Annotated in this window: 45 protein-coding genes (2 of these 45 only partly in view); 25 read left to right on the top strand and 20 right to left on the bottom strand. The window is 62.3% G+C overall.

Translation table 11 applies throughout. The annotated features are described in order from the left end of the window. Together QZ409_RS07345 and QZ409_RS07350 are read right to left on the bottom strand one after the other, a co-directional pair. Window positions 1-84, bottom strand: the 5' portion of a protein-coding gene (locus tag QZ409_RS07345; RefSeq protein ID WP_296708674.1) for a glutathione peroxidase. The gene continues 396 nt to the left of window position 1, outside the view; only the first 84 of its 480 coding nucleotides appear in the window; it begins with the start codon at window positions 82-84; its stop codon lies off the left edge, out of view. A gap of 39 nt (window positions 85-123) precedes the next feature. After that, entirely contained in the window at window positions 124-2,628 is a 2,505-nt protein-coding gene (locus QZ409_RS07350) for a GumC family protein (RefSeq protein ID WP_296708677.1), read from the bottom strand. Between the two features lie 264 nt (window positions 2,629-2,892). On the opposite strand from QZ409_RS07350, the gene QZ409_RS07355 reads away from it, so the two are divergent. The 8 genes from QZ409_RS07355 to QZ409_RS07390 all read left to right on the top strand — a co-directional run bounded on the left by QZ409_RS07355 (window position 2,893) and on the right by QZ409_RS07390 (window position 11,875). Next, the gene (locus QZ409_RS07355; RefSeq protein WP_296708680.1) at window positions 2,893-3,453 is read left to right on the top strand and encodes a polysaccharide biosynthesis/export family protein; all 561 of its coding nucleotides are present in this window, start codon (window positions 2,893-2,895) and stop codon (window positions 3,451-3,453) included. A gap of 153 nt (window positions 3,454-3,606) precedes the next feature. Continuing rightward, window positions 3,607-4,773 (top strand): glycosyltransferase, encoded by a 1,167-nt coding sequence (locus tag QZ409_RS07360; protein WP_296708683.1) that lies wholly within the window; start codon window positions 3,607-3,609, stop codon window positions 4,771-4,773. Then, window positions 4,770-6,038: an O-antigen ligase family protein gene (locus QZ409_RS07365; protein ID WP_296708686.1), complete on the top strand. Its 1,269-nt coding sequence runs from the start codon at window positions 4,770-4,772 to the stop codon at window positions 6,036-6,038. Before QZ409_RS07360 ends, QZ409_RS07365 begins: the two co-directional genes overlap by 4 nt. A gap of 97 nt (window positions 6,039-6,135) precedes the next feature. Beyond that, a complete protein-coding gene (locus QZ409_RS07370) occupies window positions 6,136-6,516 on the top strand; it encodes a DUF423 domain-containing protein (RefSeq protein WP_296708688.1) in 381 nt (126 codons plus the stop codon). 48 nt (window positions 6,517-6,564) lie between these two features. Next, window positions 6,565-7,707 (top strand): glycosyltransferase family 4 protein, encoded by a 1,143-nt coding sequence (locus QZ409_RS07375; RefSeq protein WP_296708692.1) that lies wholly within the window; start codon window positions 6,565-6,567, stop codon window positions 7,705-7,707. Window positions 7,708-7,756: 49 nt separating this feature from the next. Next, window positions 7,757-9,586: an AsmA-like C-terminal region-containing protein gene (locus tag QZ409_RS07380; RefSeq protein WP_296708694.1), complete on the top strand. Its 1,830-nt coding sequence runs from the start codon at window positions 7,757-7,759 to the stop codon at window positions 9,584-9,586. A 21-nt stretch (window positions 9,587-9,607) separates the two neighbouring features. Continuing rightward, entirely contained in the window at window positions 9,608-10,498 is an 891-nt protein-coding gene (locus QZ409_RS07385) for a LysR family transcriptional regulator (protein WP_296708699.1), read from the top strand. A gap of 90 nt (window positions 10,499-10,588) precedes the next feature. Continuing rightward, on the top strand, window positions 10,589-11,875 hold the full coding sequence (locus QZ409_RS07390; protein ID WP_296708704.1) for an alpha/beta family hydrolase: 1,287 nt from the start codon (window positions 10,589-10,591) through the stop codon (window positions 11,873-11,875). 57 nt (window positions 11,876-11,932) lie between these two features. Here QZ409_RS07390 and QZ409_RS07395 read toward each other — a convergent pair whose 3' ends face one another. The 3 genes from QZ409_RS07395 to QZ409_RS07405 all read right to left on the bottom strand — a co-directional run bounded on the left by QZ409_RS07395 (window position 11,933) and on the right by QZ409_RS07405 (window position 15,589). Continuing rightward, entirely contained in the window at window positions 11,933-12,628 is a 696-nt protein-coding gene (locus QZ409_RS07395; RefSeq protein ID WP_296708706.1) for a DUF2147 domain-containing protein, read from the bottom strand. Between the two features lie 86 nt (window positions 12,629-12,714). Then, window positions 12,715-12,945: a cysteine rich repeat-containing protein gene (locus QZ409_RS07400; RefSeq protein WP_296708710.1), complete on the bottom strand. Its 231-nt coding sequence runs from the start codon at window positions 12,943-12,945 to the stop codon at window positions 12,715-12,717. A gap of 37 nt (window positions 12,946-12,982) precedes the next feature. Continuing rightward, window positions 12,983-15,589, bottom strand: a complete 2,607-nt coding sequence (locus QZ409_RS07405; protein WP_296708713.1) for an MMPL family transporter — start codon at window positions 15,587-15,589, stop codon at window positions 12,983-12,985. A gap of 168 nt (window positions 15,590-15,757) precedes the next feature. Between QZ409_RS07405 and QZ409_RS07410 the strand changes: the two genes are divergently transcribed. Further along, on the top strand, window positions 15,758-17,158 hold the full coding sequence (locus QZ409_RS07410; RefSeq protein WP_296708715.1) for a hypothetical protein: 1,401 nt from the start codon (window positions 15,758-15,760) through the stop codon (window positions 17,156-17,158). Window positions 17,159-17,178: 20 nt separating this feature from the next. Here QZ409_RS07410 and menA read toward each other — a convergent pair whose 3' ends face one another. The 4 genes from menA to QZ409_RS07430 form a co-directional block, all read right to left on the bottom strand. Beyond that, window positions 17,179-18,084: a 1,4-dihydroxy-2-naphthoate octaprenyltransferase gene (gene menA, locus QZ409_RS07415; protein WP_296708719.1), complete on the bottom strand. Its 906-nt coding sequence runs from the start codon at window positions 18,082-18,084 to the stop codon at window positions 17,179-17,181. Then, window positions 18,081-18,524 (bottom strand): type II toxin-antitoxin system RatA family toxin, encoded by a 444-nt coding sequence (locus QZ409_RS07420; RefSeq protein WP_296708723.1) that lies wholly within the window; start codon window positions 18,522-18,524, stop codon window positions 18,081-18,083. The genes menA and QZ409_RS07420 overlap by 4 nt, the downstream gene beginning before the upstream one ends. A gap of 237 nt (window positions 18,525-18,761) precedes the next feature. Further along, entirely contained in the window at window positions 18,762-19,652 is an 891-nt protein-coding gene (locus tag QZ409_RS07425; protein ID WP_296708726.1) for an AEC family transporter, read from the bottom strand. A 159-nt stretch (window positions 19,653-19,811) separates the two neighbouring features. Next, window positions 19,812-20,627, bottom strand: a complete 816-nt coding sequence (locus tag QZ409_RS07430) for a sulfite exporter TauE/SafE family protein (protein ID WP_296708731.1) — start codon at window positions 20,625-20,627, stop codon at window positions 19,812-19,814. Window positions 20,628-20,878: 251 nt separating this feature from the next. Here QZ409_RS07430 and QZ409_RS07435 point away from each other — a divergent pair, with 251 nt between their 5' ends. Together QZ409_RS07435 and QZ409_RS07440 are read left to right on the top strand one after the other, a co-directional pair. Continuing rightward, window positions 20,879-24,325, top strand: coding sequence for an acyl-[ACP]--phospholipid O-acyltransferase (locus tag QZ409_RS07435; protein WP_296708733.1), 3,447 nt, complete (start codon window positions 20,879-20,881; stop codon window positions 24,323-24,325). Window positions 24,326-24,396: 71 nt separating this feature from the next. Then, entirely contained in the window at window positions 24,397-24,639 is a 243-nt protein-coding gene (locus tag QZ409_RS07440; protein ID WP_296708737.1) for a hypothetical protein, read from the top strand. A gap of 45 nt (window positions 24,640-24,684) precedes the next feature. On the opposite strand, the gene QZ409_RS07445 is transcribed toward QZ409_RS07440, so the two are convergent. The 6 genes from QZ409_RS07445 to QZ409_RS07470 all read right to left on the bottom strand — a co-directional run bounded on the left by QZ409_RS07445 (window position 24,685) and on the right by QZ409_RS07470 (window position 33,939). Next, window positions 24,685-25,113: a hemerythrin family protein gene (locus QZ409_RS07445; protein WP_296708740.1), complete on the bottom strand. Its 429-nt coding sequence runs from the start codon at window positions 25,111-25,113 to the stop codon at window positions 24,685-24,687. A 27-nt stretch (window positions 25,114-25,140) separates the two neighbouring features. Then, window positions 25,141-26,322, bottom strand: a complete 1,182-nt coding sequence (locus QZ409_RS07450; protein ID WP_296708743.1) for an NnrS family protein — start codon at window positions 26,320-26,322, stop codon at window positions 25,141-25,143. A 136-nt stretch (window positions 26,323-26,458) separates the two neighbouring features. Continuing rightward, a complete protein-coding gene (locus tag QZ409_RS07455) occupies window positions 26,459-28,234 on the bottom strand; it encodes an alpha/beta fold hydrolase (RefSeq protein ID WP_296708891.1) in 1,776 nt (591 codons plus the stop codon). Between the two features lie 563 nt (window positions 28,235-28,797). Beyond that, window positions 28,798-30,003 (bottom strand): polysaccharide biosynthesis/export family protein, encoded by a 1,206-nt coding sequence (locus tag QZ409_RS07460; protein ID WP_296708747.1) that lies wholly within the window; start codon window positions 30,001-30,003, stop codon window positions 28,798-28,800. A gap of 431 nt (window positions 30,004-30,434) precedes the next feature. Beyond that, window positions 30,435-31,718: an Ig-like domain-containing protein gene (locus QZ409_RS07465; RefSeq protein ID WP_296708750.1), complete on the bottom strand. Its 1,284-nt coding sequence runs from the start codon at window positions 31,716-31,718 to the stop codon at window positions 30,435-30,437. A gap of 763 nt (window positions 31,719-32,481) precedes the next feature. Further along, window positions 32,482-33,939, bottom strand: coding sequence for an exopolysaccharide biosynthesis polyprenyl glycosylphosphotransferase (locus tag QZ409_RS07470; RefSeq protein WP_296708755.1), 1,458 nt, complete (start codon window positions 33,937-33,939; stop codon window positions 32,482-32,484). A gap of 875 nt (window positions 33,940-34,814) precedes the next feature. Between QZ409_RS07470 and QZ409_RS07475 the strand changes: the two genes are divergently transcribed. Next, window positions 34,815-35,420, top strand: a complete 606-nt coding sequence (locus QZ409_RS07475) for a WecB/TagA/CpsF family glycosyltransferase (RefSeq protein ID WP_296708757.1) — start codon at window positions 34,815-34,817, stop codon at window positions 35,418-35,420. Between the two features lie 43 nt (window positions 35,421-35,463). Continuing rightward, window positions 35,464-36,357, top strand: coding sequence for a metallophosphoesterase family protein (locus QZ409_RS07480; RefSeq protein WP_296708759.1), 894 nt, complete (start codon window positions 35,464-35,466; stop codon window positions 36,355-36,357). 41 nt (window positions 36,358-36,398) lie between these two features. On the opposite strand, the gene QZ409_RS07485 is transcribed toward QZ409_RS07480, so the two are convergent. The 5 genes from QZ409_RS07485 to QZ409_RS07505 all read right to left on the bottom strand — a co-directional run bounded on the left by QZ409_RS07485 (window position 36,399) and on the right by QZ409_RS07505 (window position 42,835). Further along, window positions 36,399-37,697, bottom strand: coding sequence for an acyltransferase (locus tag QZ409_RS07485; protein WP_296708764.1), 1,299 nt, complete (start codon window positions 37,695-37,697; stop codon window positions 36,399-36,401). A 248-nt stretch (window positions 37,698-37,945) separates the two neighbouring features. Further along, a complete protein-coding gene (locus QZ409_RS07490) occupies window positions 37,946-38,929 on the bottom strand; it encodes a glycosyltransferase (RefSeq protein WP_296708767.1) in 984 nt (327 codons plus the stop codon). Between the two features lie 16 nt (window positions 38,930-38,945). Beyond that, window positions 38,946-40,289: a hypothetical protein gene (locus QZ409_RS07495; RefSeq protein WP_296708777.1), complete on the bottom strand. Its 1,344-nt coding sequence runs from the start codon at window positions 40,287-40,289 to the stop codon at window positions 38,946-38,948. Then, a complete protein-coding gene (locus QZ409_RS07500; protein ID WP_296708779.1) occupies window positions 40,282-41,610 on the bottom strand; it encodes an O-antigen ligase family protein in 1,329 nt (442 codons plus the stop codon). The genes QZ409_RS07495 and QZ409_RS07500 overlap by 8 nt, the downstream gene beginning before the upstream one ends. Window positions 41,611-41,695: 85 nt before the next feature. Next, a complete protein-coding gene (locus QZ409_RS07505) occupies window positions 41,696-42,835 on the bottom strand; it encodes an acyltransferase (RefSeq protein ID WP_296708783.1) in 1,140 nt (379 codons plus the stop codon). A gap of 576 nt (window positions 42,836-43,411) precedes the next feature. Between QZ409_RS07505 and QZ409_RS07510 the strand changes: the two genes are divergently transcribed. From QZ409_RS07510 to QZ409_RS07565, 12 genes are all read left to right on the top strand, one after another. Next, the gene (locus tag QZ409_RS07510) at window positions 43,412-44,578 is read left to right on the top strand and encodes a nucleotide sugar dehydrogenase (RefSeq protein WP_296708786.1); all 1,167 of its coding nucleotides are present in this window, start codon (window positions 43,412-43,414) and stop codon (window positions 44,576-44,578) included. Between the two features lie 406 nt (window positions 44,579-44,984). Then, window positions 44,985-45,542, top strand: coding sequence for a hypothetical protein (locus tag QZ409_RS07515; RefSeq protein WP_296708790.1), 558 nt, complete (start codon window positions 44,985-44,987; stop codon window positions 45,540-45,542). 44 nt (window positions 45,543-45,586) lie between these two features. Beyond that, the gene (locus QZ409_RS07520) at window positions 45,587-47,851 is read left to right on the top strand and encodes a Wzz/FepE/Etk N-terminal domain-containing protein (protein WP_296708793.1); all 2,265 of its coding nucleotides are present in this window, start codon (window positions 45,587-45,589) and stop codon (window positions 47,849-47,851) included. Window positions 47,852-48,302: 451 nt separating this feature from the next. Beyond that, entirely contained in the window at window positions 48,303-48,728 is a 426-nt protein-coding gene (locus tag QZ409_RS07525) for a glucuronosyltransferase (protein WP_296708796.1), read from the top strand. Beyond that, window positions 48,725-49,204, top strand: a complete 480-nt coding sequence (locus QZ409_RS07530) for a glycosyltransferase (protein ID WP_296708800.1) — start codon at window positions 48,725-48,727, stop codon at window positions 49,202-49,204. Before QZ409_RS07525 ends, QZ409_RS07530 begins: the two co-directional genes overlap by 4 nt. A gap of 146 nt (window positions 49,205-49,350) precedes the next feature. Continuing rightward, complete coding sequence (locus QZ409_RS07535) at window positions 49,351-50,391, top strand: glycosyltransferase family 4 protein (RefSeq protein WP_296708803.1); 1,041 nt, start codon at window positions 49,351-49,353, stop codon at window positions 50,389-50,391. Beyond that, window positions 50,382-52,364 (top strand): acyltransferase family protein, encoded by a 1,983-nt coding sequence (locus QZ409_RS07540; protein WP_296708805.1) that lies wholly within the window; start codon window positions 50,382-50,384, stop codon window positions 52,362-52,364. Before QZ409_RS07535 ends, QZ409_RS07540 begins: the two co-directional genes overlap by 10 nt. Before the next feature lie 14 nt (window positions 52,365-52,378). Beyond that, the gene (locus tag QZ409_RS07545; RefSeq protein WP_296708809.1) at window positions 52,379-53,206 is read left to right on the top strand and encodes a hypothetical protein; all 828 of its coding nucleotides are present in this window, start codon (window positions 52,379-52,381) and stop codon (window positions 53,204-53,206) included. Window positions 53,207-53,261: 55 nt separating this feature from the next. Next, entirely contained in the window at window positions 53,262-54,431 is a 1,170-nt protein-coding gene (locus tag QZ409_RS07550) for a glycosyltransferase family 4 protein (protein WP_296708812.1), read from the top strand. A 389-nt stretch (window positions 54,432-54,820) separates the two neighbouring features. Further along, a complete protein-coding gene (locus QZ409_RS07555) occupies window positions 54,821-56,632 on the top strand; it encodes a trypsin-like peptidase domain-containing protein (RefSeq protein ID WP_296708817.1) in 1,812 nt (603 codons plus the stop codon). Between the two features lie 56 nt (window positions 56,633-56,688). After that, a complete protein-coding gene (locus tag QZ409_RS07560; RefSeq protein ID WP_296708822.1) occupies window positions 56,689-57,546 on the top strand; it encodes a PP2C family serine/threonine-protein phosphatase in 858 nt (285 codons plus the stop codon). Beyond that, window positions 57,543-57,671 carry the 5' portion of a serine/threonine-protein kinase gene (locus QZ409_RS07565; protein WP_296708824.1) on the top strand. Its footprint extends 1,716 nt past the window's final position, so the window shows 129 of its 1,845 coding nt (coding positions 1-129); its start codon is at window positions 57,543-57,545; its stop codon lies off the right edge, out of view. The genes QZ409_RS07560 and QZ409_RS07565 overlap by 4 nt, the downstream gene beginning before the upstream one ends.

Genomic DNA, 57,671 nt, shown 5'->3' on the forward strand with positions numbered 1-57,671 from the left:
CAGCAGAACCCTGCCGTCGTAATCCGCCATTTTCTTGTTTTCGCCGTCGATGGTCCGGACTTCGATATCGGCGATTTCAGTCATTACGCGCTCTCCCGGCAGGGCAATATTTCCTGCCGCAGATCATGCCGCCATTTCGACGATTTCGCCAAGGGAATCGACGCCAGCGAGCAGAATCGCCCGGGCGCCCGCGGCGGCGAAATCGTCGTGCAGGAAATCGCGCGCGGTGCCGTCCTCGGCGAAAATCACGGTCAGATCGGCGTCGGCGGAAATGCGCGCCGCTTCCGAATTCCAGCCCGTGGCGACCAGAACGAAATCATAGGTGGATTGCAGCGCGTCGAGAATCAGATCGAGATCGCCGGATTCGTCGCTGACCGCGCCGCCTGACTGGATGATGTGCAGGCGCGAGGCGCCGTCGCGATAGATCGCCTCGGCGAATGAGGCTTCGCCATGCAGCAGCTGCGCGAGGCCGGGTTGGGCCTCCTCGAATTCGTCGCGGCCGTCCGCCAAAGCGAGAGCGTCGGCCAGGGATGCGTCATCGTGGTCGATCTGGACCAGAATCGCGCGGCCCTCCCGCGCCATGGCGCGGGCGAGCGCGAGGCTGGCGCAAGCGGAGGCCGATTCGGCGGCGCTGGCGACCAGAACCTTGGCGCCGCCGCCGGAACGGGCGGCCGCGATCCGCTCGACAAGGGCGCGCGAGGCCGCATTGCGCGGACGCGGCGCCATTTTGACCATGACGTCCGACGTCGCCTTGGGCTCGGGCTCAGCCACAGCGGGAGCCGCATCCCGCGCATCGGTTTGAGGCTTGGCCTGCGGCGCGAGAAGGGCGACGGGCTCGGCCTGGGACTCGATCCGGGCCGCCGTGGTCGCTTCCCGTTGCTTGGGCGGAGACGCCGGCTCGCTGGAAGCGGGCGCGAGAGCTTCCGCTGGCGCCGCATATTCGGCCACCGCCTGTTTGACCCGGCTGAGCAAGCTCTCAGGCTTTGCCTTTTCGGCGGCTGCACGATCCATCCCGAAGCCGAAAACCGCTTTCTTCAAGCCTGCAATTGTGGAATCGCCAGCGGTTTCGCGCGCGGAAGAAACGTCCGCAACGGCAGCCGGAGGGGCGGCGGGAGCGGCGATCTCGCGCTCGGCAATCGCCGGCTTGATCGCGCCCCGGGCAGGCGCCATTTCGCTCTCCGCATCGATCGTGGCGCGCTCGCGTTTCGGTTCCGTCCGCGCCCGCTCGCCCGACAGCTCCCGCGCCACGACATAGGCCGAGGAGAAGAACAGGCCCGCGATCGCAGCGAAAATCGTGATCGGCAGCTTCTTCGGGAAGACCGGCTGGCTCGGCGCCAAAGCGCGGGAAATGATGCGCGCGTCCGGGGGCGCCGAATCGGCGACGTCCCGCGACAGGGCGGCCTGATATTTGGCGGCGACGCTGGCGAGCTGATCCTTCAGGATCTTGGCGTCGCGCTGCAGCTCCCGCAATTGCGCAGCGTCAGCGTTCGAGGCGCCCACGGCGCCCTTCTGCTCCTCAAGCAAGGCGGTGAGATTGGCCACCCGGGTCGCGGCGACGCGAGCGTCATTGTCCTGCCCGCGCGCGGCCTTCTCGACCGCCGCGCGCAGCTGGGTCTCGATATCCGACAATTGCGCCTCAAGCCCCTTGATGAGCGGATGGGCGGGCAGCAGCGTCCGCGATTCCAGCGCGAGCTGCGAACGCACCGCGACGCGCTGCTCTGCGATTCGCCGCACGAGGTCATTGCTGGAAATTTCTCCGGCGTCGCCAAGGCGGCCCTGTTTCAGCAGGTCGCGCAGGCCGCGCGCCTTGGCCTCGGCTTCGGATTGCGCGGCCCGGGCTTCCGCGAGCTTGGTCGCGATCTCGCCCAGTTGCTGCGTCGGCACCGAGGTGTTTTCGCTGCTCTCATAAAGGCCGGTGCGGGCGCGGAACGCCTCCATCTTGGCGTCGGCCTCTGCGACACGCGTCTCCAGCGACCCCATCAGCGGGCGGAGCGCCTGCGCGGCCTGATGGGCGCCCTCGCGCTTCGCCTGCGATTTCAGGTCGATATAAAGCTCCGCGACGACATTGGCGCCGCGCGCGGCGAGGTCCGGATCGCGCGAGGTGAACTCGACCTGGAGCACGCGCGTCTTGGACGGCGACATTACCGTCAGATGGTCGATGAAATTGGTCAGAAGCCGGTCGTCGGGCTGCTGGTCGAGCGACCTCCCGCCCAGCCCGAACAAGGCCAGCGGGCGCATCAGGGAGGACAGAAAGGATGCGTCGGGGTCGAATTCCGGATTGCCCTTGAGGCCAAGTTTCTGCACGGCCTTGCGGGCCAGATCGCGCGACGTGAGCAGCTGGATCTGGCTGTTGATCGCCTCGGCGTCGAAATCCTGCGGCGCGCTGGCGTCCCGCGCGCCCTCCGGCGCCGCGCTGGTGAAATAGCTTTCCTGATTTTCGACCAGGATACGCGCTTCCGCCATATAGCGCGGGCTGACCATGAGGCAAAACACGAGAGCCGCCGCGGCGGCGCCGAGCGTCGCCTGAGCAATGAGCCGCTTGTTGCGGCCGAGCGCCGCCGTAACGCCGTTGAGGTCGATTTCCCCACGTCCGCCGACTGCCTCAGAATCGAATTCCCGCGCGCCCATCGAAGACTCCATTAACCATGCGAAATCTAGGGGCTCATGGTTGAGGTGAGGTTAACCAAAAGGTTCGGATTGCGCCTATCGGCGCGTTTTTTGCGCTGCACACGAACTGAAAGCCGCAACTTTCCATTTTGTTTCCGATAGTTAGCCGCGCACCCTCCGGGAAGGGAAAGCTGTTCAAAACGTTAAAGGCAAAGCTTTGTTAACCATGAAAGGATAGGTTCTCGACGTGGCCGCGGCGATGCGGCGCCGTTTCAGGTCGAAAAAATGCGTCGATCCCTGCTCATTGTCTGCCTTGCCTTGTCGGCCGCGCTCCAGGGCTGCGCCGATGGGCGCCGCCTTCCCGCGGACTTTCAAAGCTATGCGGACAGGCCTTATACGCTCGGACCCGGAGACCGGCTGCGCGTGATCGTGTTCGGTCAGGATTCGCTCAGCAATTCCTTCGCGGTTGACAGCTCCGGCCAGATCGCCATGCCCCTGATCGGCGTCGTGCCCGCGTCTGGCCGCACGCCCGCTCAGCTCGCCCGTGAAATAGAGGCGCGCCTGCGCAATGGCTATGTGCGCGAGCCGCGCGTTTCCGTCGAGGTCGAGGCCTACCGGCCTTTCTTCATTCTCGGCGAAGTGACGACCTCGGGCCAATATCCTTTCGTCAACGGCATGAGCGCCGAAACCGCCGTGGCGATCGCCGGCGGCTATACCCCCCGCGCCCGCAAGGACATGGCCCAGATCACCCGCACCCAGGACGGCCGCACCGTCACCGCTCAGGCGCCCATGAACATGCCCATTCGCCCCGGCGACACCATCTACATTCAGGAACGGTTTTTCTGATAACCATTATTTATAATGAATTTCAGTTATTTACATATAAATCTTCATCATTGATGAGAGCCTTGCGGAAACCCCCTTCCCGCCGCCGAGGCGCCGGGCCTCTTTTTTAACATTCGTCGGCTACAAGAAGCCGGATTGTGGATTCCGGGCCTCATGAATTCTCGCGAGCGGAGCTTACGCATCCTGCATGTGTTGCGGGCGCCTGTTGGCGGCCTGTTTCGGCACGTGCTGGACCTCGCGTTGGAGCAGTCGCAGCGCGGCCATGACGTCGGCCTGATCATGGACTCGACCACGGGCGGCGAGCAGGCCCGAAACCAGCTCGCCCGGCTTGCTCCCGCGCTCCGGCTCGGCGCCACGCGCATCCCGATGCGGCGGGAGCCGCATCCCGGCGATCTCGCCGCGATCCTGCGCGTCTGGCGCGAAATCGCCCGGCTGAAACCCGATGTCATTCACGGCCATGGCTCGAAAGGCGGCCTCTATACGAGGGCGACGGGCTTCCTGCCCTGCCCCGGCCGACCGCTGCGGGTCTATACGCCGCATGGCGGCAGCTTCCATCCCCGGCGCGGCCACGACCTCTATCTCGCGGTCGAGCGGCTGGCGGCGCGCCGGACAGACCTTCTGCTCTTCGAGAGCGATTACATCGCCGCGCGCTATGCGGCGACCGTCGGCCCCACGCGGGCGCTCCAATGCGTCGCCAAGAACGGCTTGCGGCTGGAGGAATTCGCGCCGGCCCCAGCGGGGCCGGACGGCGCGGAATTCGTATATGTCGGCGAGCTTTCGAGCTTCAAGGGCGTCGACGTGCTGATCCAGGCGCTCGCCGCGATCCATGCCGGCGGCCAGGCGGCGCCTCGGCTGGTTGTCGTCGGTTCGGGCTGCGAATCCGGAAAGCTCGCCGCCCTCGTCGAACAACTGGGCCTGAACGCCCATGTCGGTTTTTACGGCGTGCTGCCGGCGCGCGACGCCTTCGCGCTCGGCCGGATCGTGGTGGCGCCAAGCCGCGCCGAATCGCTGCCCTATATCGTGATGGAGGCGATCGCCGCCGACAAGACCGTCATCGCCACTGATGTCGGCGGCGTCGGCGAGATTTTCGGACCCTTGCGCGAAAAGCTGGTACCGCGCGACCAGCCAGAGACACTGGCCCGCGCGATGCTCGCCGCCCTGGGGCAGGACGAGGCTGAGGCGGCAGCCGAGCGCGCCATTCTGTCGCGCCATGTGGCGAGCCATTTCAGCGTCGAGGTCATGGCGGATTGCATCCTCGCCGCCTATGAGCTGGCGCTGGCGCGCCGGGATGGCGCCGCGCTCGCGGAGGGGCGGCCATGACCGGAACCGACTTCACCGGGGCCGAATTGGCCCCGCCCCGCGCCGCCCTGCGCTGGAGCTTCGATTACCGCAAGCTTGTCAACGCCTGCTTCTGGCTGACCATGTTCAGCGGCTCGGTGGTCTTCATCGAACCCTCGCCCTACGACATCCTGATTCTGATCACCATCGCGCTCTGGGCGTTCGGCGGGTTCACCGTGCATCGCGCGATCCTGCCCCTGGTGCTGTTTCTGTCGCTCTGGACCTTCGGCGGTTTTGTCTCCCTTATCCCTTACTGGCATGAGGAAGACCCAGTCAGCTTCATGTTCCACACCTTGTTCATCAGCTCGACCGGTATTTTCTTCGCGTTGTTCCTGTCGCAGCAGACTTCAAGGCGCGCCGAACTGCTGCTCTCTGGCTATGCCGCCTCCTGCGTCCTGGCGGCGACGATCGCGGTCGTCACTTGGCTCGGCGACTTCGGCGCCGATGGCGACTGGATCAAGGACGGCCGCGCGATGGCGCCGTTCAAGGATCCGAACGTGCTGGGCTCCTATATGGTGACCGGCGTCATCTATCTCGCCCAGCGCCTGCTGCTGGGACGCACGCGCTACGTCTGGCTGGCGCTGCCGAGCCTCGCGCTGATCCTCGCCGCTTTGTTTCTCTCCTTTTCGCGCGGCTCCTGGGCCGCCGCGATCCTCTCGATGACGATGGTCGTCGGCTTTCTGTTCAAGACGACGGATTCCCTCGCCTTGCGCGCGAGGATCCTCGCCGGCGCGGCGGGCGGCCTGTTCCTCCTCGTCATCGCGGTGACCGGAGCGTTGAGCGTTGAAAGCGTGCGTGAATTCTTCTTCCAGCGCGCATCGGTGACGCAGGACTATGACGAGGGTCCGAATGGACGTTTCGGCAATCAGGCCCGGTCGATCCCCATGCTGTTCGACCTGCCCAACGGCTTCGGCCCGCTCCGCTTCCGCCTGACTTTCGGGCTGGAGCCTCACAATTCCTACATCAACGCCTTCGCCTCGAACGGCTGGCTGGGCGGTTTCGCCTTCATCGCCTTGATGCTCTCGACCTTTTTCATTGGCTTCCGGCAATGCCTGACGCGGCATCCATGGATGCGTCCCGCGCAGGTGCTGTTCGCCGCAACTTTCGTCTTTTTCGTTCAGGGCCTTCAGATCGACATTGACCATTGGCGCATGTTTTATGTCTCGCTCGGCGCCGTCTGGGGCATCGAGGCCGCGCGACAACGCTGGCTGCATGAGGGTCTTCGGCTGGACGAAGAAAGCCGCTAGCAAAGCGGCGCAAGGCCAAGGCCTCGCAATGCTCCCGCCGCGCGGCGTTGGCGCTTGGACTATCGCTGACAAGCATTTTTTGGAAGGCTAAACGGACATGAACAAAGCCCTCGGCGTCCTGAATGCCTGCGCAGGCCTGTTCGGTGCTTGCGGCGTGGCGGCGGCGGCCGCAGCGGCGCATGTGCCGGGCGGAGAGCGCCTCAACGCCGTCGCCCTGATCCTGCTGGCCCATGCGGCGGCGCTGCTCGCCCTGACGCCCCGCACGCGGCCGGGCGAACCGGGCGCCCGGCTCTGGCTCGCCTCGGCAGTCGCGCTTGCCGTGGGGGCCGTGCTGTTTTCGTCCGACGTCGCCTTGCTGACGCTTCGCGGCGCGCGCCTCTTCCCCATGGCCGCGCCGACCGGCGGAATGACCCTCATCCTCGGCTGGCTCCTGGCGTTTTTCGCTGGAATGACAGGGCTTTCGCGGCGCTACCGTTAATTAACGGCGAGGCGCTATCGTCCCAGCCACTCCACCCACGGGTCCGGGATGAAAGTCGCGATTGTTCATGAATGGCTGGTGACGCGCGCGGGCTCCGAAAAAGTCGTGGAGGAAATCCTCCAGCTCTATCCGGAGGCCGATCTTTTCACCTTGATCTGCGCCTTGCCGCCCGGCCAAGACGACATGCTGCGCGGCCGCAAGGTCACGACCTCCTTCCTGCAGAACCTCTGGGGCGCCAAAACCCGCCACCGCTCGTTCATGCCGCTGATGCCGCTGGCAATCGAGCAGTTCGACCTTTCCGGCTATGACCTGGTCATTTCCTCGTCCCACGCCGTCGCCAAGGGCGTGATCACCGGGCCGAACCAGGTCCACATCTCCTATATCCATTCGCCCATGCGCTACGCCTGGGACTTGCAGCACACTTATCTGGCGGAATCCGGTCTCACGCGCGGCTTTCGCTCTGCGCTGGCGCGGGCGCTGCTGCATTACTTGCGAATCTGGGACCTGCGCACGGCCAATGGCCCCGAGCGCATGATCGCCAATTCGGCCTATATCGCGCGGCGCATCGCCAAGGTCTATCGCCGCAAGGCCGATGTCGTTTATCCGCCGGTGGATATCGCCGCCATGCCGTTCTCGGCGCAGCGCGAGGACTTCTACCTCGCGGCTTCGCGCATGGCGCCCTACAAGCGCATGGCCCTGATCGTCAGTGCCTTCGCCCGCATGCCGGACAAGAAGCTGATCGTCATCGGCGACGGGCCGGAACTTCCGCTGGTGCGCCGCCTCGCGACTTCGAACATCACAGTGCTCGGCTATCTCGGCGACGAGGCGCTGCGCGACCACATGCGGCGCGCCAAGGCCTTCGTCTTCGCGGCGGAAGAGGATTTCGGCATCATGCCCGTCGAGGCGCAGGCCTGCGGCGCCCCGGTAATCGCCTTTGGACGCGGCGGCGCGCTGGAGACCGTGACCGGGCTGGACGGCGACCGCGCCACGGGCCTTTTCTTCGATAGCCAGAGCGAAGAGGCCATCGTGGAGGCCGTGGGACGCTTCGAGACCGCCGCCGGCCGCTTCACGCCCGAAAACTGCCGCGCCAACGCCGAACGCTTCTCCGCCGAGGCTTTTCGCACGGCGTTCAAGGGAATCGTGGACGAGGAACTCGCCCGCGCGGCCCCATTCCTGAAGCCCGCACTGTAAAATCGCATTTGCCGATTGCCGCGGCGGCGCGGATGATTATCTTGTCGCCATGAAATTCAATATCAGATGGGTTCTGGCCGCCGTCGTCGCCGCTCTGGTTGCGCTCGCCGCCGCGCCGTGGACCGTCTCGCAAAGCGCTCAAATCGACGCCATCGAAAGGGCGATCAAATCCGCGTCCAATGCGCGGCTGGTCTCACACGGACGCTCCGTTTTCGCGATGCTGCCGCGCCCCCATATCCGCATTTATGACGTCAGTCTCGATTTCGACGACGGCCTGGCGGCGGTCGCCGCGTCCAGCCTGCGCGTCGACCTCGGACTGACCGGCCTTTTCACGCGCCGGCTCGACCTCGCCCGCGTGACCCTCGCCGACGCCGTCGTGACCCTCGATCCCTCCCGCCTAACGCTTGGCGCCGGCGTTCCGGGCCTATTGCGGACCGCGCCGGGCGATATAGAAGTGACCAATGGCCGGGCGCTGCTTCGCCGCGGCGCTGGCGAAAGCCCCGACCTGATCGCCGAGCTTTGCGAAGCGCGGCTCGAATTCAGCCGCGCCAGCGCGCCGGTTTCTCTCACGGGCCATTGCGTATTGCCGATGCTCGGCGACGACCGCGCGCCGATCCGCTTCGCCCTCTGGGCCGCCAAGCCCGCCAACCTCCCGCGCGGCGAGGAAAGCCCCATCACGCTCCGCGCCGATGGCGAGGCCTTGCAGCTCAGCATGAACGGCGCCTTTGCTCTCGCGCCCAAGCCGCATTTCCGTGGCAGGATCGCGGGCGTCGCGCCATCGCTGCGCCAGGTCACGCAATGGTTCGGCCTCACCCTGCCGCTGCCGGGCCATTATCGCAATTTCTCGATCAAGGGCGACGCCACGCTCGATCAAAGCCTGTTTTCCATCGCGCCGGTCGCCATTACCGTCGACGGCAATTCGCTCGACGGCGCCGCCTCTGTCCGGCTCGACGGGCAGAGGCCGGTGATCGCCGCGACCTTGGCCGGATCGGACGTCAACCTCGGGCCGATGTTCGAGAATGTTCCCGCCCCGATTTCCGGCGGCCAATGGAGCCGCGACAATTTCATGCCTTCCCATCTCGGCGCGGCGGACCTCGATTTGCGCCTTTCCGCGAGCCATGCGCGCCTGGGCGATTTCCAGGCGGATAATGTCGCGGTTTCGGCGATCCTGAAAAATGGCAGGCTCGATCTTTCGCTCGCCGAGGCCTCGGCCTATTCGGGCCTCGCCCACGCCCGCGCGATCATTGCCGAAAGCCCGGATGGACTCGATGTTCGCGGCTCCGCCTCGGCAGAGAAGATCGACGTCGCGGCCCTGTTCTGGGATGTATTCCGGCGCCAATCGCTTTCCGGCTCCGCGCGCGCCAATGTCAGTTTCGAGACCGGCGGCGATTCCTTCTACAACCTCGCCAGCCGGCTTGACGCGCGCGGCGATTTCACGGTGGAGTCGGGCGAGATCTACGGCATCGACCTCGGCCTCGCCTTCCGCCGCCTGGAGCGGCAGCCGCTCTCCGCCGGCGTCGAATTGCGCTCCGGGCGCACCTCGTTCGACCACCTGTCCGCGAAATTCAATATCGTCCAGGGACAGGCGGAGGTCGAGGACGGTCTGGCGCGCGACGATCACACCAGCGTCGCCTTCTCGGCGCGGGCGCAGATCCCTGATCGCACCGTCGATCTGCACGCCATCGCCACCCGCGCGCCGGCCGCCGCGCCCGAGGGCAAGCCGCTGCAGATCGGCTTCGCTCTCTCCGGCGGCTGGGACGACGCGGCGCTGACCCCAGACGCTCTCGGCCTGATCCGACGCTCGGACGCCGCGGCGCCGCTACTGCCCAAGCCTGCGCTCACGCCGACGCCTACGACAACGCCACCGCCACAAAACTAAGGTGCTTCACGGGGGCTCGCCATGTTCATTCGGCAATTCGAATATCTGGACGCCCTCGCACGCGAAAGGCATTTCCGCCGCGCGGCCGAGCTTTGCCATGTCTCGCAGCCGACCCTCTCCTCCGCCGTCGCGCAACTGGAGGACGAACTCGGTGTGCTCCTCATCGAGCGGGACCCGCGCTTTCAAGGCCTGACGGCGGAAGGCGAGATCGTCCTCTCCCGGGTGCGGCGCGTGCTCGTCGAAATCGAAATGATGCGCGCCGAAGTGGCGGAGGCGCGCGACGGGCTGACGGGCAAGCTGCGATTCGGCGTCATTCCCACCGCCTTGCCGCTCGCGGTCCATGTCACGGCGCCCTTCTGCGCCGCCTGCCCCACCGTGACGCTCGAAGTGCTGTCGCTGACCTCGGCGCAAATCCTGGAACGGCTCGCGAATTTCGAACTCGACGCCGGCATGACCTATCTCGACAACGAGCCCCTGCCCGGCGTCGTGGCCAAACCGATCTACGCGGAAACCTATTGCCTGCTGACCCGCGCCGACGGGCCCCTGGGCGACCGCGTCTCGATCACCTGGGCAGAGGCGGCCGAACTGAAGCTCTGCCTGCTCACCGGCGACATGCAGAACCGCCGCATTATCGACGGGATTTTCCGCTCGATCGGCAAGACGCTCAGGCCGGCGATGGAAACCAACTCCATCTTCAATCTCTGCACCCACGCCGCCTTGCCCGGCGTCAACAGCATCGCCTCGACCCAGGTGCTGGAATTGTTTGGACCGCCGCAGGGCGTGAAGGCGCTGCCGCTGGTCGAGCCGGAAGCGCGGCGCATGGTCGGGCTTGTCGTCGCCGACCGAAACCCCGCGCCGCCGCTGGCGCGCAAGCTGATGCAGACCGCGACGCCCCTGCCCGCGCCCGATTGAAGGCGCGGGCCGCAAGCGAGGAAAAATCGGAACCTCGGCTGGGCCAGCGCGCTTGTGGTTCTGTCGCTTCGCTTTCGCCGGAGGGCCGCCGTGACGCTGCACCATGTCGAAATCCTTCTCGGGCGCGAATCGCTGCCCGGCGACCTCGCCCTGCCGCCAAATCCGCGCGGCCTTGTCATTTTCGCCCATGGCTCCGGGTCCAGCCGCTTCAGCCCACGCAATCGACAGGTCGCCGAGGCCCTCAACGCCGCCGGCTACGCCACTTTGTTGTTTGATCTCCTCACGGAGGACGAGGCGCTCGACCGGCGTAACGTCTTCGATATTCCGCTGCTCGGCGCGCGCATGGCGGATGCGATCGACTGGGCGCGCAACGACGAAAGATTCTTCGCCGCCCCCATCGGCCTGTTTGGCGCCAGCACCGGCGCAGCGGCTGCGATCCATGCCGCCGCAGCCCGCGAAGGCGAAGTCTCGGCGCTGGTCTCGCGCGGGGGGAGGCCGGACCTTGCAGAGCGCTGGCTTGGGTCGATGACCGCGCCCACGCTCTTCATCGTCGGCGCGGAGGACCGCGAGGTTCTGGAACTCAATCGCGCGGCGCAAAGACTTTGCCTCGCGCCCACGGAATTAAAGCTGGTTCCCGGCGCCACCCATTTGTTCGAGGAGCCGGGCGCGCTCGGTCAGGTTCTGACGGCCGCAACGGAATGGTTCGACCGCTATCTGCGCCCGCGCCCGATCCTGTTTCGCGACCGCGTTGCGGCGGGCCGCGTTCTCGCCGACGCCCTCGTCCGGCGGGCTCCTTCCCGTCCTGTCGTTTACGCCCTGCCGCGCGGGGGCGTTCCGGTCGCCGCCGAGGTCGCCCGCGCCCTCGATGCGCCGCTTGACCTGATCCTGGTGCGCAAGATCGGGTCGCCGCAAAACCGCGAGCTTGCTCTCGGCGCCGCCGTAAACGGCGACAAGCCGGAAATCGTCATCAATCAGGAAATCGCGCACGCGCTCGGGATCGACGAAGCCGAAATCCGCCATCTCGCAGCGCCGGAATTTGAGGAGATCGAACGCCGCCGTGCCGTCTATCTCGGCGGATTGCCGCCCATCCCGGCGCGCGGGCGGACCGCGATATTGGTCGATGACGGGATCGCGACGGGCGCGAGCATGGAGGCCGCGATCCACGCGCTCAGGCGCCGCAGTCCGCAAAAACTGATCCTGGCTGTTCCCGTTGCGCCGCCCGACTCGCTGGAGCGGCTTGGCGGCCTCGTCGATGAGGTTATCTGCCTCGCGGCGCCGGCGGATTTCTATGGCGTCGGCCAGTTTTACCGCGAATTCCACCAGCTCGACGACGCCGAGGTTGTCGCGATGATGAAGGAATTCAAGGGCAAGAGCTGAAGCACGCTTTATTCCGGCGCCGGATTGAGCCCGGCGCCGGAATGCGAATGCAAACCGTTATTGCGCCTTGGGCGCCGCCGGTTTGGCCGCCGCAGGCGCTGCGGCGCTAGCGGGTTTCTTGCCCTGGACGCCGGCAAGCGCCGCGATCGGCTCGCCCGGAATGTCCGCCGCCGCCATCGTATCGTCAGGCAGGCGCGTCCAGACGCGGGTCTGGCCGAGCAGCGGCGTCCCGATATAGCCGCGCAGGTTGAGCTTCTTGTTATCCGGCGTGACGTCGAGCTCGGCGCTCCAGATCTTGCCATCGCGCGGATCGAGGATATGCCCGTCCTCATATTTCGCGGCGCCATGGCGCTTCATGCCATAGACGATCACGAGGCCCATCATCGGCTGATTTTTCTTTTCGCCGGTGCAAGCCTTGCACAATGGATCGTCGGGCGGCTCTTCCGGATAGGTCACCGCCTTCACGAGTCGGCCCTCGTAGAGCCCGTTCTTTTCGTAGAAATAGAACACGCCGCCTGGGCGCCCGTCGTCATTATAGGCCTGCCAGAAGCCGGTGAGGAGCGGGCCTTCCACATGGGCGGCGGCCGTGGCTGGCGCCGGTTTGGGCGTCTCCGCGAAGGCCGAAAAGCCCGTCGTCGCCATCAGCGCGGCTGCTCCGAGCGAAACGCCGAGAGACAGGCCGAGCGACACGCCGAGACCGGAAAGGGCGCGCGGAAACCGCGCTTTCTGTTTGGTGTCTAATGTTGGGCGCATGAGCGCTCTCCTGAGATTCGGCGTGACGCGCAGGATGCGCGATCCTGCCAGCGATCCGTGGAAAAATTCAGACAGGGACGAAAAAATCAGACGCCATTGCTCTCGAGCATCTCGCGGCAAGGTTTGGACAATTTGGCCCGGTTCGCCTGCAGGCAGGAGAGAAAGGCGCCGTCGCCGGCGTCCGGCGGAATTTTGTGACAGTATTTGCGGACGTCCGGACGGCAGGCGGCGTCTTGCTCCTGCGTGCCCCCGGCGAGGGCGGAGGCGCCGGAAAGGCTAAACAACGCGATTGAAAACGCCACAACCCGAATTTTCATGAATCTCACTCCAGTTCTCGCACGTTTAAAGCCGAATTCAGACATTCTCTGGGCGCTCGGCTTTCGGGGGCTTGCCCATCAGGATGGGCTGGAACAAAACGGCGGCGGCCAGGGTGCAGGCCAGCGACAAGGCCAGCAATTTTCCCATGCTGGACGTGCCGGGATGACTGGAAAACCACAGGCTGCCGAAGGCGGTGGCGGTAGTGGCCGCCGAAAAGATCACCGCGCGCGTCAGACTGGTCTGGAGCAGGTCCGTCTGCCCCTGACGCCACGCCATGATGTAATAGATCTTGAAGGCGACGCCGACGCCGAGCAGCAGCGGCAAGGCGATGATATTGGCGAAATTCAGCGGCATGCCGATCAGGACCATGATCTCCATGGTCACGACGCCCGCAAGCGCCAGCGGGATGAGCGTCAGCGCCACGTCTCGCGGCTTCTTGAGCACCAGCATGAGAATGACCGCGATCGAGACGAGCGCCAGCGCCCCCGCCTCGACAAAAGCGCGAACTACGGTGTCGCCCGCTTCGAGAATGGAAACCGGCCCCAGAATGGCCTCGGGCTCGACCTTCAACACCGCGCGGGCGAAGGAGCGCAGATTGTTCGGATCGCCTGAATTGTCCTTGGGCGTCGCCGAGATGCGGGCGCCGCCCCCCGGCGCCATCCAGTCGCGGACGAGGACTTCGGGCAGGCTCGCCCGGGTCACCCCCTGCGGACGCAAGGCCTTGCGAAGATTGGCGAAGTCGAAGGCCAGCGGATCGACCAGCGCCGCCCGGGCCGCCTCGCGCCTGTCCGGCGCGCCGGCGGCGAGGGCCTGCAATGCGGCGGCGAGCCGCCGCGCCGCCGCGCCGCCGTTTTTCTGCGCGGCGTTCTGGGGGGCGTCAGCCGCTTCGACTAACCGTTCCGCCGCCTCTTTCAGGGCGTCGATATTGTCCGAATCGGCCGTAACTGCCTGCGGCGTCTTGGGCTCAAGCGCCGGCAGCAGCTTGGCCGCCGCCTTCGCGATCAGGGCGAGCTTCTGCTCCTGATCGCTGGGGATGAAGCTCGAAAGCGTGCGCGCCTCGGCGACATCCGGCAGCGCAGCCAGCTCAGCGGCGATCTTGTCGGCCTGTTCGAGCGTCGGCGCGATGGCCTGGACGGCATAGACGCCATTGTCCGGATCGCGCGCCAGCTCGAGGTAAGTGGCGACCGATTCCGTGTGCGGATCGCGCAGATTGATCGGATTGAAGTCGAAACGCAGCCAATAGAGCAGAGGCAGGCCCGCAACGACGACGAGAGCCGTGCCGGCGATGATGCCGACGCGATGCCGTGACATGAAACGGTCGACCGGCGCGAGCTGCGCGTAGCCCATCGGCTCCGGTTCGCCCGGAGGGTTGAACAAGGCGATCAGCGCCGGCAGGAAGGTGACGCTCACCGCGAAGGCGACCAGCATGCCGACGCCCGCGATCTGGCCAAGCTCCGACACGCCCTTGTAATCCGTCGGCAGGAAGGACATGAAGCCCGCAGCCGTCGCTAGTCCGGCGAGCGTCAGGGGCGCGCCGAAATAGAGCGCGGCGCGGGAAATCGCGGTGTTGAGATTGTCGATCTCGTGGCGCTCGGCCCGGTAGCGGACGCTGAACTGAATGCCGAAGTCCACGCCGATACCGACAAACAGCACCGCGAAATAGACCGAAATCAGGTTGAAGGAACCAACCATCGCCAGCCCGAGCGCGGCCGTGACGGCGAGGCCGACGAGAAGATTGATTCCGACTGCGAGAATGAGGCGGCCCGAGCGCAGCGCGCGCCAGAGGATGAACAGGACGATCGCCGCCGTGATGGTTCCGTCGCGCGCGGCGTGCTCCTTGATGGTGCCGAATTCCTCGTCGGCCATGGCGACCGGGCCGGTCAGACGCACGTGCGCACCATAGGCCGGGAGAATTTCGGCGGCGGCCTCGCGCAATTTCGTGCTGGCGGCAAGGCCGGGTTGCACGGAGGAATAATCCATCACCGGGCGCATCTGGATCACGCCGCGCAATTCCCCCGGCGTAGCCGGGCGCCCCTCGGTGGCGACGCGCCAGGAAAAACTCGCGGGACGGCGGGCATTGACGGCCTCGACAGTCGTCGCGGCGGCCTCCATCAGCCCCGTCATCTGATCGAGCTTGACCCGGTTGGACGTGACGCCGAGCAGGCCGTCCTCCAACCCGGCGACCAAGCCAACCAGGCTCATGTCGGAGGCGAGATCCTGAATAAGCGGCGCGCCCTGCTGCAACCCGTCCAGAGTCTCGCGCAAAGCGTCGGTTGGCAGGAACAACAGGCCGTTCTGAGCGAAAAAGGGCAGGCCAGCGATAAACGCGACCTCAGAGAAATGGGCTTTATCCTCCGCGAGCCGATCCGCCAGAGCCGTCGCGGCCTGCGTCGTCAGCTCCGGCGTTGGCGCCTCGACCACCGCGTAAAGCATTTTCAGGCGGTGGAAGGCGCTCTCGAAGGCCTTTTCGCGCTTGCGCCAGGCTAGATCATTCGAAAGGAGGTCGTTGACGTCTGAATTGATCTTGAAATGAGCCGCCGTATAGAAGCCGGCGCCCAGTCCGAGCAATAAAAACGCCAGTGTCACGCCGCGCGCATGGCGAACGCAAAATTCAACGATTCGGACGATTGTGGTGGTAAGCATGGGCGCGGGAGAGTTGCGTAATAAACTCGCGAAATCAAGCGAAAGCGCGCGGAAAGATTGGGCCTTCCATACGCAACGCTTGCGGCGGCGGAAAATCTTAACCAATCCGAAGGCGCCGGCGGCCTACAAGAAGGATCGCGCCACTTGGCGGCGTCTGGCTGGAATTCCGTGAAAAGCCGAACCCAAGCTTTGCAACATCCTGTTTTTTCAACGCGCGCGCCGGAACGCAGGGCGGATTCGCCCCCCGCCAGTTCGCGCGCGGCGCTGGACCATTTCCTGTTCGCCCCCCACGAAAGACTCGGCTCCGCTGGAGACATCTGGCTTTCCGGCTGCGAGGGGGTCGCTCTGTCGGCCCGGGGCCATGCGGCGGCGGAATCCGCTTTCGCAGGCCTGACGTCGGGCGCCGCACGTCCCCTGCCCCAATGGTTCGAAGATCTGCGCGGTCGTTTGGCGGCTATGTTTGGCGCGCCCGGCTGCGAAGTGGTTTTGGCGCGATCCGAGCTTGAGGCCGAAGATATTTTCGACGCCTTGGCCCATGCGGCGCTCGGGCGGCCGGTCGTCCGCATCGCGGCGGCCTCGCCCGAACGCGCGGGAGACTCCGGCCCGGACGCCCCGACCTTCGCGCTGCGCGACCGCTACGGCCTGCCCCGCGAAGCCGACGCGATCAACGCCGAGGCGGCGCGACTCGCCGCCGACGCGATCGGGCAAGGTCGCGACGTCGCTCTTCATCTGGCCGATTGTTCGGAAAGCGGGCTGGCTGGACCGACGCGCGCTGCCGCCGAGGCCATTGCCGCGTCCTTTCCCGGTCGGGTCATGGTCCTGATCGACTCACGGCAGATGCGCTGCGCGCCTCAACATGTCGCCGCGGATCTTGACGCGGGCTTCGCCGTGCTGCTGTCGGGCTCGACCTTCGCGGGCGGGCCTTGGGGAGCCGCCGCACTGCTGCTTCCGCCCGGATTCGCCGAGCGGATCGAGTCTTTCGCGCTTCCGGACCCCGTAGCCGCACGCTCCGCCGCGATGGACTGGCCGCCACATCTGCGCGACCGCCTGCGCGGGGAATTTTCCGCGCTCGCCGATCTCGGCCTCGGGTTGCGCTGGGAATGCGCGCTGGCGGAACTGGAAGCGTTTTTCGTTGTCGCGCCTGAGCTACGCGCGGAAATCGCCGCCGCCTTCGCGCGTGAAATCCGTCGCCACCTTGCCGGGACGCCGGCGCTAAAGCTGATCGACGATGGCTGGGGCGCTGAGGAATCGCGCGCGATCTTCCCCATCCTGACCTTCGACGAGCGGGGCCGGCCCCTCAAGACCGAGCCCTTGCGCCGCGCCCTCGCGGAACCCGGCGTCCGTCGCGGCGGCTGGGCGGCGCGTGGGCGGCCGGTGCACGTCGGTGCGCCCTTGCGCATCGGCGCCATGAAGGCCTTGCGCCTGTCCCTGAGCGCGCCTCTGGTCAATGACGTGGCGGAACGGATGAGTGAAGGCCGCAGTTTCGCCGCCGCTTTCCAGCCTGTGGCGGACGATCTGCTCGAAGCCTTCAGCCTGTGGAGCGAAATCGCCGCGGTGGATTCCAACTAATCTCCGGCGGCGCCAATCGGTCAGGCGAGCGCGCCGAGACCGAGCAGAAATGCAAAAAGCGCCTGAGTCTGGGCCGTACGCGCCAGAACAGCGTTGAGTGCCGGCCCCGGGGGCATGGCGTAGAGCCTTTTCACCTGCGCCAAGGCCATAGGCAGTGCACCGAAGCCCAGCCAGAGCGCGCGCTGCGGCGCAAGGGCAATCAGCGCGCCAAGCAAGATGAAGGGACCTGCCATCATGGCGGCGAACAGGGAGCGGGCGGCGGCCGGACCGGCGACAATGGCTAGCGTCCGGCGCCCGACGCGGGCGTCGGCGGCGGCGTCCCGGAAATTATTGACCATCAGCACGGCCGCCGCGAACAGCCCGAGCGAAAGGCCCGCCAGCATCGGCTCGGGCGCCAGCGCGCCGGCGGCGAGCCAGTATGTCCCGCCAACCGCGCCGAGGCCGAAAAAAGCGATGACAAACAATTCGCCCAGTGGCGTGTAGGAGATCGGCGCCGGACCGCAGGCATAGGCCCAGCCGGAGAGGAGCGAAAGCGCGCCAAGCGTTACGATCGGCCATCCGCCGACGATGGCCAGATAGAGCCCGCCGAGCGCGGCCAATGCGAAACAGCCGAAAGCCGCGCGCTTGATCTCGCGCGGCGCGAGCAGACCGCTGGCGGCTGCGCGTTTCGGCCCGAGCCGGTCCGGCCCGTCACCGCCGCGCTCGAAATCTCCGGCGTCATTGAACAGATTGGTCGCAATCTGAATGCAGATGGCGGAAAGCGCAGCGACAAACATCGCTGCAAGATTCACCCGGCCCGCAAAGGCGTGAGCGAAACAGGCGCCGACGAAAACCGGCGCAAGCGCCATGGACAGCGTGCGCGGGCGCGCGGCGACGATCCAGACGCCGAGGCGGAACGGAAGGTCGGGGTTTTGGCTCACGCTCATGTCTTTTCCTTTTGCGGGCGCATTGCGGCGGCGCGGCGCTCGAAGGCCGCCATCGCCTTGCGCTCGAACGCGCTGGCGGCCAGCGGCGCCAGCGCGTTCAGGACAGGGGAAGAAAATTCGAGATCGAGGTCGCAGGACAACAGGCAGCCCTCGCCCTTGGGTTCGAACAGCCAGCGCAGGCGGAAATCGCGCAGCGCCCCGTCCCGCGATTCGACGACCACTTCGCGCGGCGGATTCTCATGCGCCTCGCTGATGAAGGATAGTCGCAACGGCCAGAGCCCGAACACATTCTCCACCCGCCGCACCCCGCCATCGCGCGAAATGATGCGCGCGCGCTGGCAATGGGGAATGAAAGCGGGATAGGATTCGATGTCGTTGACGAGGGCAAATAGTCTTGACGGGGCGTCACGCGGGAAGAATTTCGCGAATTTGCGCCGCATCGCTCGCCTTTCGCCGCGGCATCCGAAGACCCGCGCTTTTTGCGGATGCGCAACTTTCAGGTCGCGCAGGGACTGTACCCCCAGGCGAGGCCTTCGCCCAGCGCCGAGTGTCTCGAACAATAGTGCGCGCCATGAGTCTCGAACAGCTCGCCCCTTCCCTGCTCGCCCAAGCCTTGCTCGCGACTTGCGGCGAAGCCGCGCGCTGCGGAAAAAGCTCGCAGAACTGGAGCGCGCCGGTCAGCTCATGGCGAAAGCGACGATCAGCGGCAGCGTGACATAAGAGGCGAGCGTCGAGAGCAGCACGAGGCCGGCGACCTCGTCCGGATCGGCGCCATACATGCGCGCAAAAAGATAGTTGAACACCGCAACCGGCATGGAGCTTTGCACGATCAGCACGCCGCGTTCGATTCCACTCATGCCGAACAGCCACGCGATGAAAGCGCCGCCCGCGACGCCCATGCCGATCCGCGACAGGGCCAGAACCGTCTGCCGCGCCTTGTTGGTGGCCCGGAATTCGGCCAGCGCGGCGCCAAGGCCCAGCAGCATCAGCGGGATGGTGACATTGCCGACCATGGTCAGCGTATCGGTCAGCCATTTCGGCCCGACGAAACCGATCTGGGCGCAGATCACGGCGACAATTGCGGCATAGAGGAAAGGCGCGCGAAACAGTCCGCCGAGCGTGACCTTGCCGCGCGCGATGGCCGGCCCGAAGCTGAACTGGCCGATGGTGGTGACCGTGAAATAGATCATCGCCAACGCAAGGCCGCGCTGGCCAAAGGCGAACAGGCAGATCGGCAGGCCCATATTGCCGATGTTGGGAAAGACCAGCGACGGCAGATAGACCCGCTGCGACAGACCAGCGAGGCGCAGGCAGGGCGCAGCTATGAGGGCGAAGAGGATCAAGCAGGCGAGGCTCGCGCCACCCATGCGCCCGAGATCCGATAGAGCGAATTGCGTCTTCGACAGCGTCACGAAGACCAGCGCCGGCGCGCCTAGCCGCGTGACGATGCGTGTGACGAAGTCATGATCGAACGGCAGGCCGCGCCAGCGCCAGACATAGCCGGCGCCCGTGACGAGCATGACCGGCGCGGCGATCCCCGCAAGCGAGGCGAGCAGCGTCACGCCCATGGCAAATGCGCCGAGTCAGTCACTTCACCCTCGCCGCCTGACGGCCCGACCACGCTGAGCCCGCCGAGAAGCTATAGCCGTTGGCTGCGCGGCGGCCAAGCGACTCAGGCGAATGTATTCGCTCGTTTCGTTTTGAGTGTGGGCAACAAAAAATTATGTTCACTCATGACGCCAGACCTTGAGGGCGGAGATGGCTAGTATCATGGCCAAAATGGGTAGCAGCACCCGCGTCGAGACGACTCCTAAAAGTTGGCCGCCGACGAAACTACCGATGACGGAACCAAGGGCCATCAGCAGGACGAAACGCCCGTTGTGACGGAGTACAGAAAACGCTTGGTCCTGACTGTAGCGGGCGAACCCGACCAACATCGTCGGCAAGCTGACAGCCAGTGAAAGGCTTCCCGCTAATTTAATATCGGCGCCGAATAGAAGGATCAGCGTCGGTATCAGCAGTTCTCCACCGGCTACCCCCATCAGAGCGGCCACGACGCCTATGCCGAACCCCGCGATGACGCCCGTCACCGTCTGGGCCGGTCCGGTCAGGAGCGCATTGGCTGAGACAACATCATGACCGACAAGCAAGACCGCAGCAATCATCGCCAACATGACGGCGATGGTGCGGAACAAAGTTCGAGAAGCCAATTGTGTCGCCCACCCCGCCCCGAACCATGCGCCGATGAGGCTTCCGGCGAGAAGATTGAGAATAATGGGCCATTGACTGGCGATCTCGGCGAATGGAACAGCGCGGGCGCGAAACGGCAGAGCGGTCGCGACGACAAGCAGACTCATCGCTTTATTGACGATCACCGCCTCCAACGCGCCGAAGCCGAACATGCCGATCAGGAGGGGCAGGCGGAACTCCGCCCCGCCAAGGCCGATCAGTCCGCCCAGAATTCCGATAAGCGCGCCCCCGGCAACGGCTCGTGGCGCGCTCCTGACTTTGGCGGCAGACGAGTTTTCGAGTTCCGTGGACATGCGCGATCCTTGGTCACACCGTCAAAGTGTGAAGAAAGACCCAGAACCGCTGTTTGGGAAGGACGCGGAGGGCCTACGGCCAACCGGAATGCCAAATCTATGCCGTCTGTCGATAAAAAGCGCCAGTTAGGCCGCCATCGTCTCTTCCATGAGCGGCGCCCGATGATAGGCGCCGATCCGTCGGCACGGACAGAGCGATTGTTTTTTTAACGTCTCAAGGGCCTAATCACGCTCTATTTTCGGAGAATCTGATGTTCGCGCTTCTGGCCCAAAAACGTTTCGCGCCGCTGTTCTGGACGCAATTCTTTTCCGCCTTCAACGACAATTTCCTCAAGAACGCGCTGATCTTTCTGATCATGTACAAATTGTCGGGGCCACATGCGGAATCCCTGATCACTTTGGCGGGCGCGGTGTTCATCCTGCCCTTTTTCATCCTGTCCGGCCTCGGCGGCCAGCTGGCCGACCGATATGACAAGGCGATGATCGCGCAAAGGCTCAAGCTGGCCGAATGCGTTGCAGCTTTGGTCGCGGTGGCGGGATTCGTCGAGCAATCCGTGCCGCTGCTCTTTGGCGCGCTGGCCCTGTTCGGGATCATCTCAACACTGTTCGGCCCCATCAAATATGGCATCCTGCCCGACCATCTCGAAAAATCTGAACTGCCCGCAGGCAACGCCCTGATCGAGGGCGCGACCTTCATCGCCATTTTGCTCGGCACCATCGTGGCCGCGCTCGCCTCGCGCGACGGCGGCGACCCAACCCATATAGCAGCGGCCATGCTGCTGGTCGCGCTCGCCTGCTATGTCGCCAGCCGGTTCATTCCGCCCACCGGTAACGAAGCCCCGGACCTGCGCATCGACGCCAATATCTTCCGCTCCACACGGGACTTGCTGCGCGATCTGTGGGCCGACAAGCGACTGTGGCGCGCTGGCGTGATGGTCAGCCTGTTCTGGATGTTCGGCGCCATCGCGCTTTCGGTCCTGCCGCCGATGATCAAATTGCGCATGGGCGGCGAGGAAATGGTCGTCAGCATTTATCTCGGCGTCTTCGCCATTTCGGTCGCGCTGGGCTCGGGGCTCGGCTCCTTCCTGTGCAGCGGCCGCATCGTGTTGTTGCCGGCGCCCATCGCCACGCTGGCGCTGGGCTTTTTCTCCGGCGAACTCGCCCTCGCCCTGCACTTCATGCCGCCCGCAGCCGCGCAATTGAGCGTCGGCGCCTTTTTCCAGAGCCCCGCCGCCTGGCGCGTGGGCTTCGACCTCGCCGGCATGGCTTTGGCGGGCGGCGTGCTGGCCGTGCCAAGCTTTTCCGCCGCGCAGGCCTGGGCGCCGATTGAAAAGCGCGCCCGCGTCGTCGCCGCCATCAATATTCTCAACGCCGCCTTCATGGTCGTTGGCGCGTTCGCCGTCGCTCTGCTCCAGGCCGAGGGCCTCGGCCTCGACGGGGTGTTCGGCCTGATGGCCGTCGTCGCGGCGCTCAGCGCAGTCTGGATGTTCGCGTTTCTGCCGACCAATCCAATGCGCGATTTCCTCTCGATCCTGTTCGTCGCCTTTTACCGCCTTGAGGTGAAGGGCCGCGACAATATCGCCAAGGCCGGTCCCAATGCGATCATCGCGCTCAACCATGTCAGCTTTCTCGACGCGGCGCTGGCGCTCTCGGTGCTCGACCACGATCCTGTCTTCGCCATCGATTCCAGCATCGCGCAACGCTGGTGGGTGAAGCCCTTCCTGCGTTTCGTGCGCGCCATGCCGCTCGACCCGACCAAGCCAATGGCGACGCGCAGCCTGATCCACGCCGTGCGCAATGGCGAGACCCTCATCATCTTTCCGGAGGGCCGCCTCACCGTCACCGGCACCCTGATGAAGGTCTATGACGGCGCCGGGCTGATCGCGGAAAAATCAGGCCGCAAGGTTGTGCCCGCGCGGATCGAAGGGCTGGAATCCTCGATCTTTTCGCGTCTGTCGCGCGAGCAGGCGCCACGCCGCCTGCTGCACAAGGTCACTTTGACCTTTCTGGAGCCGGTCGAACTCAAAGTGGACGAAAATCTGCGCGGCAAGGCGCGGCGTCAGGCGGCGGGCGCCGCGCTCTATGAGATCATGTCCGATCTCTTCTTCCGCACCGCCGATCTCGACGAGACGATCTTCACGGCCGTCGCGGCGGCGGCGCGCAAGCATGGCATGGGCCGGATCGCGCTGGAGGACCCGACCTCCCCCGCCCTGTCCTATCGCAAGCTGCTGATCGGGGCGCGCCTGCTCGGCGAGAAATTCGCGCCGCTCGCCCCGGCGGGCCAGTCCATCGGCCTGATGCTGCCCAACGCAAATGGCGCCGGCGCGGCCTTTCTGGGCCTCGTCTCCGCCAATCGCCCGCCCGCGATGATCAATTTCAGCGCCGGTCCGGCCAATGTCATCTCCGCCTGCGCGGCGGCGGAAGTGAAGACCATCGTCACGTCCTATGCCTTCATCGAAAAGGCCAAGCTGCAAAATCTGGTCGAGCGCGTCGGCGAAAAAATCGACTTCCTTTATCTGGAAGACCTGCGCGACAAGATCTCTAGCTTCGACAAGCTGCGCGCTTTCTTCCGCTACGGCGCGCCGATCGTTCCGGCCAAACCCCAGGATCGCGCGGTCATCCTGTTCACCTCGGGGTCCGAGGGGGCGCCAAAGGGCGTCGTGCTGTCGCACAGGAACCTTTTGTCCAATGTGGCGCAGGCCGCCTCGCGGATCGATTTCGGCCGCGACGACCGTCTGTTCAACGTATTGCCGATCTTCCATTCCTTCGGCCTGACAGGCGGCCTCGTCCTGCCGCTGGTTTCGGGCGTGCCGATCTATCTCTATCCTTCGCCGCTGCATTACCGCGTGATTCCGGAACTGATCTACGCGACCAACGCCACCATCCTGTTCGGCACCGACACGCTGCTCAACGGCTATGCCCGCTCCGCCCATCCCTATGACCTGCGCTCGCTGCGCTACATCATCGCGGGCGCCGAGGCGGTGAAGGAATCCACCCGCCGGCTTTATGCGGAGAAGTTCGGCCTGCGCCTGCTCGAAGGCTATGGCGTGACCGAGACCTCGCCTATCCTCGCGCTCAACACGCCGATGTTCAACCGCTTCGGCACGGTCGGCCGGCTATGTCCGGGCGTGGAGCCGAAACTGGAGAAAATCACGGGCATCGACGACGGCGCGCGCCTGCATGTACGCGGCCCCAATATCATGCTCGGCTATCTGCGCGCCGAGCGTCCCGGCGTGCTGGAGCCGCCGCCGGAAGGCTGGCACGACACCGGCGACATCGTGGCCATTGACGCGCACGGCTTTGTCGCCATCAAGGGCCGCGCCAAGCGCTTCGCCAAGGTCGGCGGCGAGATGATCTCGCTTGCGGCTGTCGAGAATATCGCGGCCGCGTGCTGGCCCGACGCCAAGGTCGCCACGGTCGCCCTGCCAGATCCACGCAAGGGCGAAAGGATCATCCTTTGCACGGATCATCCGGGCGCCAGCCGCGCCGATTTCATGAGCGCGGCGAAAGCGCAAGGCGCGTCGGAGCTGATGTTTCCGGCGCAGGTGCTGATGATGGATAAGCTGCCGCTGCTCGGCTCGGGCAAGACCGATTATCCCGCCTTGACCAACTCCGTCGTGGCGCGGCTGGCCGAACAGGCGAGCGGCGCCTGGCAGTCGCCGGCCAGTCGAGACGCCCAAACAAGCGGCAAGGAATGAAAATAAGAATTTTCTGAGAAAAGTGGCGCCGATTTTGCTGCACTGCACACATGGAATGAGAGAGGCGAGCCATGTGTGAGATTATCCAGTTCCAGGCCAAAAGAAGCAGCTATCTCCGCCGCAAGGCCGATAAATATGCTGAAATATCCAGCCATCACGCCGCTCGCGTCGAGTGGCTGAAGCGAAACGGCGCCCCCCTCGCCGATCAGGTCCGGGCGTCGCTCGACGCCGAGAAGGCCGATCGCGACTGCCGCGAAATTGTGCAGACATTGGCTGAACTGTCGGATGAAGCGCCGCACGAGCTCCATTCGTAACGTTTTGTCCGACTTCGGGAAAATAGCGCCTGTTCTCACGCCGTCTCAAGCGGCGCCGCAGGACTCCATTTTCGAATAATCGAGCTTTTCGTCGAAAAAGCTCGATGAGATCTGATCGACGCTGGCGATATGGTTCGCCATTTTCTGCGCCAGCGTGAAGCCGATCAGATGGCGGCGCATTCGCGGCTCGGCCAGCGCGAAGGATTCGCGCAGGATTTCCGCTTCGGCGAGCAAGGCGGCGTGTTGCCCGCGATGACAGGGCAGGACCGGGACGCCGACCCGCTCCATCTCCGCCTCCTCGCGCGCGAAATGCGCCGCGAGTTCCGCGATAATGGCGTCGAGATGCGCCGTCAGGCCGTCGTCCGGGATCTCCGCCGTTCGCACGAACATTTGCTCAAGGGCGTAATGGTCCTCGTCCATGACGCGGACGCCCAAAGGTAATTGAGGCAATTGGAGCAATTGGGGCAGTTTCATTTGATCCTCTTCAGCAAACGAGGGCGGTCAGTCAAGGCGGGGCCGCAGCAAAGCCGGGCCATAGGCGAGGGCGAACCCCAGAAAGGCCGCCACCCAGGCGAAGGCGGCGACATGGAGCAGGACGAAACTGGCCTGCGGCGCCAGGGCCGCGCCAATCCGAGTCGCTGCGGCGAGCAGCACGGCGGCATAAACGAATTTCGTTCCCCATCCCGCATGAAGCGGGCGCCCGGTATGGCCAAGGCTGGCGCGGGTCATCACGGCGAGCGTCATGCCGCCGATGGCGCCCACACCCCAAGCGTGGATTCCGGCGCTCGGCGCCACCGCCGGAACAAAGGCGGCCAGTCCGCTCAGGACAAAGCCGATTGGCACGAAAAGAAATGCGAGGTGGAGGATCGCCACCAAAGGCTCGCCCGAAGCGCGCTCGCCCGCCCAGCGCGCGAGCCGCGCGACATTCAGCAGGCCAGCGGCGATCAGGGCCAGTCCAACCGCCCTGCTTTCCGGCGCCAAGACCCAGCCAACCAGCGCGGCCACCGAAAGCGCAATGCAAATTCCGTCGAAGCGCGCGAAGGTCTGCGGCAGGCGCCCTTCTCCGCGGCGTTGCAGAAATGTGTGGGTGAAGCTCGGCACGATGCGGCCGCCGATCAGCATGATGAGCGCGACGATGACGGCGAGCGCAAAGCGCCGGCCATGGGCGGCGTCGCCGGTCAGATGGGCCTCGATATGAAAGACAGCATTTGCGACGAGCAGCAGCGTGACGACGATCAGCACCCGCAGATTGCGCTTGTTTTTGCCCGCGAGGATTTCGCGCGCCATGGCCGCGCAAAGCAGCGCGAGAAAGGCGCAATCGACCAGCGCCGCCAACGCCCAGCCGATCTGGCCCGATAGAACGACGGCCACACGCCCGGCGAGCCAAACCGAAAAGAGCAGCAGAAGCGGACGCCCCTGCAACGGCAGGCGCCCGGTCCAGTTCGGCACGGCGGTCAGCAGGAAGCCCGCCACGACGGCGGCGCCAAAGCCGAACACCGCCTCATGCGCATGCCAATCCATGGGCTGGAAGGCGTTGGCGAGGGTCAATTCGCCGAAATATTGCGGCAGCCAGACCATGACCGCGACGACCGCCCATAATGCGCCGGCAAGAAAGAACGGCCGGAAGCCGTAACTGAACAAGGCGGGACCAACATAGAGACGGCGGCTTCTGACTTCGGACATGAGGGTTCCCTGCTTTGCGCTCCCTTTGCTAGACCTGCACGCGCGCCTCGACTTTGCGCGCTGTCAAACAACCGGCGCTTTCGGGTTTCCTTGGCGCGTCTCACGGAGCCTCGGCGGTGAAGCGCCCCGTCCTGCCTCAGGACTGCAGCACATAACTCCCCGGCGCCGCCTCAAGAACCGGATAGCCCTTGTCCTTCGCGCCCAGTGGAGGCGGCGCGGCGCGGCCGCGCGATTGCCGCGCCAACCAGCCCGCCCATTCCGGCCACCATGAGCCCTGCTCGACCTTGGCGGCGTCGCGCCAGCTATCGGGACTGGCATATTGCGCGCCCGCAGGGCGGTGCGATATGCGATAGCTGCGGCCTTGATGGCCCGGCTCGCTGACGATCCCCGCGTTGTGCCCGCCGCTGGTCAGCACGAAGGTCGTGTCGACGTCCTCCAGCAGGTTGATCTTGTAGACCGAGCGCCATGGCGCGACATGGTCCTTTTCCGTCGCGACCACGAACAGCGGCGCGCGAATGTCGCCGAGAGAGATGGGTTCGCCGCCCTCGACCCTGTAGCGCCCCTCGAACAGGTCGTTGTTGAGGAACAGCCGGCGCAGATATTCGCTGTGCATGCGATAGGGCAAGCGGGTTCCGTCGGCGTTCCACGCCATGAGATCGTTCATCGGCGCCCGGCGGCCCAACAAATATTCCTGCACGATACGCGATCCGATCAAGTCGTTCGACCGCAACAGCTGGAAGGTTCCGGCCATCTGTTTGGAATCGAGATAGCCCTGCTCCCACATGACGTCTTCGAGGAAGCTCAACTGGCTGTCGTCGATGAACAGGGTCAACTCGCCGGCTTCGGTGAAATCCGTCTGCGCCGCGAAGAGAGTCACGGAATTGAGCGCCTCGCTGCCCTGCTCGGCGAGCCAGGCGGCTGCGATCGACAACAGCGTTCCGCCGAGGCAATAGCCGACTGCATCGACCTGTTCGCCCGGGACGATGGCCTGGATGGCCTTGAGAGCCTCCAGCACGCCGAGGCGCAGATAATCGTCGAAGCCGAGATCGCGGTCCTCGGCGTCCGGATTGCGCCAGGAAATCATGAAGACCGTATGGCCGCGGTCGACCAGATATTTGACCAGAGAATTCCCCGGCGAAAGATCGAGAATGTAATATTTCATGATCCAGGCCGGGACGAACAGCACCGGCTCGGCCTGAACCTCCGCTGTCGTCGGCTTATACTGAATGAGTTCGATCAGCCGATTGCGATAGACCACCACGCCAGGCGTCACGGCGACCGCTTCCCCGGGGCGGAATTTCTCGGCGCCAATCGGCGGCTTGCCGCCCGACTCCCGCTCCCAGTCCGCCCAGAAATTCATCGCGCCGCGAATGAGGTTCTGCCCGCCCTCCGCGAGCGTGGCCTGAAGAACGTCGGGATTGGCGCCAATGAAATTGACCGGCGAGACCGTGTCGAGCGCCTGCCGCCCCATGAAATTGACGACCTGCTCGTGATGCGGCGAGACGCCGCCGATGCCGGTCGTCGCGTTGTGCCACCATTGCTGGTTGAGCAAAAACCATTGCTGGAAGAAGCAGAACGGCGGCTTGTTCCAAGCCTCGCTCTTGAACCGCGAATCCTGCGGCAAGGGCTCGATGCAGGGTTCGCCAGCGGCGTTGCCGCCGGCGCTCACAACATGGCTCACGACATGGTTGGCGAACCGGATGGCCTTGCGAAGCCCTTTTTGCGCCAACTGCTGCTGCTTGGCCGGCGACGCCAGAAGATGCAACGCCCAGTCGGCATAGGCGAGCCACAGTGACGCCGGAGACAGCCCCATCGTATAGCGCGCGAGGCCCGCGTGAAGAAGGCGATCGAGCGCGGCCGGGGGGTCGGCAGCTTCCGTTCCGGCGGCGGGCGGCGGGACGCTCCGCTCCAGCGATTTGACGGCCACATTGGTCGCAGGAATGGCGAGGGACCCGGCGACGGGAGGCGATCGCCGGATGGGTGCGAGCGCGCCGCCGACGGCAGCCTTCTCAGGCGCGCCTGGCTGGATCGCCTCCGCAATTGCGCTTTCTGGCGCGGACGCCTTCGGCGGGGTCTTGGTCACAGTAGGCTGCCGCCGTGTTGTCCGCGCCGTGCTTTTCGGTGCGCTCCTGTCAGCGTTTCCGGTCGGTTTCCGCATCATTATGACTCCGCCATGCCTGCGCCATCGCCGCGCAAGAAAGTTGGCGAGCGACCTTCGGCCCGGTCCATACCACGCAAGGCCTTCATGCGCCGCACGCCGCGCGCCGGGATCCCAGCATGTTTGGGCGACACCGGCAATAAGGCGGATCAAATTCGATCGGCGTCACGGCGCGCCGCTGACATCAGCGAATAGCCGCTCGCACATCGTAGCGAGGGCGAAACAAGCGCCGCCCTAAAAAGCAATGGCGACGCCGAAATCTCCGGCGCCGCCATTGGCTCATGAAATTTACCGGGACCGCGAGAGGCGCCCGCTGGTCAGCGGAGGTAGTTCGCGGCCTCGCTGGCGTTCAAGACGGAATAGCTTGAAAGGGCCACGATCGACAGCACCTTCTGGATATCCGAATGGATCGATTCGGAGACGAAGATGACGTCGCGATTCCGCATGTTGTAAAGATTCGCGAGATAGAACCCTTCGGCGGACGAGAAATCGACGCGGTAAACAGTCGGGATGAGATCCGATTTGAACCTGCTCACATCGACGCCCAGAGAACTGAGCAAGGCAGGCTTTTCGAAGCGGAACAGGAAAACCTCGCCCGCATTGGCGCGCGTCGTGTCGAGCCAGCCCGCCTTCGCAAGGGCCTCGGTCATCGACATATTTTCAAGTTCGAAGGTGAACCGGCGGTTGTTGACGCCGCCGACGACGCCCGGGCTTGTGGAGCCCAGAACCATATAGAATTTCGGCACATGCGAAAGATACACGACGTCGCCCGGCGCGAGCGGCACGTCCTGCCCGGGATCCCGCACCACCGCCTGGAAATCCGCCATGTGAGCGACGCCATTGCGCTGCAGGTTCACGACGGTTTCGTAACCCGGGCTCTTTGGACCTCCCGCCCTGGCGATCGCGCCGCTGAGACGAATGCCGCCCGGGTCCATCGAGAACCGCGTCGCCGAGCCGACATCGCCGAGAACGCTGATGGCGTTGCCGCGATGTTCAACCACGGTCACGACAACCTGCGGGTCGATCGCGCGCTGTTTGAGCTTGCTGGTGATCTCAGCGGCCACCGCCTTGGGCGTGCGGCCGACGACGCGAACGGCGCCCTGCACATAGGGGACGTTGATATTGCCGTCCCGATCGACCTGCTGATTGGGAATCTGCACGTAATTGTTCGAACGGGTCGGGCTGTCCTTGGGCAGGAACGGCCCGCCCGACTCCGCCTCGAACACCGTGACGGAGACGACGTCGCCATAGCCAATGCTGACGTCTCGATCCGCCGCGACCTTGCCCAGCCCGGAAAAGCGGCGCACCGAATCGTAAGAGAACTTGTTCGCCGCCTTCACCGTTTCCGCGTTCAGGTCGACCTGCACATAATCGATCTTTTCCGAAGGGTCGGCGACCAGGGCCGTAGCCCCGCCCGTGACCGCGCCAGCCCGAGGGCCGTCTTTGGGGATTGCGCCACACCCCGCAAGGGAAGCCGAAACCATGGCGGCCAGCGCCAATTTACGCATAGATTTACTCTGCAAGTTCATGCTCCAGCGAACGCCGTTCCCAAAGATCGCAGATAGCTCAGATTTAATAGATCGTTAATAAAAGAGCGCCCCTGAGTCAACAACTCCACAGCTCAGAATCAATAATTCTCTGACTGTGTTGATTCTGCAACGCCGTTCAAAATCGATTAAAATCTAATCGAACACCTGCTCTTGATAAGGCGTTATTCTTGAATCCGCGCCATTTTGGCGCTGTCACTGCAGCTTCATTGTTCAATTTGCTCTCATGCGGCGCGACAGAGGCTGCAATTGCTATTGTTCGCAGCGGCAATTCGGTCCTGCGGCCGGCGCGATGCGTTTCGCCACGACGCCAACGGCCGGACCGAAAGACGGCGTGAACGCCATCTTCCGACCAGCCTGCTCAACCCGGTGGCGGCGCGAAGGCGCCCCACTTCATCAGGAAAAGTTCAGACGAAGGAAAACTGCAACGACGCGTGCGCCGTGCTGCCATAGAGATTGGTCGCCGTAACGCCAATATTGTGGACGCCGTCCGTCAAATTTGAAGTCTGATAGGAATAATAGCCTGACGAATTGGACGTCACGGCGCCGATCGCATTGGAGCCGTCATAGATCTGGACGGCCGTATTTGGGCTGGTCCATCCGATGATATCCGGCGCGACCGAGTAGACGCCATTGGTTCCCTGCCCCGCCATATATTGAATCATTTCATTGATCGAGTTTTGCGTTTTCCAGAGCTGAAACGCGACGGAGGCGGAACCGCTATTGCCATAGGAATTGGTCTCCGCCGCCTTGATGTTGTGATAGCCATTCGCGAGCGACGAGCCGTCAAAGGTCCACACGCCATTGGCGTCAGCCGTAACCGTCGCCACCACCGCGGCGCCGTCATAAAGGGTCACGGCGGAGTTTGCGTCCGCCTTGCCCGTCAGGTTCGGGTTATAAGTATAGGCCAGACCATTGACCGTTTGCCCGGTCTGGTTAGCCAGCGCGACCGTTACGCCCGGGACCGGAGCCGTGGTCGCATAGGTCACCCCGAAATTGGTCATAGTCCACGAACCGCTGCCGCTGCTCGTTTCCACCCCTGTCGCCAGGCCATTGAAATAGAGGGAACTGCTCAGGCCAGCGTTATCCACCAGATATTGCAGCATGGTTTTGACGTTGATCGCGCCGGATGTGACGTCCGCGCCATTCGCGGGCATGAAAATATAATCGGGCAATCCGGCGCTGTCCGTCCCTTGGGCGACCTTCCAGGTGATGCCGTAAATCGTGATTGTGCCCAAAGCTTTCAGCGAAGAAACCCACGCTTGCGAATCGGACGGAGAATAAAAGAATATTTCGACTTCCGCTGCGTTCGTCGAGTTGTTGCCCGCAACGCTCGTCAGAAATATGTCGGTAATAACGTTAAATCCTTGCAGATCGCCTGACATGGTGAAGTTGATACCCTCAACCAATGTCGTAAGATCGCTGATGCGACTGGAAGGAACAAATTTCGCCGTTGACGTATTATAGTAGTTGCCGTAATCGATAGCCATGAATGATTTGATTTTCTGGACACTTGCTGTTGGAAACCTCCAATTTGCAGTCACGCTGGAGAGCAGAGATCCGGACTGAAACTGCATTGATTCAGTATAATCTGTTCCGTAAACGAACGAGCCTACGTTGAACGCCGAGATATTAACTGTATAAGAACCTGAATTATAGGAGTTATTATCATAAAGTGTCGACGTCGCCATTGAAAGCTCCTCATTCCCATTTCAATATGAGCCTAACGGCTATTCATCTTTTTAACGTCGATACATGAACTAAAAATTGAGCAGTTATTTCATCGAGGAACGATGAACACCTTTAAACCTAATTGAGTTTTTTTTAGTGAAAGCATTGCCATTGCCTCCACGTTTCAAGCCAGGTTTATTCTGGGACCAACCCGATAGGGTCACGATTGGCGCCAATAGCCAAAACTTGATCGCCTGCGCTGATTTCCGCGACAAGAAGCGCCCAGCAGCCGCGGCCGGGCCATGCCCTCGCCCGCCGGGAATAGGCCAAAGTGATCGCTCGCCAAACTGGGCCAAAATAGGGCAGGATCGCCATATTTTCTTGGCCCCTACGAGCAGCCGACAAAGCCATGACGAAATCCTGGCTGGCTACGACCGGAGAAGGCCGCATTGCGCCAGCTTCGCGAAAGTCTGGTCGAATATTTTGATCGCGCGAACGAAGCGTTGGGCATTGCGGCGACAGATCAGCGCCATGCCGTCCCTTCCGGATTGCGACCCCGGCATTGAAAGAGCGGGATAACCATGGGAAGCGTTACGCACGAAGCCAGACTGTCGAAAACCGAACCTTCAGGACGAAGCCGAAGGCGGGGCCGGATTCGCTGGCATGTTCTCGCGGCCTGGATCATCGTCATCGCACTGAGCGTCGCCTTCTGGACTTACGCGGCTCGATTAACCGACATCATCCGGTAGAACGCCATGTCATGGACGACGAACTGCCGCCAGATCAGTAAGCCGCCGGATCATAAACCAGCAACAGCGCCGTACGCAGAATGATCTTGATGTCGAGCCAGGTCGACCAGTTGTCGATATAATCGATGTCATACTCGACCCGCTTCTGGACCTTTTCCACAGTGTCGAGTTCGCCACGGCAGCCACTCACCTGGGCGAGCCCGGTGAGGCCCGGCTTGACACGATGTCGCGCGGCGTAGCCATCGGCGATATCCCACAGGTCACGCCCTTCAGTTCTGGTCAGCAAAGCGTGCGGACGGGGACCGACGACCGACATGTCGCCGCGCAGGACGTTCAGGAATTGCGGCAACTCGTCGAGACTGGTGCGCCGGATGAAACGGCCCACGCGCGTCACGCGATCGTCGTTGCGCGCCGTTTGACGGCTCGCATGGGCGTCGGACGCATGAGTGTACATCGAGCGGAATTTCAGCAGTTCGAATTGCTTGCCGTTGAACCCGACCCGCTTTTGCCGAAACAGCGCCGGCCCTTCACTCTCAAACTTGACCGCCATGGCCACCAGCGCGAACACAGGGGCAATGAACAGCAGGATCGCGGACGCCGCGAATATGTCCTGCGCACGCTTCAAGAGCAGGCTCCAGCCATTGATCGGCCGGTCGCCGGCGCGCAGAGCGACGCGATCGCCAATGACGCCCACGCCGAGCTGGTGGGCGCGAATGCGGCCGTCGCCGGGCAGAATGAAAATTTCCGTCGAGAACTGGCGCAGCTGCAAAAGTTTCTGCAGGATGACCGGCGCATCGACCCAGGGTGTCACGATATAGATCTGGTCGATCTCCTCGCGCGCAATCGATTCCGAGATCGCGTCAAGCTCCTCCAGACGCGCGAGTTGCAGGCTATGAGCGACCTGCGTCATGCCTCCGCTGGCTTTGCGCAGCTCCGAACGGGTCAAGGGCTTGGAGAAAACGCCGACCGACAGAGCCCGGAAGACATAATCCCCTTTCGCAAACCGCCGCCGCAGATTGGCCAGCAGAGCGAGCCGGAAAGCGGGCATGATCGCGCAACTCAGGACCACCCAGGAGAAGAACCAGACGCGCGAAAAACTCTGCGTGGTCTTCGTCGCGGCGCCAATCGCGATCAGGATGACGAAGGTCGCTGCGAGCGCCGCCGCCAGCCGCCGCAATGTGAAGCCTGGCTCCAGAATTCGACGCGCGTTGCAGCCGCCTACGACATAGGTCAACAATAGATAGAGCGCCGCCGCGAGAGCGACGACGACAGCCTGCTCATCCGCCATAGGGCTGTACTCGGCGCCCATCGCCATGGCGAGAATCGACGGCAAAAAGCCGCATGTGATGAAAATCACGAAATCGATGGCGAGGAAGGCGAGAACCAGAGCCTCCGCCGAGATGCGATTCCCTCGGGGCGAGACCATCGGCGACGTCGCGACACCGCTGGCGGCGCGCCTGTCCCGCAATGCAAAATCAACCATTGGTGGCATTTCGCTGAATTCCTTATTATGCGCCACCTTAACTCGCCATAAGCCGTAATTCAACATTTATACACGCGCAATTTAAATTTAATTATACTCAACTACCTAGATGTGATTTGCCTATTCTTGGTTGCAATGCAGCACCTCAGTGCCGTTAAGGCGGGCGAAACGCCGAAATTAACAGCGTCGAGGATATTGCGTCCTTGGGGAGCAGCCCCTTGCCCGGGCGCCGAAACATGCGGCGCCCGCCAAAGGAGCCGCCGGACGAAAAAAGAGCCCGAGTGGAGGCCGCCAATCTGGATGACGCCCCCCCCCTTTTTCAGTTGCGCCGCGCCTGTGACGGATGAAAAGGCCTTCGCCCACGACGAACATCGCCAGCGCGTGGTCTTTTTTCCGTCACGAAAAATTTGCCTGGCAGGACTGGAAGATAATCAGGCGCGCCGTCGCCGCCGGCCGCCCGGGAATTCGATTCCCCGACAAATGGCGGAGATTTGGAAGTCGCGCTCTGGACGTGAAGAGACGGCGATAACGCCTGCTGGGAGCGGCGCGGGATAAAAGCAAAGGCTATGAACAGCTTCGTCTCAACATGTCGTATATTTAGTCAAATTTGTAATATTTTGACCTTAATAGAGGCTAACTTCAAAGCTTACATTACAGTGATTCCGTGATATGGGAGTACAGCCACAGTGTGATCAGGGCTTCGACGTTGGCGTGCAGAGGGAGTGAAAATGGATTTGAACGTCAGAAACATTCAAATTCCATTTCCAACGAGACGGATTATTAACTTAGATATTGCCGTCGGTAAGTCTAACGAGATAGTCGAGTACATTTTTCGTCGCAGCCGCAAGGGCTTGCGGACGAAGGTCGCCTTCGCGAACTCCAATTTGCTGATCCAGGCCCGTCGCCACGAGATCGCCGAGGAAAGCCTGCGCGACTTCCTCATCCTGAACGATGGAGTCGCGTTGGACGCCGCGAGCCACATCTTGTACCGCGAGGCTTTCCCCGAGAATCTCAATGGCACGGATTTCGTGACCAAACTTCTCGAGTCGGCGCCGCGTGGCGCCCGCGTCTTCCTCTATGGCGCCTTACCCGAAGTCGTCGCCGAAACGGCGAAAGCCATAGAGACGCGTTTCGGCCTCACCGCATGCGGCTATGCCGACGGCTATGATAGAATGCTCGACCAGGAAGCGCTGGTAAAAAAGATCGAGGAAAGCAAGGCGGACATATTGCTCGTGGCGCTCGGCAATCCCAAGCAGGAGCTATGGCTCAGCGAAAACTGGCCGCGCCTTACCACTTCGATCGGACTGGGCGTCGGCGCCTGGATGGATTTTTTCGTGGCTCACAAGAAGCGCGCGCCCGTCGCATTTCGCATGCTGCGTTCGGAATGGCTGTTCCGCCTCCTGTCGGAGCCGCGGCGGCTTTGGCGACGCTACTCGATTGACATCGTGACCTTTTTCTTTCTGGTGGCAAGACAGGCTCTCTCGCATTAATGCATTCGCCCAACGCGCGATTGCCGGCTGACGCCGAAACCAAATGGGAATACCGTCTTTGTATTCACGTTTTCGCCGGTGGAGGAATGCACGAGCCCGCGCTCAAGAGACGCCCGCGGCCCCGGCTGCGGCGACTCCCTCCGCCCTTCCCGAGGGCCTGAGAATTTTTGCCATCGGCGACATTCACGGATGCCTGGACGCCTTCAACGATCTTCTCGCGAAGATTGAGGACGACGTGAAAAAAAGCCCCGTCGATCATTGGCAAATCGTTACGCTGGGGGATTATCTGGATCGCGGGCCGTCATCGAAACAGGTTGTCGACCGCCTGATCAGCCTGACCTCAACCCACGGGCTGATCGCGCTCAAGGGAAATCACGACGTCTGGCTGAGCGATTTTATCGAAAGGCCCGAATTGTTTTCGGCGTGGGAGCCATGGGGCGCCGCCGCGACCCTGCTGTCCTATGGCGTCGACACCGCCTCGGCGCCCGGCCCAAGCCAGCACGCGGCGCTGGCGGCCGAACTGGGGCAGGTCATTCCGCCCGAACATATCGACTTCCTGAAAAATCTGCCCTCCTATCATCTTTGCGGCGATTATCTTTTCGTGCACGCCGGGCTGCGGCCGGGAATCGCCTTGCGCGACCAGAGCGAAGCGGATCTGATCGGCATTCGCCAGGAATTCCTTCGCCACGATGGGCAGTTCGAGAAATTCGTCATTCACGGCCACACGCCAGTCGTGGAGCCGGACGTCCGCTCGAACCGGATCAATATCGACACCGGCGCCTATGCGACCCACCGCTTGACCTGCCTGGTGCTTGAAGGGACCAGCCGGCGCTTCCTCTATTCCGGTCCAGACGCTTCGAGTGAACGCCGCGCGGCGCACAGGCGGCGGGCCGGGAAACTCGCCCCTGACCCGCGAATAAGCCTCGACTGCACATAACTTTGGGCTTGGACTTGGCGCCTGCGCGCAAAGCCCAAAATTCAACCGTGCCGAGGCGCCAGAACCGGAAAAACCAGTCTCGGCGACTCTGTCGCCGCCACGGTCGGGACGGCCTCGCGAATACGCGCTCTGGGCTTCTCGCGCAGCAGATTGAGAATGGGCTTTTCGAGGAACAAGTGAACAAAAACGCCCGCCGTCACGGCGATCGCGAACACGCCAATGAACAGAACGGCCGACGGAACCTGCCCGTGACCGAACTTCATGTTGATCCCCGCGACGGCGGAAATCGCCGCCGAATGGACGAGATAGATCGAATAGGAGGCATTGCCGAGCAACAGGCTCCATTTCGGGAGCTTCCAGCCATAGCGACGCTCGCACATGACGGCGCCGGTGATGATGGCCGCGAAGCAGATGGCCAATTGGGTCAGCAGCGGCGGCATCCGCATCGCGAATTCCTGTCCCGGCGCGCCGCTCATCGTATAGACGAGCATCGCCAGCCCCGCGACAAGGAAAAGCGGACCGCTCGCATTGGTCAGGCGAGTCGCCGTCCAGCAAGCGGCCATGCCGAACAGGAAATAGATATTCCAAATGCTCAGCAAGCCCCAGTCAGGCCCCAGCGCGGCGAAATCCGGGAAGGGCTCTACGGTGTTGCGCAAGAGAATGGCCAAGGCCCAAAGCGCCATAATAACCAGTCCTGCGCGCCGCCACAGGATCAGCGTCGCGAAAACAAGATAGAATTTCATTTCGAGCAGCAGCGTCCAGGCCACCTTCAGCGGCAGAGGGGGCGCATCCATGATCTGAAACAGGGAATAGGCCGAGAACAGAGCGCGCGGGCTCAAATCGACGCCATGCGTGCCCATGCCTCTCATCGCCATGACAATGAAGAGGGTCAGGAATATCCAGTATATCGGATAAACGCGGGAGCACCGACGCCAGAAATACCGGCCGAGAGACGCACTGTCCCCGATATCTTTTCCGTGCGCGAACAGGATGATGAAACCGCTCAGAACAAAAAAGAAATTCACCCCAATCCAGCCGAGACTGGCGACATTTCCATAAATTTCGTAGCCGCCATATTCTTTCATCGAAAGAATAACATGCGTGTGATATAGCGCCACCGCCATCGCCGCGAAGCCGCGCATCACCTGAATGGTCGCGATATTCCCCTGCGCGACGGGCTTTTCAGTTCTTTTCGGCTCAAGACTGAACTTGAAGCGACCAAAATCAATCAGCGGAGCCTGTCTGGCTCCGGGAATAGCGGCAGCGCCAGCAGCGTAAAAGCCGAACCACATATTGGCCTCCTGGTTCTGTCCGATGAGGCGGGGACGGACGTCCGTCAAAAAGCGCCTTCACGAACCCATTTGGCACGAAGTTAAACTAAATTTTTCGTTAAAAAAAGCGTACAGCCAAGCTAAGATTCCGGGCAAAGCCTGCGCGAATCCATTATCGCGAAACTCCGATTCGCGGCGACTGGCCCCAAAATTGGTATTCATGGCGCAAAGTGCGCATTTATGCTTAAAATATCAGCAAAATGCTTGCTTAGGCGGTCAGGTTTCAGGAAAAACTGACTTTTATTCTCGCTCCGGAATTAAAGCGACGAAAGCTGGACATCGTCGATTTTCTCCGTCGGCGGAACCCGCTTGCGGAACAGTCCCGCGATCAGGCCGTAAGCATATACATTCCACATTGCGAAGGAATAAAGCGCAAGTGAGAAGGATTTCCGCCGAAACGCCAGGAACAGGATGGGAAAAATCACCATCGCGAGACTGAGAGGCCAGAAGTTCAACGCGAAATACAAGACGCACATCCACCAGACAATCACGACCACGGCGTTGCGGACATGTCCGAGTTGCCTGACAACGATGGGCAGGTGCGGACGGCCGATGGCGCCGCGTAAAACCTCGCCCGCAGCCCCGGCGTAGCCCGTTCGAATCCACTTCAAGAGCAGGAGAAACCCTGCGCCCGTATGGCCATAGTGATCGACGGCGGGAGCGTCGATGCGCGCCAGTTTCCAGCCCGCCGCCTGCAAACGGGCGCCCAATTCAAATTCTTCGAAGGCGTGAAGATTGCGGTCGGCGAAATAGCCGACTGAATGCAACGCGTCGGCGCGGTACAATCCGCCGCAGTCGAGCCGATCGACCGTACCGGCGCCCGGTTGGGAATCGGCCTCGCTCGTCTCCGCGCGGATGCGATATTCGACATTTTCCGTGTTTTTCTGGCTCACCCGCCCGCCGACGCCCGCGACATCGGGATGTTTTTTCAAATAGTCGATTCCAGTCGCAAGAAATTCGGGCGACAGAACCATGTCGCCATCCAGCATGTAAAAATATTCGCCCTGGGCATGCTGAAACGCGAGCTGTGCGCCAGTCCCGCAGGAACGTTGCGACAGGTCGGCGAGCTGGAAAATCTTCACCGGAAAACGCTTCGCAATCTCAATCGTGTGGTCCGTCGATCCGCAATCGGCCAGGATGACTTCGCCCTGGAACGGAGCGACCGCAGCCAATGCGCTGACGAGGCAGGCCTCGATGTGGCTTTCTTCATTGAGCGCCTTGATTCCAACCGTGACCATCATGGGCTTTCCGCCGCTCCTACGCCTTGATCGCCGTGTCCGCAGGCGCATTCCGCGCGCTGGCGGAATCGTCCATGGACTCGTCCCCCGCCCCGCCCTTCACCTGGACGCCGACGGTCCTGAACCATCGCCGCGTCTGTCGATGGATCCACAGCGCGTAGACGCCTTCGCCAATGAAAATGCCGGCGAGCGACGGCAGGGCGCCATAGGTCGCCAGCAGCGCGCCGACCGAAACCAGCGAGACGCCGGACGAAACCACGCTCGCCATTGCGAGGGGACGAAACACGCCCGCCGCCTGCAAGAGCGCGCTTTCCGGCGTACGCATCAAACGCACGGCGGCGATGGCCATCCAGATCGCCGCGCCAATCGAAAGTTCCCGCGTCGAATAGTGCGGGGGAAAAACCACTCGGGGCGCAAAGGTCATCAGCGCCCACCCCGCCAGTGCGGTCCCGACCCATGAGGCGATGAGCACAAGGCGGAAAAGCAGGAGCGAGCTTTTCGCCGCCGGAATATCGCCAGCATGGATCTGGTGGGCGAAGCGCGGCCGTTCGAAATCAGTGAGCGCGTTCATGACCACGCCGATGGGACGGATCAGCAGCGCGCTCGCCGACAAGGGCGCGAAGGCCGCCGCGCCGAGGAAGCTGGTCACCAGATAGGCGTGCGAATTCGCGGTCGCTTCCGTCGTGACGACGCCCAGCAGCGACCAGCCCGAATAGCGCCGCCAGATTGGGAAATAATGCGGCAGCGCGCGGAGGCTGAAATTCTTGAACTGCGCCGAGAAATAGAATTTTCCGAAGGGCGCCAGGCTGACAATGGCGGCGGCGAGAAGGATTTCGAATGGCGCGTTGGCGGGCGCAAGGAGCAGCCCCGCGACAATCGTGACGCTATAGGCGATATCGGACGCGCCGGCCCGCATGACGCGCCGGTTTCCATAGGCATATTGCCGGGCGAACCAGCGGACCAGAGCGAAAGCGGCATAGACCGCAAAGATCCCGGCCTCGCGGTGAGACAAATGCAGGAATTCGCCAAGGCCGAAGAACAGGACGCCCGCCACGACTGCGCCGACGGCGCTCGCGGTAAACAGCGCGCGGAGAGCGGATTGTTTCTCGCTGGCCACGTAATGAGTCAGGACGACGGGAAGCGGCGCGCAAAAGAGCGCGCTCCAGATTCCGCAGCTGAGCACCGATGTCACGAGGAGGAAGGAAAAATTGCCGAAAGCCTGCGCATCCAGCATATGAAGCATTTTGAGCGACAGCAGGAACTGCGTCACGGCCGTGCTGACTGGCCCCAAAGTCGCCAGCGCATAGGGCAACACATTTGTCGCGAGACGCTGGATCTTGCCTGAGCGCGCCGCTTCAACCATGCCGATTCGCCGCGAATTGCCAGTCTTGCAAACGATCTGCCCGAGTCGTCTTTTCCACGAAGGCGATGGCGAAAAGCAGGAAGACTTCGACGATGGAGTCGCGATCGAGGAACGAGGCCTCCGTGAAATTGTGACCGGCGCAGAATATCAGCATGGCGAGCGCGAGCATGCCCTGCGCCTTCGTCTCCGGCCGCCAGAGCATCAGTTTCGAAACCGGCAAAATGAGCAGGGCGAAGATGGCGAGGATCGTGCCGAACGTGCCAATCGAAATCAGCAGGTCCATGTAACCGCTATGCGCCTCGGGTACGAGGCTGACCCAGTCCTTCGGGCCTTTGGTGTAATGCGCGATCGGCTTGTTGTCGCCAATGTTGAAAAACGAGCCATAGCCCGCGCCAAAGGGATGGTCTTGCCAATAGCGATAGAGCACGCGCCAGATCGCCACGCGGCCGGTGAAAGCGTCGGGCCGGTTGAATGGTTTGGAAATCGCGTCCCAATTGACCCAGATCGCGGCGGTCATGCCGGCGATCAGCAATGCGAGCGTCGGAACGACAATTTTTCGGTAGTAGTGATTGTACTTGCCGTAGAAATAGGAAATGAACAGCGCCACAACCACCAGTCCGGCCGATGTCTTGGACGCCGATTTCCAGAGAAATATCGCCGTCAGAAAGACGAGAAAGGCGCGCAGAGCCACGCTCCATTCCTCCGCCTCGATCACCAGGAACAGGATCGTCATCGCGCAGAACGAACCGGCGAAATTCTTGTGCGCCAGGACGCCTTTCCACGAACCGATCAGTTCTGGATCCATGCCGAAGCCCGAAACCTCAGACGCCCCGTGAATGCCGGTGCCTGGCGCGAATGCGACCACGAAGAAATTCGCGAACAGAACGCCGACGAGAACGCGACGGATGATGCCCGACGTCTGTTTGAAACTCAGGATCTGCGCATTCATGAAAATGATCATCATCACCAGCGCCGTGAGAAACAGGCGACGGATTCCGATGCTGGCCGCTTCCGACCATTTGAGACTGACGAGACAATAAAGCAGCGTCACCGACAAGGAGAAAGGCAGGGCAATTATTTTGAAATGCGGCCGGACACAGCGCGTCGCGAAAATCGCGAGCATAAACACAACCAGGAACATCAACTGGCGGAGCGCATTGCCTTCCCCCGTGCTGGCGACGCGCTCCCCCACGGACATGAACGGCGCCGCAACCATGGAGATAAGAAAGGCGTAAAGGGAGATCGTCGCCCATTTCTCGGGCGTTGTTTGCGTCGTCGTTGAATCGATTCGAAGCGGCGATTCCGTTTGGAGCAAGGTCATTGCTGGATCGTACTCCCAATGCGGCGAAGAGCATCGCTTTTTCTATAACGACGCCAAGGTATGGCGATATTGGCGTTCGCAGGTTTCATCGAAATATTTCCGCAAGTCTGGTTCGTGACCTTGAAGCGAACTTGAAGACCCCACTACGCAAATTTCTGTCGAAGATTGCAATTACCGGGCGTTCAACCCCGAGATGGAACAGGGAGCCAGCCAGGATCGAAAATATAGCTATGACAACGAACACGACTTCTTGAGGCGCAGTGAAACCACGCGTCATGAGTTTGGCATTTATTACAGCAAGGACGGATATCGTCGCCGAATGGACCAAATAGATCGAATAGGACGCTTCACCGAGAAAAACGAAAAACTTGGGCGGGACAAACCGCTTTGAATAGCGTTCGCTTAAAGTGGTGCCGAGCAGAACGACGCCAAAGGGAATCGACAAGGCGAAGAGGACCAGTGGATTCCATTGGACATCGTTGACCCGATGCCCGCCGTAGAGCGCGGCCATGATCAGCGCAAAAGGAACGCCGACCGCCAGGATGTAGGGACCGAGGCGTGGATTGAGGTGTTTGAAAGCCCAGAAAAATGCGGCGCCAACAGCAAAATACAGGTTCCAGACATGCAGGGCGCCGGACCCAACTGGCGAGCCCGCTATATTTGCGACAAGAATCGCGGCGAACCAGATAGCCAGGAGACACAGCCCCAGGCGCAAATTGAGAATAAGGACAGCAAAAGCAAAGTAGAATCGAACCTCATAGAACAGGGTCCACGCGACTTGTAATGGCAACGTCAGATTGTCCGTCAAGGCGGTCAACAGATAGGCCGAACCCAAATTTAAAGCGCTCCATTGAAACTGGGCTTTGCCCAAGCCCGCGGCGGCCCCGAGCAGGAACAGCGTCAGAGCGATCCAATAGATCGGGTAGACGCGCGCGAAACGTTTCCAAAGGTAGCGCCCGAGCCGGTCCGGCCGGGAAATATCATCGGCGTGCGCGTTCATGATGATGAAGCCGCTCAGCACGAAGAAGAAGTTGACGCCCAACCATCCTTTAGAGGCCACCTCGCTGAAGACGTCGAGACTGCCGTTTTCCGGCTGCGCCAGAATGAGGTGGGTATGATAGATGGCGACGGCCACGGCCGAAATGCCGCGCAAAACCTGAATGGACAGGTAGCGTTCTTTTTCTACGCCCTTGGCTTTCACGGCTGTGAAACTGCTATCAGTCAAGGCAGAAGTCCCTGCGGTTTTGGCATGCCGCCTTTTCGTGATGGCGCCGTCAGCGTCGTCGTCGAATGGACTTCCAGAGGGGATTCCGTTTGAAGCAAGGACATTGCTGGATCGTGCTCCCAAATGCCGCGACGGGCGCCTCCTTTTCTATAACGGCGCCGCAACATAATCGCAATGCCCGGCCTCAAGACACGAAATTTAAATCTAATTTTATCAGTTAAAATCAAATATATAAGTTCAACGGCCCTAAACGGTAATCCGTTACCGCAGTGCAGCATTTGGGCGCAAATTTCGGCCCGGCGTGAACTTTTTTTTTCGCTTTCCGCCGACCTCCGTCCGATCGACCCCGGAAACGGCTGAAACCGCCGAAAACCGGGCCTTTCAACTCCGGCCGCTGGTGGAGCGCGCATCGATTAATGTTGATTTCTCAAGGGCTTCTCGGGGCCAGAACAAGGCAAGTCGTCATCTTGCCGAGACAATTTCTCCCGATCCTGTGATATGAAGAGGACCGATCCGGTCAGCGCCCGATCTCTGGCGCGCGCACCCCCGTTCAACTGCTCTTCTGGAGAATTCCGCATGAGAATCGCCGTCGCCGGCATGGGTTACGTCGGGCTGTCCATCGCAGTGTTGCTGGCCAAAAGACACAAGGTCGTGGTGCGGGATATTTCGTCGGAAAAAGTGGCGAAACTGCTCCGCAAGGAGGCGCCATTCGTCGATCGCGAGCTGGAGGAATCGCTCGCGACCGCCCCTCTCGACCTGACGGCGACGCTCGACGCGCGCGCGGCCTATGAAGGCGCCGAATATGTCGTCATCGCCACGCCGACCGATTACGATCCAAAGACGAATGTGTTCGACACCTCGTCCGTGGAATCCGCGATCGCGGAGGTCACGGCGATCAATCCAACCGCCACGATTGTCATCAAATCAACCGTGCCGGTGGGCTATACGAAGCATTTGCGCGAGACGCTGGGCAACAGCCAGATTATCTTTTCTCCGGAATTCCTGCGCGAAGGCCGCGCGCTCTATGACAATCTCCATCCCTCGCGGATCGTCGTCGGCGAAAAGTCGGAACGCGCCGAGATTTTCCTGAACCTGCTCAAGGAGGGCGCGGTCAAGGCCGACGTGCACACCCTCCTCACCAATTCCAACGAGGCGGAGGCGATCAAACTCTTCGCCAATACCTTCCTGGCGATGCGCGTGTCCTTCTTCAACGAACTCGACAGCTACGCCATGGCCCATGATCTCGACACGCGCCAGATCATCGACGGCGTCTGCCTCGATCCGCGAATCGGCGATTATTACAATAATCCATCGTTCGGCTATGGCGGCTATTGCCTGCCCAAGGACACCAAGCAGCTGCTCGCCAATTACCGCGAAATCCCGCAAAACCTCATCCAGGCGATTGTCGCGTCCAACTCGACCCGCAAGGATTTCATCGCGGACGCCGTCATCCAGCGCAATCCCAAGGTCGTCGGCATCTATCGGCTGGTCATGAAGGCGGGCTCGGACAATTTCCGCTCGTCGAGCATCCAGGGGATCATGAAGCGGATCAAGGCCAAGGGTATCGAAGTCATCGTTTACGAGCCGAGCCTTCCGCAAAAGGAGTTTTTCCGCTCGCGCGTCGTCGCCGATCTCGACGCCTTCAAGCGCGAGGCCGACGTTATTTTGTGCAACCGCGCATCTGACGTCCTCTCCGATGTGGCGGAGAAGGTCTACACGCGCGATCTGTTTGGGGGCGACTGAACTCGCGGGCGCCCCGCGTTAGATCCACGGCCAACCGCGTTTTCAAACGGTCCGGCGTCCTCGCGGACCGAGTTCGACGCAAAACCGCGACGCCGACCTGTCGGCGGCCTGAATCCTTGAATGGCGTCGCGGCCGGCGTCGGCCGCACGAACGAGAAAGGCATGGAAGTTGCTTTGAAAAAACACACGCCATAAATATGGCGCCGGCGCCTTAATCGTCAAAGCCGCTGGTTTTCAAGCTGTTTTCAGACAAGCGAACAAAATTCGATAAAACTCTAAGCACCTTCAACAACGCCTGTGCTATGCAGGCAACAGCCCTGTGTAATCTTGATTACAGGGTTGACAATATTTTACCAGCAATTACATGGGATCAATATAAAAACTCTTGAGCAACCGGCGCAGATCAAATGCGAAGAAATGCATCTACAGGCTTCGTCGTTTTCTTTGCGGGGATCACGCTTTTCTCGAACCTTGCCGCAGCCGGCTGCCAGATAGGCGCGAGCCTAAGCGACCGGGTGAACCAGGCGCGTTACAAGGAGCATCCGGAGCTCATCCTGAAAGACTTCCCCCGCGGCAAGGTCGCGATGGAGGAAGCGGTGGCGGCGCAAATCGCATTTGACCGGCAATTCGTCGGCGAGATCATCGCAGCGGCCCCAGCGGCCTCTCGGGAGCAGAAAGAGGCCATCGGAGGCGGCATGAGGCGCTTTGCGAATCTTTGCGGCGGGACCTCCGTCGCCTTGCAAAGGGAAATCATGGAAAAGGTTCGGCGGTCGGGAGACAAGGTCCTGATCAGCGCCTATTTCCGCGAGGAAAACACGCCTCCCAATCCCGCCGACGCCAGTCAGTCGCCGCCCACCGGACGCGCGTCGTCGCAACGGTCGAAACTGCCTGCCGGCTTCCTGTTGAATGGCGGTCTCAATCAAGCATTGGACCTGCCTTCGGCTTCGTCGCTGCCCTCCCGTTGACCCGATTTCTGATCCTCACTGCATTCATCGAGGAGTGCCATTGAATGACCAGCGCGAACCAGACCGCCTCCATGAGATCCAGGAGCTCCGCGCCCGCCGCATTCACGGGTCCGCGCGACGTGCTGGACCTCTGGTCGACCTTGGTCCGTGGCCGGCGGCTGATTTTCACGGCCGCCTTGATCACGACGCTCCTGGCCATTGGCTATCTGTTCGTCGAAACCCCGCTCTATGAAGGCGACGCCCAGATCATCATCGACACGAGCACCAGCCGCGCGATGCAGTCGAAAGGCGTCGGCGGCGGAGCGGAAATCGCGGCGGAAGCGATCGACAATAATCTGGTCGATTCCGAGGTGGAAGTCCTGAGTTCCGACGGCTTCGGCGAAGAAGTGATCCGAGCGCTCGGCCTGCAGAACGACCCGGAATTCGTCGGCCGTCCGCAGCGATTCTTTCCCAAAATGCTGTCCTATGTGGCCGGCGCTGTTTCGTCGGCGAAGAGCTTGCTGGGCAAGGCGGATGTCGAGGACGATCCCGTTCAGCGCGCGCTCGCCGTCTTCTCCAAGCGGCTCAAGATCAAACGCGCGGCGCTGACCTATCTCATCGACATCAACTTCCAGTCCGTCGATCCCCAGAAAGCGGCGAATATCGCCAATGCCGTCGCAGAGGGCTATCAGAAGCATTCGCTGGAAGGGAAATATCTTGCGGCCAGCCGCACCAGCGCCTGGCTGCAAGGCCAACTCACTGAAATCCGCAAGCGCGCGCTCGCAGCCGATCATGCCGTGCAGGAATTCAAGGCGAAAAACCACATCGTCGACACCAGCCGCGGCCTCGTCAGCGATCAGCAGGTCGCCGACCTCAATTCGCAACTGGTGCTCGCCAAGGCCGGCGTCGCCGAAACCAAGGCGAAGCTGGACAGCGCGCGTCAGGCGTCCGAGGACCCGGCCGGGGCGCATACGGTGTCCGACGCCATGAACAACCCGGTCATCGCCCGGCTGCGGGCGCAATATCTGGACCTCATGGCGAAATCGGGCGACATCGCCTCGCGCTACGGCGCGCAGCATGGCGCAGTGAAGTCGAACGAACGCCAGATGGCCGAGCTTTTGAACGCCATACGCTCGGAGACCGCCCGCCTGATCGATTCCTATGAAAACGACTACAAGGTGCAGTTGAGCCGTCAGCAATCGCTGGAGGCAAGCATCGACAAGGTCATCACGGACAGCAGCCCCACCAGCATCGCTCAGGTTCAGCTTCGGGATCTGGAGAGCAGCGCCGAAACCTCGCGCGCCTTGCTGACCGGATATCTTCAGAAGATCCAGGATGCGTCGCAGCTTGAAACCTTTCCGGTCTCCGACGCGCGTATCGTCACGCGAGCCGTGCCTCCCCTGAAGCCGAACAGCCCCAAGCCGGTCATGATCCTCCCTGCCGGCGTTCTGGCGGGCCTGCTCCTGGGCGCGGCGATCGTGGTCGGGCGCGAATTGCTGGACCTCAGCTTCGTCAGCGGGCGCGAATTGCGCGATTTTACGGGGCTCCGGTTCCTGGGCAATCTGCCTCAAGTCAAGCCGGGCGCCGCGGACGCCAACGCCGGCAAGGCGGCCGGCGCGTCGATTGTCGCCAATGGAGCCGATCGTTACGCGATTGAATCGCCATTCTCTCGCTTTGCCGAAACCTTGCGCAATGTGAAAATCGTGCTCGACGAAGCCTGCCGAACACTCCCCGGCGGCAAAATTATTGGCGTGATCTCTTCGGCGCCGGCTGAAGGCAAGACGCTCGTGGCGCTCAACCTCGCACAGATACTGGCTCGATCGGGAAAATCCACGTTGGTCGTGGACTGCGATCTGCGCACCTGCGCCCTCACCTCGCGGCTGGCGACCAGAGTCAACGCCGGACTGCTGGAGGCGATCCAGTCCCCCGACCGTCTCGGCGAAATCATTTTGCGGGACCCCGCGACAGGACTGGATTTGCTGCCCTGCGCGGTCCGCCAATTCGACGCGGGCGTCAGCGAGGCGATCTCGTCGCAAGGCATGGCCAATCTGCTCGCCAGGCTGCGGGAATCCTATCAATATATCGTCCTCGACGTCGCGCCGGTCGTGCCCGTTGTCGACGCGCGCGCCTTGGCGCCGAATGTCGATGGTTTCGTGTTCGTCGTGAAATGGCGCGAAACCGATCGCCGGATGGTCAATGAAGCGATCCGGACCGAGAATGTCGAACCGAAGATCATTGGCTCCATCCTGAACGGCATCGATCCAAAATATCTCAGCGAGATCGAATCCCATTACGGCGTCAACACGAACCGGTATTACACCGAGCATTAGGCGTCTCCGGCCGTTTCAAGGACGTCGTTTTGCCTGCCTGACGTTCGGTTCGCTTGGCGCCGAAGCAATACGCCAAGGCGCCCCTCGCGCCCGATTTTATTCGGCCGCGCACGCGCGCATCAGAGACCGAACGCACAGGCGACGCCGCGAAACCAAGCGGCGCGGCTAGGTCTGCATGAAATAACGAACTAAATTTCATCAGATTGACGACAAATGTAGCTAGGCCAGCATAATATGCGCGCAGCAAATGCAGTGCATCGTCATGTGAAATCCGCAACTCCCGACACAATTTTGTCGAAACGAAAGTTTAAGCTTGTGCAGAGATGTGGGTGCATGGCAGAATAATAATTAGGGTATTCAATAAAGTTTTCTTTAAATACCCTGGATTTTTCGACGTAAGCGGCCGCAAAGCTGGGGTTATGGAATGGAGAAGCGAGGATGTATCATTGCAGTGGCTTCTGGTGGCGGCCATTGGCTACAGATGATGGAGCTCTATCCCGCTTTCTCCGATCAGGACGTCTTTTTCATCACGACTAAAGAGAGCTTCCTGACAAAACATAAGCTCGATGGCCTCGTAATCCCCGATTGCAATGCGCGGGAGCCGCTGAACCTCGCTCGCGCGATTGTCGCCGCATTCAAGCTTGTCCGCCGCATCCGTCCGCGCGTCGTCGTGTCGACCGGGGCGGCGCCCGGCCTGATCGTCCTCTTTCTCGCCTCCCTGTTCGGCGCCAAGACGATCTGGGTCGACAGCGTCGCAAATGCGGAACGCCTGTCGCTGTCCGGGCGCCTTGCGGGCTTCTTCGTGAACGTCTGGCTCACGCAATGGCCGCATCTGGCTGTCGCCAAGGGGCCCGAATATCATGGGTCGGTGCTATGATTTTTCTGACTGTAGGCACGCAGTTGCCCTTCGACCGGCTCATCAAGCTGGTCGACGATCTCGTTCCCGAATTGGACGAGGAAGTCGTCGGCCAGATCGGATTCGGCAAATATCAGCCAAAGAACATGCATTGGACCTCGTCGCTCACCGCCGTCGAATTCGACAAGCGCGCGGCGGAAGCCTCCGTCATCGTCTCCCATGCCGGCATCGGTTCGGTTCTGACCGCGAAGCGCTTTCGGAAACCCATCGTCGTGTTCCCCCGCGCCGCCACGCTGGGAGAGCATCGCAACGACCATCAATTGGCGACCGCCTCCCTGCTCTTCGGACGGCCGGGCATTTACATCGCAAACAACGCCGCGAGCCTCGGCACCGCCCTGCGGCAGGCGCATACCTTGCGCCGCCCGACGAATGAAGAATCGGCCGAGCGCGGGCAACTTGTCTCCTTCCTGCGCGAGACAATGCAACCGGCCCGTTGAGCGGCCGCGCCGATCGATTTCCAGCTGGTCTTCACGACATCGGAAGAGGCGAAACCCCGCCGGCGAACTTGCGGTTCCAACCCTTTCGAGGAGCGTTTGTTTTGAAGAAAATCGCAGTCATTGCGCCGCATTTTCAGGAATACTCCTTGAACCTGGCCAATGCTGTCGCCGGTCGCGCGAAGGTTTTGCTGCTGATCGACCGGACGCGTCTCGCCAGCGAATATGCCGACCGGACCACGCCTGTCGCGCCAACGCTCGAATTGCGCGACACGCCTCTGCGCTCCGTGTGGGAAATCCCGCCAATCCTCGCCGCACTGGCGCGCTTCAGGCCCGATGTCATCCATATTCAGGAGCCGTCCGGTTTCATCCGCGCCCTGATCTGCGCCTGCGTCGTCGTCTGTTTCCGGCCGTTCTGCAGGGTTGTGCTGACAGTCCACGACCCCAAGCCCCATTCCGGCCGTGACGCCGCCATCGTCAAGCGGCTGGCGGTGTTTCGCAACATCATCCGCCGTTGGGCGCATGTCGTGCTCGTCCACGGCGAGAGTTGCCACAAGGATTATCTCAGCCTGCATGATCATCCCGGCCAGTCGGTCATGTCGACCACGCATGGCGTCATCCTGCGCGATGGGCCGCCGGACGCTCCGGCCGAAAATGGCCAGATGGTCATCCTCTGTTTCGGGCGCATGGAGCATTACAAGGGCCTGAGCGTGCTGAACGCCGCCATCGCCAAACTGTCGGATTTGAGCGCGTCGCTCCGCTTCCGCATCGTCGGCAAAGGGCCGGATCTCGATCTGTTGTCGCCGCAACTGGCGACGCATCCCAATGTGTACATCGAGAACGAATTCGTTCCCGCCTCCCGCCTGATCGAGGAAATCCAGGCCGCGACCTGCGTGGTGCTGCCCTATCTCAACGCGACGCAAAGCGGCGTGCTGGCGGCGGCGCTTGGCAATGGCCGTTTCGCCATCGTCAGCGATGTCGGCGGCTTGCGCGATATTGTCGCGCAGGATCGCAATGGCCTGCTGGTGCCGCCCGGCGATTCCGAGGCGCTCGCCGAAGCGATCCGCCGCGTCGCAAGCGATAGCGATCTACGGCGCAGGCTCTCCCAAGGCGCCCGCCAATTGGCGGAGCAGGAGCTGGACTGGGGCCGGATTGTATCGAACACCTGGGATGTCGCCTATTGCAGCTGAAATATCGCTCAGACATTGACGGCCTGCGCGCCATCGCTGTTGTGGCGGTCGTGATCTTTCACGTCGCGCAATCCGTGCTCAGGGGCGGATTTGTCGGCGTCGACGTGTTTTTCGTCATCTCGGGCTATCTGATCAGCCTCGGGATCGTGGATGGCGTAGCGAACGGGACCTTCACGCTCGGCCGGTTCTACACCAACCGCGCCCGCCGCATCGCGCCGGCCTATCTCGTCCTTCTCGTCATCGTCACATGCGTCGTGGTCGCCGTCGCATTTCCCGCCGAAACCAGCAATTTCGGCGCGGCGCTGATCGCCGCGATCTTTTCGGTCAGCAATATCTATTTCTGGATGACGACCAATTATTTCTCCGTGGCGGCCGAGGAGCTGCCTCTGCTGCACACCTGGTCTCTCTCGGTCGAAGAGCAGTTCTATTTCTTCTTCCCCCTGCTCCTGCAATTTACGCTGAAGCGCGGGCGACGGACCACGCTGATCGCCCTGACGTCGCTTTTCGTCGCGTCACTCGCGTCCAGCGCCGTGCTTGTGCATATCTGGCCGATCGGGACATTCTATTCCCTGCCGACGCGCGCATGGGAATTGCTTCTCGGCTCCTTGCTGGCGCTCGAATATCGCTGGCGCGACAGCCATTCTTTCCGCCCCTCGGGCGCGCTCGTGTCAGCCATCGGCGGCGCCGGCCTGCTGGCCATGGCCTATGCGATCTATTTCTACGATTCCACCATGCCCTTCCCCGGTCTGGCGGCGGCCCTGCCCTGCTTGGGCGCGGGCGCCGTGCTCTATTCAGGCAGCGTCCAGACGACGCCCGTCTCGCGGATGCTGTCCGTGGCGCCCATGCGCTTTGTCGGCAAAATCTCCTATTCGCTCTATCTGTGGCATTGGCCCATTCTCGTGATCCAGAAGATCGCGCCTTTCATTCCCGGCTCCGAATCCAAGGTCGTGGCTCGTGGCGGCGTCATCGTCCTGTCCTTCGTCGCCGCCGCCCTGTCCTGGCGTTTCATCGAACAGCCCACCCGCAACCGCTCGTTCGTTCCCCCGCGCCTGCTGGTTCGAAGCGTCGTCGCCGGCGCTGGCGCGCTCTGCCTGGGCGGGCTGGTCCTCACCGCGACCGCCGGCTTGCCGAACCGCTATGCGCCCGACGTTCTGGCCGTCACGCGATATCTCGATTACGATCAGGTTCCGCAATTCCGCGTCGGAACCTGCTTCCTGACCCGGGAGCATGGTTTCGCCGATTTTGACGCCAGGTCATGCCTACCGGCCCTCCCCGGCAAGCCGAATATTCTGGTCGTCGGCGACAGCCATGCGGCTGCTTTGGCGCATGGCCTGCGCGATGTCTTCAGCGGCGCCAATATTCTCCAGATTTCCGGCGTCGGCTGCCCGCCGCTGGTCGTCACGCAGCCTGATTCCCCCGCCTATTGCGCGAAGCTGCTGGATCTCGCCTTCCGCTCCCTGCCGGACGAGCGTAAGCTTTCGGCCGTGTGGCTGGTCGGGCGCTGGAACCTCGGCCGGGTCGGCGCCGCTCCGGGCTGGAGAGTCGAATGGCTCGACGATCTGCGCGACACCATCGCGAATTTGCGCGCGCGCGGCCTGCCTGTCGTCCTGATCGGCCCAATGCCCGAATATTCGACCGAATTGCCGCGCCTGATCGCGCGCGAAATGCAGACAGGGGGAAAGGCGACGCCCGCCGCCTCACTCACCGCATCGAGCTTGCGCCTGGATGAGATCATGGAGGCTTTCGCTCGCGAACAGGGCGTGTCCTATGTTTCGCTTCGGAACGCCCTGTGCCCGGACGGCGTTTGCACAACACGGGCCGACGGCGCTCCGCTGCAATTCGACACCGATCATCTGAGCGATCGCGGATCGGATTATCTTGCTGCGCGCATCAGGTCGCAACTCGCGGCTTTTTCTCCAGACCTGAACCGCGCCGTCGCGCTCCCCGCGGTCGAGAGCCGCGCCACCCCGTGAAAGGCCGCAACCTCATGTCCGCAAAGCTGAGTTTGACAAATCTGGCGCCGCTTTTCCTTTGCGCCGCCTTCTTTGCCGCCCCCCAAGCCGCATTCGCGCAAGTCCAGGACAAATGCGCGGGCTCACAGGATTTTATCCGCGACAAGCAGCCCCATGCGCAGGGCCATTACATGTCCTATCTCGCGCCCTGGAATAAGGGCGCGCTGGTCGAGGGACAGGGTTATTGGGAATGTCTCGCCTACAACCGCGAGACCTATCCCCATGGCCAGACCATCGCCTGGTCCTGGCCCGACCGGCCGCCGCCCTCGCGCGGCGTCTATAATTTCCTCGCGGTGAATTTCGGCAATTACTATGACACGGTCGTTCCGCAGCCGGTTCCGCCCAAAGCGGTCGGCGACATCAAGACGTTGACGCAAAGCTTCGACCTCGCGATCAGCGGCGACCTGGACGGATTCGACGTCATCAATGATTTCTTTTTGACGCGCGAACCGGGAAAGTTCGACAACAAGCTGTTTGAAGTCGAGATATTCTTCCATACGCCGGGCTATTCGCATGATTACGCGCGCAGCTCCACACAGGTCGGCAAGATCAAGGCGTCAGGGATCGAATGGACGGTCAGCGTCGACAAGCGCGCAGCCAATGGCCATGACATCCTGATTATCCCGGAGGGCGGCGCGGATCTGCTCTCGCACACCATCGACATCAAGGCGATCCTCGATCAGCTGGTCGCCGCGCAGGTGCTGACCGGCCGCGAATATTTCAATGGCATGGGCCTTGGCGTGGAAGTCCGCCGCGGTGCCGGAACCCTTGCCATCAAGAAGCTTTCGACAAGCTATGAATAAGCACGAGCGGGGCCCTGCCGAGGCCGAAGGAAATGCTCAACCGCTGGAGGCAAATGTGACTGAAGCGCTGGTGGCGGACTCTCACGCCCATTCAAGCGAGCGGCTTTCGAGCGCTCCGGCGACGAAGCCGCGTCAAATCGTGATGATGGTCTCGCATTATCCCGCCGGAGGCGCGCAGGAAATCATGGCCGATATCGGCCACGGCCTTGCCGTGAAAAACGCGGGAGTCAAATTGCTCGCGCTCTATCCGCTCGCCGATCCGCCCAAGCCCGGCGAAGACGACTGGTCCTGCGTCGTCCAGACCAAGCCGAAATCCGTTTTCGGCTTGCTGCGCCTGGCCTGGACCCTTCTGCGCAAATTGCGCGAAAGCTCGCCTGACGCCGTGATCAGCGCCCTGCCCGCCGCCAATATCGCCGCCATATTCGGGGCTGCGCTCGCCGCGCCCAAGGCGCGCGTGATCATCACGCATCATTCGCCGATCCAGACCCACAACAAGGTCTTCACCACGATCGACAGCTGGCTTGGCGCATGGCGCAATGTTTCCGCCATCGTTTCAGTGTCGGACGCCGTGGGGGAGTCTCTCAAGGAAAAGCCCGCCGCCTATCGCGCCAAATGCCGGACGATCCGCAACGCCCTGCCGCCGCGCATTGAAAAGGCGCTGGCCGAACTGGTCGAAAAGCGGGGCGAACGGACGTCCATTCCAAGAACCGTGATCGCGACGGGACGCCTTTCGCGCCAGAAGAACTATCCCGTCCTGCTGCGTGCGGCGACGCATCTGCGCGACGTCAAGATCCTGATCGTCGGCGGCGGCGCGGATATGCAATCGCTTAAGGCCCTCGCACAGGAATTGAAGGTCGAGGACAAAGTCGAGTTTCTGGGTCACAAGCCGCGCGAGGAAGCGCTCGCCTTGCTGGCGAATGGCGGCATCTTCGCCCAGCCGAGCCTGTTCGAGGGCCACAGCCTCGCTCTGGTTGAGGCCGCCAAGCTGCATCTGCCTTTGATCGTGTCCAATGTGCCCGAGCAGGTCGAGGCCATCACGATGGCCGATGGCGCGATTTGCGGCATGCTGGTCGATCCGGCGGACGATCGCGGCCTCGCTGAGGCGATCAGCCGGACTCTCGATGATCCTGACGCCTATCGGCAATGGTGCGCGAAGTCCAAGGCGCTGGCGGACTCGCTTCGATACGACGACATGATCGCCGCTTATGAGGAACTTCTGCGCTGACCGACGGCGGTTTGAACCGGTCGAAGCCGAGAGCGAAGAAGCAAAATTGACGCGCAAGGCTGCATCGGTCGTCTAGCGAACTCTCGCCTAAATCAGCCTCGCCATGAACCGCCTCATGCTCACTGCGGCTAATCGGCGTTGCCGCGGACGCGGATCAAAATCCGGACATTCGACGAAGTCCGGCGATCGAATTGAAACAAAACAATTTCCTTTAAAAAGCGCGGAACTTCTCGCGGTTCGATGCGTTTTGGCAAAAGCTTTGCCATTGGATGCTGGACCGCCGCGCGTTGCAAATTTCGCCAGAGAGCCCTTCGCGGTCATCGGAAATACATAGAAAAAGGCATTGATGGTTCGGGGCGGGGCCATGAGCGGCGTTCGTGGGGGATGCAATGTCGGAAAAGTCTAATACTCAAATCATTCTTCGCTTTATTTCGGGCGCCAAGATCAATCAGATTGACCCATTCGCGCTCGCCGACACCACGGAAATAACATTTGGCCGCGAGGCCGGCTCCTCTGTCAGGTTTGACGACCCGAAAGACGATGTCGTGAGCCGCAAACATGCGATCCTGCGTGTCAAGAACAAGGATCCATTGTCCTTTGCGATTGAAGATCTCAACAGCAGCAACGGAACCTTCGTCAATGGCCAGCAGGTCCATGGCGAAACGGAATTGCTGCCGGAAGACACAGTCGAATTCGGCAAGGGCGGTCCCAAATTCTCCTTCGACGTGCAGCCGCGCCCCGACAACATGGCCGCGCGCACGCGGGTGATGAGCGCGGTCGACGCCACCGCCACAAGGGCCGTGGACGCGAAGGTGACGCGGGCGGCGGCGACTGCCTCCACGGAAAGCCCGACCTCACAGACGGAGGCGCCCGCCAAAGCCGCGATCGGCAAGAATACCGTCCTGACGATGCTTTCGGACGAAAGAAAAAAGACCAGCGAAGTCTGGAAGAAAGCTGTCGCAGCGATCATCGCCTTCGTGGTGGTCGGCGGCGGCGCCCTTTACTGGCGCCTGCAAAAGGACTCCGAAGCCCAGGCCGCGAAAGTCGCGGCGGAGGCGTCCGCGTCAGCGTCGCAGCAGCTTCATCCAGTGCTCCAGCAGCTTGGAACCAGCGCGGGCGATATCGTCAACAAATATGGCAATTCGACAGTCTGGATCACCTTCAGCTGGCGGCTGTTCGACAAGGAAACCGGGCGGCCGATTTTCCACAAGGCCTTTACCTTTGGCGATGGACAGCAGCGAACGACTCTTCCCGCCTATCTCAAAATCGGCGGCAAGATCTATCCCTGGTTCACGACCGAGGACGAAGAGCACCATAATTATGAAGTCAAGCATGTTGCGGCGGGCAGTGGCTTTGTCGTCAACGAGCAGGGCTTCATCCTGACCAACAAGCATGTCGCGGCGGGATGGATGGTTCAGACGGAACCCGAGCGCTATCTTGGAAATTATGGCATCCAGAACGCCTTCATCATCACGCCGCTCGAGAAGAAAAAGCCGCTGATCGAGGTCGTGTCGCTGAAGAGCTTGCCGGGCGAAATCAGGCGCTGGATTCCGGCGGAAGACGGCGGCGTGCTGTTCAATTCAAGAACTGCGAATGTCTTGTCAGGCAGCTTGCGGGGCACGGATATGGCGACGCCCTCGAACAACGCCAGCTTGTTCGGGAAGAATGAATTCCTGGAAGTGCGCTTCCCAGGCAGCGGCCTGAGCATCAATGCGACGAACGTGCGGGAATCCACGCTCGCGGACGCCGCACTCATCAAGATCGACAGCCCCCAGGCGCTGACGCCGGTCGAGCTTGCCACCGATGACAGTGTCAAGGTGGGAGAGCGGATGATCGTTCTCGGCTATCCCGCAATTTCGACTTCGACGCTGATGGAGCAAAGTTCTTCAGAGCGTGGCCAGCGGCGGTCGCGCGTGGAAGTGATCCCCGAGCCTACGGTCACGGAAGGCATCGTCTCCAAGCTTGGCGTGGAAACGACCCAGTCCGGAAACACGGTGGTGCGCGGAACCTTGGGCGACGCCTTCCAGCTCGGCATCAACACCACGGGCGGCGGCAATAGCGGCGGGCCGGTGTTCAATTCCTCCGGTAAGGTCGTCGGCTTGTTCACCTATGGCGGGTGTATTCTCGGCGACGCCTGTGTCAGCTACGCCGTGCCGATCAAGCATGGGCGCTATCTCCTCAACCCTCAAAGGGCGCAGTAGGCATGACGAACGCGGCGGGTTCTCCGCAATCGGCAAGGCTTCGGATTGCGGGGGCGATGTTGTCTGATGTGGGCCGCGTTCGCACCCTGAACGAGGACGCCGTCGCCTTTGTCATGCCGGCCGGCGACGCCACGACGGACGACAAGGACAGCCTGTTGCTCGTCGCCGACGGCATGGGCGGGCATGCGGCCGGCGAAGTCGCCAGCGCGCTGGCGTCCGAAGTCGTGCGCCGCGTGTTCTTTTCCTTGACGGGCGAGGCGCCGGACCTGCTTCGCAACGCCTTCGACGCGGCCAATGAGGCGATCCTCGATTACGGCCAGCAACATCCCGAGAGCGCCGGCCTGGGGACCACCTGCACCGCGCTCGCGGTTCGCGGCGGCCGGGTCTGGCTGGCCCATGTCGGCGACAGTCGCGCCTATTTGCTGCGCGACGGGGCGCTGACCCAGCTCAGCCAGGATCAGACGCTGGTCGCGAAAATGGTGCGCGACGGCGACATGACGGCCGAAGAGGCCCGGATCAGCATCCACAGCAACATCATCCTGCAGGCGCTGGGAACCAAGCCTGACGTCGAGCCGGAAATCTGGACGGAGGGTCTCGCCATCGCGCCGGGCGACGCCATCATCCTGTGCACGGACGGCCTGCATGGGCTGGTTTCGGATGAGGTCATCGCCGAAATCGCGGGGCGCCTTGCGCCGGGCGACGCCTGCGCGGCCTTGATCCAAAAGGCGCTGGACGCGGGCGGGCATGACAATGTCTCCGTTGGGGTGTTCCGCCTGTCTTCGACCGGCGAAACTCCCCGCGACCGCACATCGACGGAAACTCGCCAAATCAAGGCCTTTGACGCCCCAACCGGCGATACCGACGACGTCAGCCGCGCGACCCGCCGCTTGCCGGCTTTTGCGAGGCAGCCATGAGCCAGACACGCCGCATTGGACAATTCGAGATCACCGACCAATTGGGCGAAGGAGGAATCGGCCGCGTCTATATTGGGAATGACACGATTCTGGATCGGCAGGTCGCGATCAAATCGCTGCGGCCG

Origin of the sequence: Rhodoblastus sp. (assembly GCF_019449565.1) — a bacterium.
Lineage (GTDB): Bacteria > Pseudomonadota > Alphaproteobacteria > Rhizobiales > Beijerinckiaceae > Rhodoblastus.

What these genes read in the sequence shown, in the direction of transcription:
- QZ409_RS07495 (WP_296708777.1), bottom strand. Translation starts at nt 40,289, where the DNA reads ATGGTTGAAGCGGCGCGCTCAGGCAAGATCCAGCGTCTCGCGACAAAT.
- QZ409_RS07440 (WP_296708737.1), top strand. Translation starts at nt 24,397, where the DNA reads ATGTGTGAGATTATCCAGTTCCAGGCCAAAAGAAGCAGCTATCTCCGC.
- QZ409_RS07480 (WP_296708759.1), top strand. Translation starts at nt 35,464, where the DNA reads ATGGGAATACCGTCTTTGTATTCACGTTTTCGCCGGTGGAGGAATGCA.
- QZ409_RS07510 (WP_296708786.1), top strand. Translation starts at nt 43,412, where the DNA reads ATGAGAATCGCCGTCGCCGGCATGGGTTACGTCGGGCTGTCCATCGCA.
- QZ409_RS07545 (WP_296708809.1), top strand. Translation starts at nt 52,379, where the DNA reads ATGTCCGCAAAGCTGAGTTTGACAAATCTGGCGCCGCTTTTCCTTTGC.
- QZ409_RS07465 (WP_296708750.1), bottom strand. Translation starts at nt 31,718, where the DNA reads ATGGCGACGTCGACACTTTATGATAATAACTCCTATAATTCAGGTTCT.
- QZ409_RS07560 (WP_296708822.1), top strand. Translation starts at nt 56,689, where the DNA reads ATGTTGTCTGATGTGGGCCGCGTTCGCACCCTGAACGAGGACGCCGTC.
- QZ409_RS07360 (WP_296708683.1), top strand. Translation starts at nt 3,607, where the DNA reads ATGAATTCTCGCGAGCGGAGCTTACGCATCCTGCATGTGTTGCGGGCG.
- QZ409_RS07530 (WP_296708800.1), top strand. Translation starts at nt 48,725, where the DNA reads ATGATTTTTCTGACTGTAGGCACGCAGTTGCCCTTCGACCGGCTCATC.
- QZ409_RS07355 (WP_296708680.1), top strand. Translation starts at nt 2,893, where the DNA reads ATGCGTCGATCCCTGCTCATTGTCTGCCTTGCCTTGTCGGCCGCGCTC.
- QZ409_RS07515 (WP_296708790.1), top strand. Translation starts at nt 44,985, where the DNA reads ATGCGAAGAAATGCATCTACAGGCTTCGTCGTTTTCTTTGCGGGGATC.
- menA (WP_296708719.1), bottom strand. Translation starts at nt 18,084, where the DNA reads ATGAGCGTGAGCCAAAACCCCGACCTTCCGTTCCGCCTCGGCGTCTGG.
- QZ409_RS07375 (WP_296708692.1), top strand. Translation starts at nt 6,565, where the DNA reads ATGAAAGTCGCGATTGTTCATGAATGGCTGGTGACGCGCGCGGGCTCC.
- QZ409_RS07385 (WP_296708699.1), top strand. Translation starts at nt 9,608, where the DNA reads ATGTTCATTCGGCAATTCGAATATCTGGACGCCCTCGCACGCGAAAGG.
- QZ409_RS07500 (WP_296708779.1), bottom strand. Translation starts at nt 41,610, where the DNA reads ATGACCTTGCTCCAAACGGAATCGCCGCTTCGAATCGATTCAACGACG.
- QZ409_RS07470 (WP_296708755.1), bottom strand. Translation starts at nt 33,939, where the DNA reads ATGCCACCAATGGTTGATTTTGCATTGCGGGACAGGCGCGCCGCCAGC.
- QZ409_RS07450 (WP_296708743.1), bottom strand. Translation starts at nt 26,322, where the DNA reads ATGTCCGAAGTCAGAAGCCGCCGTCTCTATGTTGGTCCCGCCTTGTTC.
- QZ409_RS07520 (WP_296708793.1), top strand. Translation starts at nt 45,587, where the DNA reads ATGACCAGCGCGAACCAGACCGCCTCCATGAGATCCAGGAGCTCCGCG.
- QZ409_RS07380 (WP_296708694.1), top strand. Translation starts at nt 7,757, where the DNA reads ATGAAATTCAATATCAGATGGGTTCTGGCCGCCGTCGTCGCCGCTCTG.
- QZ409_RS07430 (WP_296708731.1), bottom strand. Translation starts at nt 20,627, where the DNA reads ATGTCCACGGAACTCGAAAACTCGTCTGCCGCCAAAGTCAGGAGCGCG.
- QZ409_RS07365 (WP_296708686.1), top strand. Translation starts at nt 4,770, where the DNA reads ATGACCGGAACCGACTTCACCGGGGCCGAATTGGCCCCGCCCCGCGCC.
- QZ409_RS07405 (WP_296708713.1), bottom strand. Translation starts at nt 15,589, where the DNA reads ATGCTTACCACCACAATCGTCCGAATCGTTGAATTTTGCGTTCGCCAT.
- QZ409_RS07445 (WP_296708740.1), bottom strand. Translation starts at nt 25,113, where the DNA reads ATGAAACTGCCCCAATTGCTCCAATTGCCTCAATTACCTTTGGGCGTC.
- QZ409_RS07425 (WP_296708726.1), bottom strand. Translation starts at nt 19,652, where the DNA reads ATGGGCGTGACGCTGCTCGCCTCGCTTGCGGGGATCGCCGCGCCGGTC.
- QZ409_RS07555 (WP_296708817.1), top strand. Translation starts at nt 54,821, where the DNA reads ATGTCGGAAAAGTCTAATACTCAAATCATTCTTCGCTTTATTTCGGGC.
- QZ409_RS07490 (WP_296708767.1), bottom strand. Translation starts at nt 38,929, where the DNA reads ATGATGGTCACGGTTGGAATCAAGGCGCTCAATGAAGAAAGCCACATC.
- QZ409_RS07370 (WP_296708688.1), top strand. Translation starts at nt 6,136, where the DNA reads ATGAACAAAGCCCTCGGCGTCCTGAATGCCTGCGCAGGCCTGTTCGGT.
- QZ409_RS07435 (WP_296708733.1), top strand. Translation starts at nt 20,879, where the DNA reads ATGTTCGCGCTTCTGGCCCAAAAACGTTTCGCGCCGCTGTTCTGGACG.
- QZ409_RS07350 (WP_296708677.1), bottom strand. Translation starts at nt 2,628, where the DNA reads ATGGGCGCGCGGGAATTCGATTCTGAGGCAGTCGGCGGACGTGGGGAA.
- QZ409_RS07400 (WP_296708710.1), bottom strand. Translation starts at nt 12,945, where the DNA reads ATGAAAATTCGGGTTGTGGCGTTTTCAATCGCGTTGTTTAGCCTTTCC.
- QZ409_RS07420 (WP_296708723.1), bottom strand. Translation starts at nt 18,524, where the DNA reads ATGCGGCGCAAATTCGCGAAATTCTTCCCGCGTGACGCCCCGTCAAGA.
- QZ409_RS07395 (WP_296708706.1), bottom strand. Translation starts at nt 12,628, where the DNA reads ATGCGCCCAACATTAGACACCAAACAGAAAGCGCGGTTTCCGCGCGCC.